This is a genomic window from Enterobacter sp. KBR-315C3_2022 (assembly GCF_041399425.1).
GTDB lineage: Bacteria > Pseudomonadota > Gammaproteobacteria > Enterobacterales > Enterobacteriaceae > Enterobacter.
In genome coordinates, this window is sequence record NZ_JBGKEB010000001.1 from 396,823 (window position 1) to 453,453 (window position 56,631).

Below are 56,631 nucleotides of genomic sequence, written 5' to 3' on the forward strand. Positions count from 1 at the left end.
GGCCGCGTTTTCCAGCAGGGCGGTGGCGGCTCCGGCGATCTCCTGCGGGCTTTCGCCGCGCACCTTCATGCTCACCAGCGCCGCGGCGAGCTGCTCAGGCTTAAGCTCGCCGCGCACCACGGCGGAGAAGAGCTGGTGGCTCTCCTGCTGGCTCAGGGTCTGCGCCTGATACAGTTTTTCCAGAATCGGCTGCAGGGTGTTGGTCTGCTCAAGCTTTTGCAGCGCCCAGTCGAGCGTTTGCTCCAGCAGGCGCGCGCCGTTAGAGGTCAGAATCGACTCCGGATGGAACTGCATGCCGCAGACGCGATCCGCGTCTTGACGCACCGCCATCACCATGCCTTCGAACGAGGCGTTGATGGTTAGGCCCGCCGGGATATTGCTGCCGACCAATGAGTGATAGCGCGCGACCGGCAGCGGGTTTGGCAGCCCGGCAAACATCGCCTGGCCGTCATGTTCAATGCTGGACGCTTTCCCGTGCAGGATCTCGCCCGCCTGGCCGACGTAGCCGCCGTAGGCTTCGACGATCGCCTGATGCCCGAGGCAGATGCCGATAATCGGCAGCTTGCCGCGCATGCGGGTCAGCAGCTCCGGCATGCAGCCCGCTTCGCTCGGCGCGCCGGGGCCAGGGGAGAGCATCAGCACCGGGTTTTGCATCGTGCCGAGACGCTCGATCAGCGTTTGCGCCGGAACATGGTTACGATAGATAACGACGTTGTGGCCATTCGCGCGCAGCTGATCTGCCAGGTTGTAGGTAAAGGAGTCGATATTATCGAGCAGCAGAATGTCAGCCATCAGAAAATCTCCTGTGCGTGATGGGCGGTAGCAATGGCGCGGAGCACCGCGCGAGCCTTACTGCGCGTTTCGTCAGCTTCAGACTGCGGAACAGAATCGAGAACCACGCCGGCCCCCGCCTGAACGGTGGCAATGCCGTCTTCCACGTAGGCGGAGCGGATCACAATGCAGGTGTCCAGATCGCCGTGCGCGGTGAAGTACCCCACGGCGCCGCCGTAGCTGCCGCGTCGGCGGCCTTCGGCTTCTGCAATCAGCTGCATCGCGCGGACCTTCGGCGCGCCGCTCAGGGTGCCCATGTTCATGCAGGCGCGGTAGGCGTGCAGCACGTCGAGGTCACTGCGCAGCTCGCCGACCACGCGGGAGACGAGGTGCATCACGAAGGAGTAGCGGTCAACTTTGGTTAGGTCGGCCACGTAGCGGCTGCCGGGGGTGCAAATACGCGCCAGATCGTTACGGGCCAGGTCAACGAGCATCAGGTGTTCGGACAGTTCCTTGTGGTCGGTACGCATTTCCAGCTCGATGCGGCTGTCGAGATCGCGATCGAGCGTGCCGTCGGCGCGGCGGCCGCGCGGGCGCGTTCCGGCAATCGGGTAGATTTCAATCTGGCGGCTGGCGGCATCGTACTTCAGCGAGCTTTCCGGCGACGCGCCGAACAGCGTGAAGTCGTTGTCCTGCATAAAGAACATGTACGGGCTCGGGTTGCTCTTTTTAAGCACGTCATAGGCCGCCAGCGGCGACGGGCAGGGCAGAGAAAAGCGGCGGGACGGGACTACCTGGAAAATCTCCCCGGCGCGAATCGCTTTTTGCATCTGGCGCACCACGGCACCAAAGTGGTCGTCGCTCTGGTTCACGTCGCACTGCATGTGCTCGACGCGCTGAACCGGCAGCGCGGGCGGCGCCTCGGTCATCTGCTGCTGCAACTGGGCAATGCGGTGCTCCAGGCGCTGCTTTTCGCCAGCATTCGGGGTGAACAGGCTGGCCTGGATGCGGGTGTATTTTTTCTGATGGTCGATCACCAGCAGGGTTTCCGCCAGGTAGAAGCAGTAGTCCGGGCAGCGGTTGCCCTGTTCCGTTTCCGGCAGTGCTTCGAAGCCTGCGACCAGGTCATAGGCAAACAGCCCGCCGAAGAACATCGCTTCACGCTCATTTTCCGGCACGTTGACCAGGTTTTGCAGCAGGCGGAAGGCGTCGAACACGGACAGAGAGCAGAGGCGCGCGTCTTCGTCTAAAAGCTGGCTGACCGGCGGGAAATGCAGGATACGCATCTCCGGGTGGCGTTCATTCTCAATGCCAGCAGGCAGGGCGGCGTCCAGCAGCGGCAGCAGGGCGGCGCCGTTGTCTGACAGCGCCTTAATAGTGACGGTGTCACCTAAAGCGGTGATGCGCAGCGCGCTGTCGACCAGCAGCAGGCTCTTGAGATCGTCTTTGCTGTCGATATCAGCCGATTCCAGCAGCAGGGTGGCCGGACGCGCGCCGCAGACCTGATGAAACAGCGCGGTGGGGTTGTGGCGATAGACCGCCTCGCAGGTCAGCAGTTCGAGGTGAGGTTTGGCTGTTTGCATTATGTTGTTCTCGTTTTCTGTTCAAAAAAAAGCCCGCTGGGTAGCGGGCTGGGTATCTGTTTGCTGTTCGCAGACGCGTGACACTGCCCGATAATCAGGAAGTGCGCCACCAACCGTGCAGGGTGCGATATGCCGTCATTTTCAGATACCTCTCTCGTGTGAACTTGCGTACTAGTTAACTAGTTCGATGGCGTATTGTCAACCCTTGATTTCAGAATTTCGCCTTAAGTCGTTACTATAGGGTCTTTGGCTATCTCCAACCTGCTATAGGACGTGCTTTGAGCGACAACACTTACGCCGTGATTTATGATTTACACAGCCATACTCAGGCTTCTGACGGCCTGCTTACGCCCGAAGCGCTGGTGCACCGTGCTGTAGAAATGCGCGTTGGCACGCTGGCGATAACCGATCACGATACGACAGACGCCATCCCCGGGGCTCGCGCGGAGATTGCCCGCAGCGGCATTGCGCTGAACCTGATTTCCGGCGTCGAGATTTCGACCGTCTGGGAAAACCACGAGATTCATATCGTTGGGCTGAACATTGATATCGAACATCCGGCGATGCGCGCCTTTTTGCAGGAGCAAAAAACGCGCCGCAACCAGCGCGCGGAGATGATCGGCGAACGCCTCGAAAAAGCGCACATTCCGGGCGCGCTGGCGGGAGCACATAAGCTTGCGAACGGCGGGGCGGTGACCCGCGGCCATTTTGCCCGCTTTCTGGTTGCCGAAGGCAAGGCAAACACCATGGCGGACGTCTTTAAAAAATATCTGGCGCGCGGGAAAACCGGTTACGTCCCGCCGCAGTGGTGTACAATAAAACAAGCTATTGATGTCATTCATCATTCTGGCGGGAAGGCGGTGCTGGCCCACCCTGGGCGGTATAATCTTTCTGCTAAATGGCTGAAAAGGCTGCTGGCACACTTTGCCGAATGCGGCGGCGAGGCGATGGAAGTCTCACAGTGCCAGCAGGCTCCCAATGAGCGAACGCAGCTTGCCACCTATGCGCGCCAGTTTGGTTTACTGGCGTCGCAGGGCTCTGATTTTCATCAGCCCTGCGCGTGGATTGAGCTGGGGCGCAAGCTTTGGCTTCCCGCGGGCGTGGAACCCGTCTGGCAGCTCTGGGAACAGCCGCAGCAAATTGAAGAGAGGGAAGTATGAGTCAGTTTTTCTATATCCATCCGGATAATCCGCAGCCGCGTTTGATTAACCAGGCGGTGGAGATCGTGCGTAAGGGCGGCGTGATCGTCTACCCAACCGATTCCGGCTACGCGCTGGGCTGCAAAATCGAAGATAAAGGGGCGATGGAGCGCATCTGCCGCATTCGCCAGCTGCCGGACGGGCATAATTTCACCCTGATGTGCCGCGATCTCTCCGAGCTCTCCACCTATGCGTATGTCGATAACGTGGCGTTTCGCCTGATCAAAAACAACACGCCCGGCAACTACACCTTCATCCTGAAAGGGACGAAAGAGGTGCCGCGCCGCCTGCTGCAAGAAAAACGTAAAACCATCGGGATGCGCGTGCCGTCAAACCCGATTGCGCAGGCGCTGCTGGAAACGCTGGGCGAGCCGATGCTCTCCACCTCCCTGATGCTGCCGGGCAGCGAGTTTACCGAGTCCGATCCGGAAGAGATCAAAGATCGTCTGGAGAAGCATGTAGAGCTGATTATCCACGGCGGCTATCTTGGGCAGCAGCCGACCACGGTTGTGGATTTGACCGAAGACGCGCCTGAAGTGATCCGCGAAGGCGTGGGTGATGTTAAGCCTTTCTTGTAAGGGTGTAAGCAGCTATACTACGCGGCCATCAAATTGGGGCGAGGCCCCGTTTTGACCTGATTCGACGCCTGTGAAGGCGACACCTGAGGAAGCTCAATGAGCGAAAAATTACAGAAAGTGCTGGCGCGCGCCGGCCACGGTTCACGCCGTGAAATCGAAGCTATTATTGAAGCCGGTCGCGTGAGCGTGGACGGTAAAATCGCTACGCTGGGCGACCGCGTAGAAATTGTGCCGGGGCTCAAGATCCGTATCGACGGCCATCTTATCTCCGTGAAGGAGTCAGCCGAGCAGATTTGTCGCGTGCTGGCCTACTACAAGCCGGAAGGCGAGCTGTGTACCCGCAACGACCCGGAAGGGCGCCCGACGGTGTTTGACCGTCTGCCTAAGCTGCGCGGTGCGCGCTGGATTGCCGTTGGCCGTCTGGACGTGAACACCTGCGGCCTGCTGCTGTTCACCACCGACGGTGAACTGGCGAACCGTCTGATGCACCCTAGCCGTGAAGTTGAGCGTGAATATGCCGTGCGCGTGTTCGGCCAGGTTGATGAGAACAAGCTGCGCGATCTCTCGCGTGGCGTTCAGCTCGAAGACGGCCCTGCGGCGTTCAAAACCATCAAGTTTACCGGTGGTGAAGGCATTAACCAGTGGTATAACGTCACCCTGACCGAAGGGCGCAACCGCGAAGTGCGTCGCCTGTGGGAAGCGGTAGGCGTGCAGGTTAGCCGCCTGATTCGCGTTCGCTACGGCGATATTCTGCTGCCGAAAGGCCTTCCGCGCGGAGGCTATACCGAGCTGGATCTGACGCAGACGAACTACCTGCGCGAGCTGGTGGGGCTGACGCCGGAAACTACCTCCAAAGTGGCGGTGGAAAAAGATCGTCGCCGCATGAAGGCGAACCAGATCCGACGCGCGGTGAAGCGTCACAGCCAGGTCAGCGGCGGCCGCCGCTCTGGCAGCCGTAACAACAACGGTTAAGCATCAAGGCCCGGTTAACGCAACCGGGCCTTTTTCTTAGTAATCAATCCCGATCTGCGCTTTGACGCCCGCATCAAACGCGTGCTTAACCGGACGCAGCTCGCTGACCGTATCCGCCAGATCCAGAATGTCCCGATGACACCCTCGTCCCGTCACAATCACCGTCTGGTGAGCGGGGCGATTTTTCAGCGCCTCCAGCAACTCGGCCAGCGGCAGATAGTCATAGGCCACCATGTAGGTGATCTCGTCCAGCAGCACCATGTTTAGCGAAGGATCGGCGAGCATGCGTCTGGCGTGCTCCCATACGGCCAGACACGCGGCGGTGTCGGTGTCCCGGTTCTGCGTATCCCACGTAAATCCGGTTGCCATCACCTGAAACTCGACGCCGTGCGGTTCAAGCAGGTTACGCTCGCCGTTGGGCCATTCGCCTTTGATAAACTGGATCACGCCGACCTTCTGGCCGTGACCGACGGCCCGCGTGGCGGTGCCAAACGCGGCGGTGGTTTTCCCCTTGCCGTTGCCGGTGAATACGATAACGATCCCGCGCTCGTCCTGGGCTGCGGCTACTCGGGCATCAACCTGTTCTTTCAGGCGCTGCTGGCGCTGCTGGTGGCGTTCTTCACTCATTGAGAAATCCCCGGCTTGCGACCCGGCTGGGCATCAAAGGTCATGCCGGTTTTACGGCGGCTATCATTGCCCATCAGCCAGAGATACAGTGGCATAATGTCGGCCGGGGTCTTGAGCTTCTGCGGATCTTCGGTCGGGAAGGCGCTGGCGCGCATTTTGGTGCGGGTGCCGCCCGGGTTAATGCAGTTAACGCGCAGATGGCGGCTCTGATACTCCTCGGCGAGCACCTGCATCATGCCTTCGGTGGCAAATTTAGAGACGGCGTAGGCGCCCCAGTTGGCGCGTCCCTGGCGGCCTACGCTGGAAGAGGTGAAGACCAGCGATCCGGATTCAGACTTGAGTAATAAAGGAAGCAGCGCCTGGGTCAGAAAAAACGTGCCGTTGATGTTGACCTGCATCACCTGCTGCCAGATTTCAGGGTTTTGTTCGTCCATGGGGCGCACCTCGCCCAGCAGGCCAGCATTGTGCAGCACGCCGTCAAGACGCGGAAAATGAGCGCTAATGCGCTGAGCCAGCGCCTGACAGACTTCAGGCGTGCAGGTGAGTAAATCGAGCGTGTACCACGGGGTAACGCTGCCGCTGATGCGCTCAACGTCCTGCGCCACGCTTTTAAGCTTCTCTTCGTTGCGCCCTAAAAGAATGACGCTCGCGCCGTATTCGGCATAGGTCAGAGCGGCTTCGCGCCCGATCCCGTCGCTGGCACCCGTCACTAAGATGATGCGGTCATGCAGCAGATTTTTTTGCGGTTGATAATGCACGGTGGCTCCTCAGGCGCACGGGCCGTGAACTGCGCCTTCTTTATATATGACTTTATGACTTTTCGGGTTTATGCCCGAAACAGGCTAAGATTTCAATCAGTCTACAGGAGGGAACGCTGTGAAATTAACAATTTGCAAAGATTTAAACCAGAATGTAGTGATTCCTGAAGACGGCTCGCAAGGGTAATGTCTTGGGCAAGACGCCTGCACAGGGCTGTTGTACACTGGCATGAAAGAATCGTGGTTAAATCAAGGTGGAACGCGTGGAATTACTTTCTCAATATGGGTTGTTTTTGGCCAAGATCGTCACGGTGGTCGTGGCCATCGCGGTGATTGCGGTTCTGGTTGTTAACCTGGCGCAGCGCAAGCGTCAGCGCGGTGAGCTCCGCATCACTCGCCTGAGCGAGCAGTACGCTGATATGCAGGAAGAGATGTCGTTGTCGCTGCTTGATAGCCATCAGCAGAAGCTGTGGCTGAAAGCGCAGAAGAAAAAGCATAAGCAGGAGGCTAAGGCCGCGAAAGCCAAAGCGAAGCTGAACGTTCCGCAGGATGAGGCTAAGCCGCGCGTGTATGTTCTCGACTTCAAAGGCAGCATGGATGCCCACGAGGTCACCTCGTTACGCGAAGAGGTGACGGCGGTGATCGCGGTAGCGAAGCCGCAGGATCAGGTGGTTGTTCGTCTGGAAAGCCCCGGCGGCGTCGTCCACGGCTACGGTCTGGCCGCTTCCCAGCTGCAGCGCCTGCGCGAAAAACAGATCCTGCTCACGGTTGCTGTCGATAAAGTGGCGGCAAGCGGTGGCTATATGATGGCCTGCGTGGCGGATAAAATTGTCGCGGCTCCGTTTTCTATCATCGGCTCCATTGGCGTGGTGGCGCAGATCCCTAACTTCAACCGCTTCCTGAAGAACAAAGAGATCGATATCGAACTGCATACGGCGGGTCAGTACAAGCGCACCCTGACGCTGCTGGGCGAGAACACCGAAGAGGGGCGCCAAAAGTTCCGTGAAGACCTGAACGAAACGCATCATCTTTTCAAAGATTTTGTGCACCGCATGCGCCCGACCCTCGATATTGAGCAGGTCGCGACGGGTGAACACTGGTACGGCGTCCAGGCCCAGGAGAAGGGGCTGGTGGATGAGGTTGGCACCAGCGACGATCTGCTCCTGAACCTGATGGAGGGCAGAGAGCTGATCGGCGTACGCTTTGCCCAGCGCAAGCGCCTGCTCGATCGCTTTACCAGTAGCGCAGCGGAAAGCGCGGACCGCCTGCTGCTGCGCTGGCTGCAGCGAAGCCAAAAGCCGCTGCTGTAAACAAAAACGCGAGGCATTTGCCTCGCGTTTTGCATTAGTCGACCAGGTGATATTTCTCTGACAGCGTGTGCGCCAGGTATTTAAACATGTTAAATACGGCCGTGCTTTTCGGGGTTGGCAGCCCCTGCTCGTCAAGGAAATACTCGCCGCTGAAGACCAGCACGCCGTTGCGCTGTTCCACTCCGGTCGCCTCAATGCCCGCCAGGGTGTCTTCATGGTTGCGAATCAGCTTGTTCGCTTCGATAAGCAGAGTTGCTCGATCGATGGGTTGGGTTGTTTTCTGCATAATTTACTCCTTAAACAGACGCGTTAGTCTACGCCGACGGCCCCAAGGGGGCAAATTTTCCCTGTAAGTTGAGGGGGTAAGGCAACCGGCTGCGAGTGGCGGTATTTGCTTTTGCATGCTAATAAAGTTGCGTAACGAATTTTATCAGGTACAGTGTGCGCTTTCGTCATTCTGGCAACAGAATAGCTTGACATTCGACCGGAAATTCGTCACGAATTAGCACCGTAGTGAAAAAATTCCCGATAACTCAATGACCTGGATGTCTTGTGTCTGGTGTTCGTTAAGACAAAGGGGTTGATATCCCCTGACGAAGTCGCAATATCTATGGCTCGTCGTCAGCGGAAGGGAAATCAACGTGCGGCGTATTCCTGGAAGAATTAAATTAGGTAAAGGTGAATATGGGTAAAGCTCTCGTTATCGTTGAGTCCCCGGCAAAAGCCAAAACGATCAATAAGTATCTGGGCAATGACTACGTGGTTAAGTCCAGCGTTGGTCATATCCGCGATTTGCCGACCAGTGGCTCAGCCAGCAAAAAGAGCGCAGACTCTACCTCCACCAAAGGGGCTAAAAAGCCTAAAAAGGATGAACGTAGCGCGCTTGTCAACCGCATGGGGGTTAACCCATGGCATAACTGGGATGCACAGTACGAAGTGCTGCCAGGCAAAGAAAAAGTCGTTAACGAGCTGAAGCAGCTTGCAGAAAAAGCTGACCACATCTATCTCGCAACCGACCTTGACCGCGAAGGGGAGGCCATTGCATGGCACCTGCGGGAAGTGATCGGGGGTGACGACAAACGCTACAGTCGCGTAGTGTTTAACGAAATTACAAAGAATGCGATTCGTCAGGCGTTTGAAAAGCCGGGCGAACTGAACATTGACCGCGTAAACGCTCAGCAGGCGCGTCGCTTTATGGACCGCGTTGTGGGTTACATGGTCTCTCCACTGCTGTGGAAAAAAATTGCCCGCGGGCTGTCCGCCGGTCGCGTGCAGTCCGTTGCCGTGCGTCTGGTCGTTGAGCGCGAGCGTGAGATCAAGGCATTCGTCCCGGAAGAGTTCTGGGAAGTGGATGCGAACGTCACCACGCCGGGCGGTGATGCGCTGCCGCTGCAGGTGAGCCATCATCACGATAAACCTTTCCGTCCGGAGAACCGTGACCAGACCATGGCCGCGGTGGCGCTGCTCGAGAAAGCGCGCTATCAGGTTCTGGAACGTGAAGACAAGCCGACCAGCAGCAAGCCGGGCGCGCCGTTTATTACGTCCACCCTGCAGCAGGCCGCGAGCACACGTCTGGGCTACGGCGTGAAGAAAACCATGATGATGGCCCAGCGCTTATACGAAGCGGGCTATATCACCTATATGCGTACTGACTCCACCAACCTGAGTCAGGATGCCGTGAGCATGGTGCGTGATTACATCGGCGACAACTTCGGCAAAAAATATTTGCCGGAAGCGGCAAACCAGTACGCCAGCAAAGAAAACTCTCAGGAAGCGCACGAAGCCATTCGTCCTTCTGACGTTTCCGTGCTGGCTGAATCGCTGAAGGATATGGAAGCCGACGCGCAGAAGCTGTACCAGCTGATCTGGCGTCAGTTCGTGGCGTGCCAGATGACGCCGGCGAAATATGACTCCACCACGCTGACCGTGGGCGCAGGGGATTTCCGCCTGAAGGCGCGCGGACGCATTTTGCGCTTTGACGGCTGGACGAAGGTGATGCCTGCGCTGCGTAAAGGCGATGAAGACAGAACGCTGCCTGCGGTAAACAAGGGCGATGAACTCTCTCTGGTCGATCTGATTCCGGCTCAGCACTTTACCAAGCCGCCTGCGCGCTTCAGCGAAGCCTCACTGGTTAAAGAGCTGGAAAAACGCGGAATTGGCCGTCCGTCGACCTACGCGTCGATCATTTCGACCATTCAGGATCGCGGTTACGTCCGCGTGGAAAGCCGCCGCTTCTACGCAGAGAAAATGGGTGAGATCGTCACCGATCGTCTGGAAGCCAACTTCCGCGAGCTGATGAACTACGACTTCACCGCGCAGATGGAAGACAGCCTTGACCAGGTTGCCAACCACCAGGCGGAGTGGAAAAAAGTTCTCGACAGCTTCTTTAGCGACTTTACCAACCAGCTGGATAAAGCCGAGAAAGCGCCTGAAGAAGGCGGCATGTTGCCAAACGAGATGGTGCTTACCAGCATCGACTGCCCGACCTGCGGTCGCAAAATGGGGATCCGCACGGCGACAACGGGCGTCTTCCTGGGCTGCTCCGGCTACGCGCTGTCGCCGAAAGAGCGCTGCAAAACCACCATTAACCTGGTGCCTGAGAACGAAGTTCTCAACGTGCTGGAAGATGATGACGCGGAAACTAACGCGCTGCGCGCCAAGCGCCGCTGCCAGAAGTGCGGCACGGCGATGGACAGCTACCTGATCGATCCAAAACGCAAGCTGCACGTGTGTGGTAACAACCCGACGTGCGACGGTTATGAGATTGAAGAGGGTGAGTTCCGCATTAAGGGCTATGACGGCCCAATCGTTGAGTGTGAGAAATGTGGTTCCGAGATGCACCTGAAGATGGGGCGTTTCGGCAAGTACATGGCCTGCACCAACGACGAGTGCAAGAACACGCGTAAAATCCTGCGTAACGGTGAAGTTGCGCCGCCGAAGGAAGATCCGGTTCCGCTGCCCGAGCTGCCGTGCGAGAAATCCGACGCGTACTTTGTGCTGCGCGACGGTGCCGCGGGCGTCTTCCTGGCCGCCAACACCTTCCCGAAATCGCGCGAAACCCGTGCGCCTCTGGTTGAAGAGCTGTACCGCTTCCGCGATCGCCTGCCGGAAAAACTGCGCTATCTGGCGGATGCGCCTCAGCAGGATCCTGAAGGTAACAAGACCGTGGTGCGCTTCAGCCGTAAAACGAAGCAGCAGTACGTTGCTGCGGAGAAAGAGGGTAAAGCAACGGGTTGGTCAGCGTTCTTTGTTGACGGCAAATGGGTTGAAGGCAAAAAATAACCCGTAGTAACCGTGACTTACCTGTTAAAGGGCCGGACTTCCGGCCCTTTTTTATTGTGCTGTTATTATTTTTTGTTCCGTACTATACACTCAGGCTATAAATGATATAGTGGTTATAGTTAACCCTTTTCTTATTATTAAATCGTCTTAAGCGATTGACCCGTGCGCTAATCGGATGGTCCGGCATGAAACTACAGCAGCTTCGCTATATCGTTGAAGTGGTAAACCACAACCTGAATGTCTCATCAACCGCCGAGGGCCTTTATACCTCCCAGCCCGGCATCAGCAAGCAGGTCAGAATGCTGGAAGATGAGCTTGGTATTCAAATCTTTGCCCGCAGCGGCAAACACCTCACGCAGGTGACGCCAGCAGGGCAGGAGATCATTCGTATCGCCCGCGAGGTGCTCTCTAAAGTTGATGCGATCAAATCAGTTGCTGGCGAACATACCTGGCCAGACAAAGGCTCGCTGTATATTGCCACTACCCATACTCAGGCGCGCTACGCGCTGCCCGGCGTGATCAAAGGCTTTATTGAGCGTTACCCGCGCGTGTCGCTGCATATGCATCAGGGTTCGCCAACGCAAATCGCGGAAGCGGTTTCCAAGGGCAACGCGGACTTCGCCATCGCAACCGAAGCGCTGCACCTGTACGACGATCTGGTGATGCTGCCTTGCTATCACTGGAACCGCTCGATTGTTGTTACGCCGGATCATCCGCTGGCCGGGAAGGGCTCCGTGACAATTGAAGAGCTGGCGCAATATCCGCTGGTGACCTATACCTTCGGATTTACGGGCCGTTCAGAGCTCGACACCGCCTTTAATCGCGCGGGATTAACGCCGCGGATCGTCTTCACCGCGACGGATGCCGACGTCATCAAAACGTACGTGCGCCTGGGGCTTGGGGTAGGCGTCATTGCCAGCATGGCGGTAGATCCCGTCTCCGACCCGGATCTGGTGCGTCTTGACGCCCATGACGTTTTCAGCCACAGCACGACAAAAATAGGCTTCCGCCGCAGCACCTTCCTGCGCAGCTATATGTATGATTTTATTCAGCGATTTGCGCCACATTTAACCCGCGACGTGGTAGACACCGCAGTGGCATTGCGTTCTAACGAAGATATCGAAGAGATGTTCAAAGATATTAAGCTTCCCGCTAAATAATCACTCCCGGTATCTTTCCTGCCAGGAAAGATACCGAATATCCCCCCCAAAGCTAAATTAGAATTATCATCATCCGCGTGTTTACCAATATAATGACGTAATCCATTTTGACTGTGTGGTTAATGTGTCGTTGAATTGCGACAAAAGTAGAAACTATTTTACAGCTACGCAAATAATTCTTTTCAATTATTTATTTCTTGTCAAAAGAATGAATAATTCCCGCCCCTGGACGCGTAAATTCACTGGCTTTTCGACTAAAGTTTCTTTAGGATTTATCTCATCAGATGATTACTTGTACCAATTGTTGGTCTCGAAATGATAAGCGAAGTCGATTATATGAGGTTAGCAATGCCAACAGGAAGTGAAGAACCGCAAAGGGATCCTGCGCTGAAGCGTAAAGCCTGGCTGGCGGTCTTTCTCGTCTCCGCCCTGTTTTGGGCGGCGGTTGCTCTCCTGGCCTGGAAATTTTGGGGTTAACTATGGCTCTTACGGCACGTGTAGAAACGCTAAAGCAAATGTGTCAGCCTCGTGACGGTGGTCATAAGGTGGCAAAGGCGCCGGCAACCAGCGTGCCAGCGTCCTGGAAATTGACTCCGCAGCAGCAGGCCTTTATTGATCTGTTCGCTGAAGACGAACCCAAAAAACAATAATTTGCTTTTATCGCGCTATTACATTTAGCGCGTTGCAATAACACTATCGCTGTTCCCTTGTACTCTTTGATAAATACACATCAGCAATATAGACCTGAGGTTAGCCTCGGAAACGTTAATTAATAAAGCCTGGTGTTCAGATGGTGAATAACATGACAACGCTCAAATACTGGTCATGGCTCGGTGTTTTTTCCGTGTCGATTGCGTTCTGGTGCCAGCTCATCTGGCTGGCCTTCGTCTAAATCCTAAAACCTCGCTGCGGCGGGGTTTTTTGTTTTAAAGACGCCAGGACTCGTCGGAAATTTATCAATTTGGGTTGTTATCAAAACGTTACGACATCTTTGTGTTATCTTTAATTACGGCCCTGATGATTATCTGGGTATCTCTGTAATTAAGGAGGAGCTTATGTCGTTAACCCTACGCGAAGCCAGTAAGGACACGTTACAGGCAGAAAATAAAACCTGGCGCTACTACAGCTTGCCTCTGGCAGCCAGGACCCTTGGGGACATTTCGCGGTTACCCAAGTCGCTAAAAGTTTTGCTGGAAAACCTTTTACGCTGGCAGGACGAGGATTCCGTCACTGCTGAAGACATCCACGCGCTGGCGGGATGGCTCAAAAACGCCCATGCCGACAGGGAGATTGCCTATCGTCCGGCCAGGGTGCTCATGCAGGATTTCACCGGCGTTCCTGCCGTCGTGGACCTGGCCGCCATGCGCGAGGCCGTCAAGCGGCTGGGCGGCGACACGGCAAAAGTGAACCCGCTCTCTCCGGTCGATCTGGTCATTGACCACTCCGTCACCGTCGATCACTTCGGCGATGACGATGCCTTTGGCGAGAACGTTCGTCTGGAGATGGAGCGCAACCACGAGCGCTATGTATTCCTGAAGTGGGGGAAACAGGCGTTTAGCCGCTTCAGCGTGGTTCCACCCGGTACGGGGATTTGCCACCAGGTTAACCTTGAGTACCTGGGCAAAGCGGTCTGGAGCGAGCTTGAGGACAAGGAGTGGGTCGCTTATCCGGATACGCTGGTGGGGACCGATTCCCACACCACCATGATTAACGGCCTCGGCGTACTGGGCTGGGGCGTCGGCGGAATCGAAGCCGAGGCGGCAATGCTCGGCCAGCCCGTGTCGATGCTGATCCCGGACGTCGTGGGCTTTAAGCTGACCGGAAAGCTGTCGGAAGGCATTACGGCCACCGACCTGGTGCTGACCGTTACGCAACTGCTGCGCAAGCACGGCGTCGTCGGTAAATTTGTCGAATTTTATGGCGATGGCCTGGATTCACTTCCCCTGGCAGATCGCGCCACCATTGCCAACATGGCGCCAGAGTACGGCGCAACCTGCGGCTTTTTCCCCATTGACGGCGTGACGCTGGAATACATGCGCCTCAGCGGCCGCAGCGAGGAGCAGGTCGCGCTGGTCGAGGCCTACACTAAAGCGCAGGGAATGTGGCGCAACCCGGGCGACGAGCCGGTCTTTACCAGCACGCTTGAGCTGGATATGGGCACGGTTGAGGCCAGCCTCGCGGGACCGAAGCGCCCACAGGACCGCGTTGCGCTGCACAACGTGCCGCAGGCGTTTGCGGCCAGCAACGAGCTGGAAGTTAACGCAGCGCAAAAAGATCATCGCCCGATCGACTATGTCATGAACGGACATCAGTATCAGCTCCCTGACGGCGCGGTTGTTATCGCCGCCATCACCTCGTGTACCAATACCTCAAACCCGAGCGTGCTGATGGCTGCCGGCCTGCTGGCTAAAAAAGCGGTAGAGCTTGGGCTCAAAACCCAGCCGTGGGTGAAAGCCTCGCTGGCACCCGGTTCTAAGGTGGTGTCAGACTATCTGGCCCACGCGAAGCTCACGCCTTATCTCGATGAGCTCGGCTTTAACCTGGTGGGTTACGGCTGCACGACCTGCATCGGCAACTCCGGGCCGCTGCCGGACCCCATTGAGACCGCTATTAAACAAGGCGATCTCACCGTCGGGGCCGTACTCTCCGGTAACCGCAACTTTGAGGGGCGCATTCATCCGCTGGTGAAAACCAACTGGCTGGCCTCACCGCCGCTGGTCGTGGCGTACGCTCTCGCCGGAAATATGAACATCAACCTCGCGAGCGATCCCATCGGGCACGACCGTAAAAACGAGCCTGTGTATCTGAAGGACATCTGGCCGTCGTCGCAGGAAATCTCCCGCGCCGTTGAGCAGGTGTCGACGGAGATGTTCCGCAAAGAGTATGCGGAAGTCTTCGAAGGGACGCCGGAGTGGAAGGCGATCACTGTGGAGGGTACGGATACCTACGCCTGGCAGGATGATTCCACCTATATCCGCCTGTCGCCGTTCTTCGACGAGATGCAGGCGGAGCCTGAGCCGCTTGCGGATATCCACGGCGCGCGCATTCTGGCGATGCTCGGGGACTCGGTCACCACCGACCATATTTCTCCGGCAGGGAGCATTAAGGCCGACAGCCCCGCAGGCCGCTATCTGCAGGGGCGCGGCGTCGAGCGCCGGGATTTTAACTCCTACGGCTCGCGTCGCGGTAACCATGAGGTGATGATGCGCGGCACCTTTGCCAATATCCGCATCCGCAACGAAATGGTTCCGGGTGTGGAGGGAGGGATGACGCGTCATCTTCCGGGGTCGGACGTGGTGTCTATCTACGACGCCGCCGTTAAGTATCAGCAGGAAGGCACGCCGCTGGCGGTGATCGCCGGGAAAGAGTATGGCTCCGGTTCCAGCCGCGACTGGGCGGCGAAGGGGCCGCGCCTGCTGGGCGTGCGCGTGGTTATCGCGGAATCCTTCGAGCGCATCCACCGTTCAAACCTGATCGGCATGGGCATTCTTCCGCTGGAGTTTCCACAGGGCGTGACCCGCAAAACGCTGGGTCTCACCGGTGAAGAGCAAATCGACATCAGCGGGCTTCAGGCGCTTGAGCCGGGCAAAACGGTGCCGGTCAAGCTGACGCGCAAAGATGGGAAAACGGAGGTGCTGGAGTGCCGGTGTCGTATCGACACGGCCACAGAGCTGACGTACTACCAGAACGACGGTATTTTACACTACGTGATTCGCAGGATGCTGGTGTAGCGGCTTTTTTCGCCGGGTAGCGTTGCGCTTACCCGGCCTAAAACAGCGTGTGAAATCCATTGCAGGCCCGGGGAAGCAAAGCACCACCGGGCCTTTTAATTTCACTCTTTCAGCAGGTGGCCCATTTTGGCCGCTTTGGTGTCGAGATAGTGGGCATTTTTCGGATTGCGGCCAACGATCAGCGAGACGCGTTCAACGATGTTGATCCCCGCCTCGGTCAGGATTTCGACCTTCTTCGGGTTGTTCGTCAGCAGGCGAACTTCATCAACGCCCAGCAGCTTGAACATATCCGCGCAGAGGGTAAAGTCGCGTTCGTCGGCGGCAAAGCCGAGCTGATGGTTAGCTTCAACGGTATCGTAGCCCTGATCCTGCAGCGCGTAGGCGCGGATTTTATTCAGCAGACCGATATTACGGCCTTCCTGTCGGTGATAGAGCAGAATACCGCGGCCTTCCTCAGCAATATGGGAAAGCGCTGCTTCAAGCTGGAAACCACAGTCACAGCGCAGGCTGAACAGGGCGTCGCCCGTCAGGCACTCCGAATGAACGCGCGCCAGGACCGGCGTCTGTCCTGAAATGTCGCCAAAGACCAGGGCAACGTGATCCTGTCCGGTTGCCAGTTCTTCAAATCCCACCATCAGGAAATCGCCCCATGGGGTTGGCAGTTTGGCTTCTGCCACACGTTTAAGCTGCATGTGATTCTCCAGAGTATGCTGACACGTTTCGTGCCTTAAGCCTGTTTGGCTTTCTGTCTTTTTTCATTTTGCCACAAGCTCAGCGCGTTCGCCTAATGGCCGCCGAGCTATACGAACGTTAAACGCACGATCCGACATATCCAACGCTATCCAGAATTTCAGTTATGATTGTGGGGCTTAGCAAAAAGGAGAAAACATGCTTTCTATCGCCAGACGAACGGCAGCGGGTGCGGCCGTATTGCTGATTATGCCTGTTGCCGTGTGGATTTCAGGATGGACTTGGCAGCCGGGTCATAATGCCGCATGGCTCAAAACGCTCTACTGGATAACCGAGACGGTGACGCAACCGTGGGGCATCATCACTCACGTACTGCTCTGCGCCTGGTTTTTGTGGTGCCTGAGGTTCCGGCTTAAGGCGGCGCTGATGCTTTTCGCGATACTGGGCGGCGCCATTCTCGTCGGGCAGGGGGTTAAGTCCCTGGTGAAGGACAGGGTGCAGGAACCGCGTCCGTTCGTGGTGTGGCTGGAAAAAACGCACCATATTCCGGTAGATGAGTTCTACACTTTAAAGCGTAAAGATCGCGGGGCGCTGGTAAAAGAACAGCTTTCGGAACAGCAGGGTATCCCGACGTTTTTGCGTAAGCACTGGCAAAAAGAGACCGGTTTTGCCTTTCCTTCCGGGCACACCATGTTTGCTGCCAGCTGGGCGCTGCTGGGCGTGGGCCTGCTGTGGCCGCGTCGTCGAACGCTGACCATCGCCATTCTGCTGGTGTGGGCCACGGGAGTGATGGGGAGCCGACTGCTGTTAGGCATGCACTGGCCGCGGGATCTGGTGGTTGCGACGCTTATCTCCTGGCTACTGGTGACGCTGGCAACCTGGCTTGCTGAACGGGCCTGTGGACCACTGACGCCGCCGCCGCAAGAGAAGGAAGAAATCGCCGAAAGGGACCAAAGCGGCGCCTGAAGGTTGATATTGCGCATTTTGCCCATAAATCCATGACTGGCGCGTTACTTTTTCCGTTTCGCGCCCGTCACTAAAATGGTAGTTTATAAGGCTGACTGCGGTAAGTTGAACACGCTTTATTCGCTTTAACCACATAACGGGAAGTAATGTGAAATATTTACTCATTTTCTTACTGGTGTTGGCGATTTTTGTCATTTCAGTCACATTGGGCGCACAAAACGATCAGCAGGTCACGTTTAACTATCTGCTGGCGCAGGGCGAGTATCGCGTATCGAGCCTGCTGGCCGTTCTCTTTGCGGCGGGCTTCTTTATCGGCTGGCTGGTTTGCGGCCTGTTCTGGTTAAAAGTCCGTGTCTCTCTTGCTCGCGCTGAACGTAAAATTAAACGACTTGAACATCAAATTGCGCCCGCGACCGTCGTTCCGGAAAGCTCTGGTGTGCCGGTAGCCAAGGAATAATCGACTATGCTGGAGTTGTTGTTTCTGCTTTTGCCTGTAGCCGCAGCCTATGGCTGGTATATGGGCCGCAGAAGTGCGCAACAAACAAAACAGGATGAAGCCAACCGACTCTCCCGCGACTACGTTACGGGGGTGAACTTCCTCCTGAGCAATCAACAGGATAAAGCGGTAGACCTGTTCCTCGACATGCTTAAAGAGGATACCGGTACCGTTGAAGCCCACCTCACCCTCGGAAACCTGTTTCGCTCGCGTGGCGAGGTCGATCGCGCAATCCGCATCCACCAGACCCTGATGGAGAGCGCCTCGCTCACCTACGATCAGCGCCTGCTGGCGGTGCAGCAGCTTGGCCGCGACTACATGGCTGCCGGCCTTTACGACCGCGCCGAAGATATGTTCATGCAGCTGGTGGATGAAACGGATTTCCGCATCAGCGCGCTCCAGCAGCTATTGCAAATCTATCAGGCGACAAGCGACTGGCAGAAAGCCATCGATACGGCCGAGCGTCTGGTTAAGCTTGGTAAAGACAAGCAGCGCGTCGAGATAGCCCATTTTTACTGCGAGCTCGCGCTTCAGCAGATGGGAAACGAAGACATGGATAAGGCCATGACCCTGCTGAAAAAAGGGGCCGCGGCCGACCGCAATAGCGCGCGAATTTCCATCATGATGGGCCGCGTCTTCATGGCGAACGGCGATTACGCAAAGGCGGTGGAAAGCCTGCTGCGCGTTATCGAGCAGGATAAAGAGCTGGTCAGCGAAACGCTGGAGATGCTGCAAACCTGCTATCAGCAGTTAGATAAACAGGATGAGTGGGTTGCCTTCCTGCGTCGCTGCGTAGAAGAGAATACCGGGGCAACGGCTGAACTGATGCTCTCAGACGTCGTCGAGCAGCATGAAGGTAGCGACACGGCTCAAATCTACATTACCCGTCAGCTTCAGCGCCACCCGACGATGCGCGTGTTCCACAAGCTGATGGATTATCACCTGAACGACGCAGAAGAAGGGCGCGCGAAAGAGAGCCTAATGGTGCTGCGTGATATGGTCGGCGAGCAGGTGCGCAGCAAGCCGCGCTACCGCTGTCAGAAATGCGGTTTCACCGCCTACACGCTCTACTGGCACTGTCCTTCCTGTCGCGCCTGGTCCACCATCAAGCCGATCCGCGGGCTGGACGGGCAGTAAATTTTTTAAAACGCAGTATTTTAGTTACAACATACTCTACTGATTCACCAGACCGTCCAGCAGCGTGCGGTCTTCGGTCGGGCAGGAAAAATGGATCCTGTCCTTTTTGGCCGCTGGCAGGTAGAATGCTCGCCGTTTATCTGTTCCGCGCCGCTGCGCGCCCATAGACGAAAAGGGCTGGTCATGACGTCTGCTACATCTTCTACTTCCCGCATAGTTACCGATTCTCCTGTTGTTGTGGCTCTCGATTATAATAACCGCGATGCTGCGCTGGCCTTCGTCGACGGTATCGACCCGCGCGACTGCCGGCTGAAGGTCGGCAAAGAAATGTTCACGTTATTTGGTCCGCAAATCGTCCGCGACCTGCAACAGCGCGGTTTTGATATTTTCCTCGACCTGAAGTTCCACGATATCCCCAATACCACAGCGCACGCGGTTGCCGCTGCGGCAGAGCTCGGCGTGTGGATGGTGAACGTACACGCATCAGGCGGGGCGCGGATGATGACCGCCGCGCGCGAGGCCTTAGTGCCTTTCGGCAGCGATGCGCCGCTGCTGATTGCCGTCACCGTGTTGACCAGTATGGATAAACACGATCTGCGTGATTTAGGCGTGACGTTGTCACCTGCCGAACACGCGGAACGTCTGGCGCGCCTCACTAAGGCATGCGGTCTGGACGGCGTCGTTTGTTCCGCTCAGGAAGCCGCGCGCTTCAAGGCGGAACTGGGCCAGGACTTCAGTCTGGTGACGCCGGGGATTCGGCCAGCAGGCAGCGAGGCTGGCGATCAGCGCCGAATCATGACGCCTGAACAGGCGCTGGACGCTGGCGTAGATTATATGGTGATTGGCCGTCCGGTTACGCAGTCGGCAAACCCTGCCGAAACGCTGAAAGCTATCAACGCATCGCTGAAGAAGGGGGCATGATGAGCGATTCTAACAGCCGTCTGGTCTATTCAACCGACACCGGCCGCATCGACGAGCCTAAAGCAAAGGTGGAGCGCCCGAAAGGCGACGGTGTTGTTCGCATTCAGCGTCAGACCAGCGGCCGCAAGGGCAAGGGCGTTTGCCTGATTACCGGCGTTGACCTGGACGACGCTGCCCTGGCAGCGCTCGCCGCCGAGCTGAAAAAGAAATGTGGCTGCGGCGGTGCGGTGAAGGACGGCATTATTGAAATTCAGGGCGACAAGCGCGATCTGATTAAAAGCCTTCTCGAAGCCAAAGGAATGAAAGTCAAACTGGCGGGCGGATAAAATAAATAAGCCACGGTGAAAACCGTGGCTCATATTTACGTGCGTAGATCAGACCTTATACAGGCTGAAAATATCTTTATACAGGTAAGTGAAGTTTTGTAGATTATTTACCCACCTGGTGCCCGATAACACCGCCGACAGCAGCACCACCTAATGTACCCAGCGTACTACCATCCGTTAACACTGCACCGCCTAACGCACCTGCGCCAGCACCGATTGCGGTGTTGCGGTCACGCTTAGACCAGTTTGAACACGCGCTCAAAGACATTGCTACAGTGATTGCCAGAACAGCGGCGGCTAATTTTTTGCTGGTTAAAGACATAATACTTTCTCCTGAATTATCGATTCACGGAAAGAAGTGCTCTTTTTAAGTATAGCCAATTTGAATACCTAAATTCTATTTTCCGTGACGGCTGGTTGCGCAGGCGTTACGTAATCACGCAGGTGATAGTCACTTCCTGTTATATCGCTAACATTAATTCTACTTCTTTGCGCAAAGTTAAACAGGTAAAAACTCTTAAAGGGCAGTTCGGATTTTTCTCAGAAGGAGGGAATATGCGCCCGCACGGGGCGCAGTGTGCAATTACGCGGGCTTTTTGACGATATCGACCATTAGGCCATCCTGCGCGAGCTGATGGCGGTATTCTTCACTCAGGCGCTCGTCGGTGATCACGCGGCGAAAGCGCGAGAGGGGGCCCATTGTATAAGGATGGACGGCACCGAACTTCGAGCTGTCGGTAAGAACGATCGCTTCACACTCTTTTTCAAGCACCGCGTTGACCACGTCTGAACGCATCATGTCCCGACCGGTAAAGCCGGTGTCCGCCTGCCAGCCGTCGATGCCGATGAAAGCCTTGCTGAAGTGAACCTGCTGCACGTACTGGCGCGTCAGCGGGCCAACCATGCTCTCGCTTTTTTTCTGGTAGATGCCGCCGAGAAGGATCACTTCACAGCGCGTCTCTTTCAGCAGATGCGCGATATAGCTGCTGACGGTAATAATCGTCACGTCTTTTTGTTCGGCCAGCGTGCGCGCCAGCAGGGCATTGCTGCTGCCGTTTTCAATAAACACCGTCTCGCCGTTATTCACCAGGGACGCGGCAAACTCTGCCAGCTCCCGCTTGAGGGCGTAGTTGTTCATCATGCGCGTTTCAACATCTTCGCTGTCCAGCGGAACGGCGTAACCGTGGGCGCGGCGCAAATAGCTCTGCTTTTCGAGCAGGTTCAGATCCTGGCGGATGGTGACTTCAGAGACGCCGGTGGCCCTGGCCAGGTCAACGACGCTCACGCGCCCCTGATCGATGACCATCTGCAAAATGATTTGTTGTCGGGAATTCATAGCATCCATTTAAAACGAGAGGTCGAAAACAGGGTGGTTACACTTCCCACGGGGCTTTTGGCTGCGCATTTTGTGACGGGGCGTCGCTGTCATTCTGCGCAAGTAATTCTGATTTTAAAATCTCAAGATTGCGAATGGCAGACTGATAATCACCCGCGACAAGAATATCCAGCACGGTATCAATGCGTTGTGCCACAGCCGATGAATCAATGTTAGGCATAATCGTCCCCAGGAGCGAAAAGTGAATATTTTCAATGATGCAGAAAATAGATTCAAAAGAGAAGGGAAAAAATGCAATAACGAAATTACATAAATGAAAGTGATAAATTTACCCGCTCCCGCGATGCGGTCTTAACCCTTGGATTAGTCTAAAAAAGCGCGCAAGGCGCTTTTTTATATGAGGAATTAGACAATGACCGTAATCAACCAAGCAACCTGTACACTGTTTACCGATACTGAACGTTTCACCCAGCTGGCGGGCTATTATGAAGAGGAACGTCGAACCGTCTGGATGATGCTCCGCGCGCAGCCGCGCCCCTGTTTCAACCACGCGCTGATTGAGGAGATCATGAATCTCTCCTGGCTGGTGCGCCAGTCCGGCTTTACCGTCGACTTCTGGGTTACCGGGTCGCTGGTGCCGGATATCTACAATACGGGCGGAGACCTTAAGTTTTTTGTCGATTGCATTCAGAACAAACGCCGGGAAGCCCTGCGGGCCTACGCGCGCGCCTGCGTGGATTGCGTACACGCTGCGTCGCGCGGTTTCGACACCGGGGCTATTTCGCTGGCGATGGTTGAGGGCAGCGCGCTGGGCGGCGGGTTTGAAGCCGCGCTGGCACACCATTTCGTGCTGGCGCAGCGCGATGCCCGTCTGGGGTTTCCTGAAATTGCCTTCAACCTGTTCCCCGGCATGGGTGGCTACTCGCTGGTCGCGCGCCGTTCCGGCATGAAGCTGGCGGAGGAGCTGATCTACAAGGGGGAATCCCATACCGCGGAGTGGTACGAACAGCATGGGCTGGTTGACGTTCTGTTCGAGCCGGGCCAAAGCTCCGTGGCCGTCCGCACGTTCATCGACACGCTGCTGCCGAAGATGAACGGGGTGAGAGCCATGCTGCGCGCCCGGACGCGCGTTTTACAACTGCCCCGCAGCGAGCTGATGGACATTACGGAAGATTGGGTTGACGCGGCTTTTTATCTTGAGCCCAAAGATATTGCCTATATGGAGCGTCTGGTTATGCTGCAAAACCGCCACCAGGCGGCGGGGCTGCGCAAAGCCAGCTAGCGCATTTTTCGTGACTGATATCGCTTAAGCCATCGCTCGAATGCGGCAGCGGGCATCGGCTTAGCAAACAGAAATCCCTGCCGTTCGTTGACGCCATTCTTCGTCAGAAAGGCGTCTTCTTTTGCGCTCTCCACGCCTTCCGCAATAACCTGCAAATTCAGCGCCTGCGCAACCGCAACAATGGCGCGCACCAGCGACTGCGAGATTGACTGCTTGTGGATATCCCGCACAAACGACTGATCGAGCTTGATGGCGTCAATAGGGAAACGCGCGAGCTGGGACAGCGAAGAATACCCCGTGCCAAAATCATCGAGATGAATTTGCGCCCCCAGCTGGCTGAACTGCTGAATCACGGACAGCGCCAGCTCTTCGTTTTCAATAAGGCAGCTTTCAGTCAGCTCAACGTCAATCGGGCAGTATTCGAAGTGCAGATCCTTCAGCGCCTGCTTGAGATCGCTGAATATCGTTTGGTCGGCCAGCTGGCGGGCAGAGACGTTCACCGCCACGCGCAGGTTTATCCCTTTATCGCGCCACTTCGCGACCTGACGAACAACGTCGAGCATGACCCAGCGCCCCAGCGGTACGATCAGGCCAGACTCCTCGGCATACGAAATAAACTCCAGCGGCGGGATCAGGCCGCGCTCGGGAGACTGCCAGCGCACCAGGGCTTCCAGGCTTCTGACCTCGCCGCGCCAGGTCATTTTGGGCTGGTAGTGAATCAACAGCTGATCGTTATCCAGCGCCTTTCGCAGGTTGGTATCCAGCCAGAGATATTCAAATACGCGCTGATTCATTTCCGGCGAGAAGACGCAAAACTTTCCTCTGCCGCTCTCCTTGGCCGTGTACATTGCCGTGTCGGCGTTGCGAATGACGCTTTCGCGGTCGTTGCCGTGCTGAGGGGCGAGGGCGATGCCCAGCGAGCATCCCGTGTAAATTTCGATAAGCCCGATGCGGAACGGCTGACGCAGGCGGGTAAGAATGCGCGAGGCCATGGCCTCCAGCGAGCCTTGCGACGTGTCCGTGGCCATTACGATAAATTCGTCGCCGCCGAGGCGCGCCAGCGTTTGCCCTTCATCAAGACAGCTCAGGATGGCAAGCGCAACCGCCTGCAGGAGCTGATCGCCGAACATATGCCCGTAGGCGTCGTTAACCTTTTTGAAGTTGTCGAGGTCAAGGTAAACCACGCCAACCTGCGCCTCGCCGCGGGCGGCGATGGCATCGGAAATCAGCTCATGGATGGCGTTGCGGTTGGGTAGCCCGGTAATGGTGTCGGTATTGGCGAGCACGCGCAGGCGCTCCTGGGCGCGGCGTTCCTCCGTGATGTCCGTACCGGAACAGATAAGAAAGATTTCATTCTTTCCGCTGCCGCTGTGCACAAACTTGTTCCGGAAAAGGAACAGCCGCTGTCCTTTGCGCGTTTTAACCCAGCGTTCCACCTCGTAGGAGCTGCCGTTGCGAAAAAAACCGGCGATATTGCGCTTTGACGCCGCGGCTTCGCTGCGGCTCATAAACAGTTTGAAGACGTTCTGGCCGATCACTTCCTGCTCTTTCAGGCCCGTGTATTCTTCGCTCAGGCGGTTGAAGCGCTGGATGTTCCCGTGCTGATCGAGAATAACGATAACGGAGTTGGCCTCAGAAACGACCTGCTCGGCGAAGGAGAGGCCCTGCATCAGGTCGCGGGCAACGGAAGGGGTATCGTTCCATGCCGATGCCGTACCTGCCCATTCCTTTTTGTTGATTTTACGGCCAACAAGATGAATCGGGACGTCGGTCCCGTATAGGGAGAGCGTCAGGGTAATGCTGGAGGTAATGACGGTTAACTGGCGGATCTGTTCGGCCTGCTCGTCATCCAGGGCAACTACCTGAATCGCATCGGCCCGCTCGCTGGCGGCCAAATGCAGAGCGTTGCTGTCAGCGGAAAGCCGCCACCATGGACTGTGCGTTCCCATGTATCGAAACAGCAGGTTTTGTTCCATGTCGTCGATCATCTTTTCTCCCACACCTACTCACTAGCGCAAAGAATTATTCATTTATAATCGTCTTTTCCGTAGCAAAACGTCGGATGTTCCGATGTGAACGCCTTGTATTTCACTGAATTATTCAACAAATACGCATCCGATCGTAAAGGATATATAGTGTATAAAAATTCACGTAAGCGAATACAATACCACTCTTTTACTGTAGATAATTCTGGCGAAATTGGGGGAGGAAAGCGGGAAAATAGTCAGAAAAAAGGCGGTAAATTTAGGGGTGATGTGATGGAAAACGCGCAGGCCATTTCGTTATGAATGGCCTGCGGCGTAAACGCCCGTCAGGCGACGGGGCGTGCGATGATGCTGCGGGTTTCCATGCGGACTTCTGCGATGTTCACGTCAATCACGTCGGTGACCTTGTAAACCGTTTCGCCTTTGATCTGTACCGTTCCGTTTTCCTGGCTACAAACCATTTCGTCGCGCACGGCGTGCAGGAACGGAGCAGGAATAAAGGCAACGGCACCGTTGTCCACCAGGCGTACGCGCATGCCGCCGCGGCTGATATCAATAATTTCAGCCGGGAAGCGGGCATCGGTTCCCGCTTTATCGTTCAGGAAGCGGGCATACAGCCAGTCACCCACGTCGCGTTCAGCCATGCGGTTAAGGCGGCGGCGCTCTGCCATCTGCAGCGTCGTGTCATCCTGCGGACGCGAAGCCGTTTCGCCCTTCACGATCGCCTTCAGCAGGCGATGGTTAACCATATCGCCGTACTTACGGATAGGGGAAGTCCAGGTGGCGTACGCTTCGAGGCCGAGGCCAAAGTGCGGGCCTGGCTCAGTGCTGATTTCCGCAAAGGACTGGAAGCGACGAATGCGGCTGTCGAGGAAGCCCGACGGCTGAGCATCCAGCTCGCGGCGCAGCTTGCAGAAGCCCTCAAGCGTCAGCACTTCTTCCGGATCGACGTGCACGTCGTGGGTTTTCAGCAGGGCGGCCAGCGCCTCGGTGTTCGCCGGGTCGAAACCGGTATGCACGTTGTAAATGCCGAAGCCAAGCTTGTCGCGCAGCACGCGTGCGGCGCAAATGTTGGCAGAGATCATGGCTTCTTCAACGATGCGGTTAGCGATGCGGCGCGGCTCGGCGACGATGTTCAGCACTTCGCCTTTCTCGCCCAGCACGAAGCGGTAGTCAGGACGGTCCTTAAAGACCAGCGCGTGGGTTTTGCGCCACTCGCTGCGGTTCAGGCAGATGCGGTGCAGCAGCCGAATTTGCGCGGCAATGGCGTCCGACTCGGGCTGCCAGCTGCCGGTGTTTTCCAGCCAGTCAGAGACCTCGTCGTATACCAGCTTCGCTTTTGATTCGATGGTGGCCGCGAAGAAGTGAATATCGTCTTCAATCGTTCCGTCAGCGGCAACGATCATACGGCACGCCAGCACCGGGCGCACTTCGTTGGCGCGCAGGGAGCAGAGGTCGTCAGACAGCTCGCGCGGCAGCATCGGTATATTAAAGCCGGGCAGGTAGTTGGTGAACGAGCGCACTTTGGCCATTTCGTCCAGCTTGCTGCCCTCGACGATCCACGCGGTCGGGTCGGCAATCGCGACGGTCAGCTGCAGCTTGCCGTCGGCCAGCTCTTGCGCGTACAGCGCATCGTCCATGTCTTCGGTGCTGGCGCTGTCGATGGTGACAAAATCCAGCGCGGTGAGATCTTCACGCGTCAGCCCTTCGTCCTGCATCTCGGTCGCAACGCCGTTCGGCGCTTCTTTCTCGAGGTTGTGACGGGCGAGGGTGACCCACCACGGCACGAAGTGGTCGTCGCCGAAGGTGATGAACTGGATTAATTCGGCATAAAAACCGCGATCGCCCTTCAGAGGATGACGGCGCATTTCAGCAACGGCCCAGTCACCATCCTTAAAATCATGCTCAACGCCGCGCGCAGCCCGGCACTGAATCGCGTCTTTCAGCAGGGGATGATCCGGCACGATAGAAAGACGGTCGTCTTTGCGCGTGACCTTGCCGACAAAGCGCGTCAGGAACGGCTCGATTAGCGCTTCCGGCTCGGCGGACTCGCGTTCCTTCTCGGTATGAATCACGGCGGTAATGCGATCGCCGTGCATCACTTTCTTCATCTGCGGAGGCGGGATGAAGTAACTTTTCTGCCCGTCAACTTCCAGGAAGCCAAAGCCCTTTTCCGTGGCTTTTACGACCCCTTCTGCACGCGGCGTCTGGGAATGCAGTTGCTGTTTAAGCTGCGCTAGCAGCGGGTTGTCCTGAAACATAATGTTCTATTTTCGTAGCCATTGAGCGGCTGACAGTTTTACGCGAATCTCACTGCTACAGCAAGCGCTCTTTGGGTAAATAGTACGGTTATTCGGCATTGCAAAGCGCAACGTTGAAACGCTCAAGCCAACCCTCGAACGCGCTCCGGACCAATAAATTTATCGCGCTCGCTGCCGTAAGCCCGGCCTTGGTCAGCGGCGTAAACTGCGCGGCGCTAAACCTGTCCGGAGAGCGGGTGAGCAGCTCAACCGCGGCGGCAAGCGCCGGCAGGTTCGGCGGGGTTTCTTCATCAAGCTGGATCAGAAGCGTGCCCGTCAGGTCCAGAAGCGCGGGGTGATGGCAAAGCACCGGCGCGAGCCTTTGCAGCGCAGGCTCGGCCTGCCAGCGAGCTAACGATTCTAGCTGGTGCGCGCTGGCAAAGCGTATTTCAACCGCCGGGAGCGTTGGTCGTCCGCTGCTGTTGCCGTTCGCAAGGGTATGCGGCTGGATGTGGTGGCCGGGTAACCAGCGCACGGGAAAGCCCAGCAGGGCCTGAAACGCGGCGACCGTGCGCGCCTGGAAACCGATAAAGCCGATGATCTGATTAATGAGCACCGCGTCGTAGAGGGTAAGGCCAACCTCATCAAGCTGCTGGAGGGCCTTCTCACCAATCACGTCAGGGGTACAGGCAAGCTGGCGGGCATACTGGGTAATTTGTGCGAGGCGGCGATTGCTTTCACGGGAGGAGTCAGGGCCGGGCAGCGGGGCGAGCAGGGCGGCGTAGTGGTTACAGAGCCGCTGAACGCCGCAGGCCTGCGCAACCGTTAGGGCGGTGCTGAGCCGATCGTACGCGCTGAGCGTATGCAGCCGGGTGACCGGAATATCCAGGGGAAAAAGCTGGTCGCAGAGGCTTCTGGCCGTCGCCAGCCAGCCGCGACACTGCGTAACAAGTTCGTCGGGTAACGCGACATCGAGCAAAAAACGGTCTTCGACGTTAGCGGCTTCGGGCACCAAAGGCAGGACGTCCGCCTGCGCGTGATTCGACTGGGTTTCGTGATACCAGTGGCCTTTGCCGGAAAAACGGCGCTGTTCCATGGGCGTTCCTTGATCTCAAATTGGCGATCAATATCCTGGCGCATGGTGGCTAAGGGGAAAAATATTGTTAGGTGATAACAAATAGCGGAACGGAATAACGGGGGGAGAAAAAACTCTCTTCCCAGGCGGGAAGAGAGCTGTGGTGCTTATTTAATTTCCAGCTCGTTCATTGCAGCGATGTTGAAGCCGCCGTCAACGTGAACCACTTCGCCGGAGATGCCCGCGGAAAGGTCAGAGCACAGGAATGCTGCAGAGTTACCGACGTCTTCGATAGTAACGGTGCGGCGAATCGGGGTAACCGCTTCGCAGTGCGCCAGCATTTTACGGAAATCTTTGATGCCGGATGCCGCCAGAGTACGGATTGGGCCAGCGGAGATGCCGTTAACGCGCACGCCTTCTGGACCCATAGCGTTCGCCATGTAGCGCACGTTGGCTTCCAGAGACGCCTTAGCCAGGCCCATCACGTTGTAGTTAGGGATAGCACGCTCTGCGCCCAAGTAGGACAGGGTCAGCAGCGCTGAGCCCGGGTTCAGCATGGAGCGGCAGGCTTTTGCCATCGCCACGAAGCTATAGGAGCTGATGTCGTGCGCGATTTTGAAGCCTTCACGGGTAACCGCATTCACGTAGTCGCCGTCCAGCTGGTCGCCAGGTGCGAAGCCGATGGAGTGAACGAAACCGTCGAATTTCTCCCACGTTTTGCCCAGTTCGGCAAACATCGCATCGATGCTTTCGTCTTGTGCAACGTCACATTCCAGAACAATGCTGGAACCCAGCTGCGCGGCAAACTCTTCAACACGGCCTTTCAGCTTGTCGTTCTGGTAGGTGAATGCCAGCTCGGCGCCTTCGCGGTGCATAGCCTGTGCGATGCCGTATGCGATGGACAGTTTGCTGGCAACACCGGTCACCAGAATGCGCTTACCGGAAAGAAAACCCATAGCTTTAATCCTTATATTCATTGCTTATTTTGCCTTGTAAATCATAGCTTTACAGGCAGTATTTCAAAAACATCCGAAATTAGCTCGAAATTATAGCCCACTCACTGCCCCCTGTGTCACGCTATTTCTCGCGTCACTCCCGTGACTTATCTCTCAGAAGGGGCTAATGGTGCGCATCATTTCCGCGCTTTCCTTACGGGAAGTATACCATCGCGAGCAGGTTTACCTCATCCAACCACCTTGAGTGAGGTTTATGGATCCAGAGCGCGTGCGGCTCTTTTTAAATCAGCCTCAGAATTAAATATAAAGGCGATCCGCCAAAGAAGAGGATGGCATAGCATTCGTAGTAGAAGATGACATCGTTGATATCGGGCGTAATGCACAACAATAAATTAAAGATGAGGATTAAGTATAAAAATATAGCCACCAGCCAGAAGGCAATAATAAGAAGCTCTTTTATTGCGCCGGGCGTATTTTGGAGCACAAGAGCGATCAGCGACGCGCCAATGCAAATAGAGATCAGAGGAGATGAAAGCAGCGTGGCGGCGACGTTCTCACCAAATACGTGCAGCAGGGCGAGCCACAAATACAGAATTGCCCACGACATCAGCAGAAATAAAAGTAAATCACCAAGCTTAGCGAGCAGTTTTGAATTATTGAGCGTCATATCCATCGTCATATCAGATTAAGCGTGTCTGGCGCTATTCTGACGACGCATTATCGTGATTGTGTTACCCGAAGATGGAGCCAGTGTGGAGATATCGTTTGGCGGAAGAATAAGCATCAGAAAATAGCGCGGTCATGGCACTTTTTTTCAGAGGGTGGGTCTTATGTGCGGGCGGGGCCAGATGCCCGGACGTCATCTTCGGAGATAGCATGTACAAAAATAATTTAATCCTCGTCGTGGAAGACGAAGATGAAATTGCCAATATTCTGTTGAGCTACCTGCAGCGTGCGGGAATGAAAACGCTCAGGGCAAGAACGGGAGAAGAGGCTATTAGCCTTAACCGCCTCAATAAGCCCGATCTCATGCTGCTGGATATCCAGCTGCCCGTATGCGACGGCTGGAGCGTGCTGACCACGCTTCGCCAGGAAAGCCCCGTGCCCGTCATTATGGTGTCCGCCCTTGACCAGGATGTCGACAAGCTCATGGGCCTGCGGCTCGGCGCTGACGACTATGTGATTAAGCCCTTTAACCCGTCCGAGGTTGTGGCGCGGGTCGAAGCCGTGCTGCGCAGGACACAAGCCTCTGTCCAGCAGCTAAGCGACGCGCCGCTGAGGACGCCCTTCATCACGGTTTATCCGAACGATTTCTATGTTGAGGTGACCGCGGGAGAAGAGGCGATCTCTCCCGTATTAACCACGACAGAATTCAAATTATTAACGTACCTGATGAGACATCCCAGAAAGGTCTGCTGCCGGGAAGAGCTTCTTAACGCCTGTTTGCCGGAGGGCGATGCACTGGACAGAACGGTAGACAGCCACATGAGCAAGCTGCGTAAAAAGCTCGAGCTTGCCGGTCTCTTTGGCGTGCCGGAAAGCATTCGGGGCATGGGCTATCGTCTGGGAGAAAAGAGATGAATAAAGACGCCGTGCTCAGTCGGCAAATTCTGCTGTTCATGCTCCTGTTGACCTTCACCATTATTGCCATCGTGATTCTGGGATCGTGGCTATTTTACTCCTGCATCCTCGACTATCTTCCGGGCGGGGCGACCGTCGGCGATGAAGATCAAATGACGATGTGGGACTGGATATGGATTGGTACCGCCATCACCATCAGCCTGATTATCGCTCTGTTTTTTACCCTAAAGCTCTCATCACGCATTCTCACGCCGCTGAACGCCGTTGCGTCCAGCCTGAAGAAAATAGCGCAGGGCGAGCTGGATGCCCGGGCCTACTGCGCCAGCTCCCAGCTTGGCGAAGTTAACCATCTCGTCAATGACTTCAACGAGATGGCGGAGAAGCTCCAGACGCTGGACTTCCAGCGAAAATCCTGGAACGCCGCTATTGCGCACGAGCTCAGAACGCCCGTCACTATTTTACGCGGGCGGCTCCAGGGGCTGGTGGACGGCGTTTTTGAGCCGGATCCGCTTCTGTTTACTAACCTGCTTAAGCAAACGGAAGGGCTGACGCGGCTGATTGACGATCTTCGCGTCATCAGCTCGGACGGAGGCGCGGGTTACAGCCTGTCGAGGTCAAATACCGACCTAAAAGAAACGATACAAATCGCGCTTGAGACGTTTAAACCGGAGTTTAGCCGTAACCAGTTCACGGTTCGTGCTGAGCTCAGGCCGCAGCAATGCGTTTGCGACCCCCTGCGAATTAACCAGTGCCTGGTCGTTCTTTTTGATAACGCATTACGCTATTCAACCTCGAAAAAGCTGGTCATTAAAAACGGGGTATTTGACAAAGAGAATTATATTCTGGTGATGGACGAGGGGCCTGGCATTCCGAGAGAGTTTCATGATTATTTATTTCAGCCTTTCCAGCGCGGTAAAGGTGCCAGGCATTTACATCCCGAGGGGTGCGGTTTGGGGCTGTCGGTGGTCAAAGCCATCATGCTAGCCCACGGTGGCGACGCCACGTACGCCATGTCGAAACAGCACCACTCGATATTTAAATTGACGTGGCCAGTACGGTAAAGAGCAAACCGGCTCAGCCGCGCGAGGACGACATATGCCACATCTCGCCCAGCCTGGCATCCCATATCGACGGGGTGATTTTTAACTTCCCGCGTCTCGGGCTGAGCGTGATTTCGCTAAAATAGATCTCCTCATTCTTAAGCATCAGATCGACGCGGCAGTACTCTATCCCCTCCGCTAGCTCCTCTGACGCGATCAGCGCTTCGCGAAACTGCGGCGGCTGCGCAATATCGCCGAGGGTGTTGAGATATTCCATCTGGAAAGGCTGTAACTGCCAGTGACGGTCGTAAACATTAATAAACTCTCTACCGTTAAGGTCCGTAAAATCGGCTTCTATATAGTGCGCAACGCCATGGAAACAGTGGATCCTCAGCATTTCCGGCGTAGTGCTTTTATCCGCACCACAGAAGACGTCAATAAATTGCTCGCACAGAATATAAGGAGTGATATTTTTATACTGCCACTCACCCGTTGTGTAATAGAGATTTTTCTTCGAGGCAAGCCTGAGCTTTTCCAGCGCGGGGATGACGTTAAACGTCTCTTTTTCGTGACAAATAATGGTGCTGCCGCTGTCGTGATTGCATTTTAAAACAAACCGGGCCGGAAGCTTTGCGAAATCGATCTGCTCAACGTGACCGTAAACACCGATAAGCGGCACCGTTTTCACTCGCTCTGTTTTCTGCATAACGTATTCCCGCACCGCAAGCTTATCTGCCAGCAGGGTAAAAGTATTGTTTCGCTCATAAATCAGCCGGTGGCAAATTTTTTCACTCAGCGTGGCGGGCGACTTAATATTCGGCGTTTCGCCCAGCGTTTTTTTAAGTCTTGCCGTATGAAAATAGAGGTCGGTGACAAAGAAGGACCGGCATTTTCGCAGTAAATACTCGGCGTATTTGAGATGGTACTGGATTTTGTTCATGTTTTCTCCCTGATAGCACGAGGCTATTCTGGAGACGAACTATTGCTTTATATTGCGCAGAGTATGGAGGGAAGGTGGAGATCCCTGGTTAATTTAGTAGAGTCTAGTAGAGTCGAATGAGACGGGAGAAATAAAGGGCTATAAGACAGTCAATCTTATAGCCCTCTGAGCGGGTCGTTACTTCGCGTTGCGCGCTATCGATCCTTTCGCCACGCATCGGCGGTTAACGCCTCGCCAAAATGCCCGGCAATGAGCCGCTTGGTCAGATCGTGCAGCGGCGAGGCGAGCACATCCGCCGTGCTTCCGCGCTCGACCACTTCACCCTGGTGCATCACCAGCACCTGATCGCTGATGTGCTTCATCATGCCGAGATGCTGGGTCACGTAGATATACGAGATACCCTGCTTTTCCTGCAGCTCCAGCATCAGGTTAATCAGCTGCGAGCGCATCGACATATCCAGCGAGGCGAGGGCCTCGTCGGCGATAATCACCTTTGGCCGCAGGATCAGCGCGCGGGCCAGGCCCAGACGCTGCTTCTGCCCCGGCGCCAGCATGTGCGGGTAGTAGCTAACGTGGTCGGGCAGCAGCCCCACCAGGCGCAGCGTCTCGACGATGCGCTTGCGGCGCGCCTCCGGTTCAAGGTCTGTGTTCAGGCGCAGGGGAAAATCCAGGATCTGCGAGATGCGCTGGCGCGGGTTCAGCGACGTCGACGGATCCTGGAAGATCATGCGAATGCGCTGGCTTCTGAACGAATAGTCGCCAAATTCCAGCGGATGATCGTCAATTACCACCTCGCCGCCGCTCGGCTCGACCATGCCCGCAAGCATCTTCGCGAGGGTGGATTTTCCCGAGCCGTTCTCGCCAATAATCGCCAGCGTCTGCTTTTCACGGAGCATAAAGCTGAGCGGCTTAACGGCTTCTACGGTCTGGCGGTGAAACAGGCCGGTACGGTAGCGAAAGGTCTTACTCAGGTTGCGCACTTCCAGCAGCGTTTCGACCATTTCACTCTCTCTCCATGTTCAGCGGGAAATGACACGCGAAAAGATGGTTTTTCGCGCCCGTCAGCCGCGGGGTTTCTATGCATTTACGCTGAGCATACGGACAGCGTGGCCCCAGACGACAGCCGATCGGCAGCGACTCCAGCAGGGGAATGGCCCCCGGAAGCGTGTTCAGGCGACTTTTGTGCGGCATCGCGCTGCCGAAGTCAGGAATGGCGCGGATCAGCGCCTGGGTATAAGGGTGGTGCGGCGTGGTGACCAAATCCTCGCTGCCCGCCGTTTCCACCGTTTGCCCGCAGTACATCACGTCAATCTTGTCCGCCCATTTGCTCAGCATCTGCAGGTCGTGGCTGATCAGCAAAATAGTGGTGTTGTTGTTCTGGTTAAGCCGCGTCAGCAGGCGGAAAATCTGCGCCTGGGTGGTCGGCTCCATCGCGTTGGTCGGTTCATCCGCTATCAGCAGCCGCGGCTGGTTCGCCAGCGCGATGGCAATCATCACCTTCTGGCACTCGCCGTCGGTCAGCTCGTACGGGAAGCTGCGCATCGCGTCCTTGTGATCCTTGATGCCAACGCGGTGCAGCAGCTCAATAGCGCGACGCTTGCGCCAACCGAAGCGCTGCCACCAGCGGCCTTTGTAGGTCCAGCCGGGTATGTTTTGCATCACCTGCTTGCCGACGCGTTCCGACGGGTCAAGACAGGACTGCGGCTCCTGGAAAATCATCGAAACGTTGTGGCCCACCAGCTTGCGCCGCTCGCGCGGGGAGAGGCGCAGCAGGTCGATATCATCGAAGCGCATGCGGTCGGCGGTTACACGCCAGTTGTCTTTCGCCACGCCGCAAATGGCCTTGGCGATCAGGCTCTTGCCGGAGCCTGATTCCCCCACAAGGCCGCGAATTTCGCCCTCTGCGAGGGTAATGCTGATGCGGTCAACGGCTTTAACCCAGCCTTCGCCGGTTTTAAATTCGATCGTGAGATTGCGAATATCAAGTAAAGGCATTATTCCACCCCCGCATTGATTGCGCGGCGGATCCCGTCGCCCAGCAGATTAACGAGCAGGACGCTGATCATGATCGCGGCACCCGGCAGCATGACCGTCCACGGCGCGACGTAAATCAGCTCCAGCGCATCCCCGAGCATCGCGCCCCATTCCGGCGAGGGCAGCTGCGCCCCCAGGTCGAGGAAGCCGAGCGCGGCGATGTCCAGAATGGCCATCGACAGCGCGCGCGTGATCTCCGTGACCAGCCCCGCAGCGATATTGGGCAGCACGGCGAACCACAGGATGTTAAACGTCGTCGCGCCGTCCAGGCGCGCGGCGACAACGTACTCTTTCTCCAGCTCGTCGTGCACCAGGCTATACACCGAGCGCACCAGGCGGGGCAGGATAGCCAGCCAGACCGCAAACATCGCGTGGGACAAATGCGGCCCCGCAAACGCCACGACGATGATCGCCAGCAGCAGGGACGGAATGGAGAGCAGGGTATCGAGAATATGGTTAAGCACCGCCGAGCGCAGACCGTGGGTCGAGCCCGCGAAAATGCCCAGCGCCAGGCCGCACACCGTCGCCGCCAGCGTCACCACGAACGCGCCGCCGACGGTCGGCGCCGCGCCACTCAGCAGGCGGCTGAGCACGTCGCGACCGAGATCGTCCGTGCCGAGGAAGAACGACACCTCGCCGTAGCGCGACCACGACGGCGGCAGCAGCTGGTAGCCGAGGAACTGCTGATCGATGCCGTAGGGCGCAAACCACGAGCCAAAAATGCACAGCAGAGCCAGACCGGCGCAGCCGTACAGGCCGATCATCGCCGTGGTATCACCATAGAATTTACGCCACACGGTGCGCAGCGCGCCGGGCGTGCGCTTTTCACTGTATACGCTATCGTAGGGCATACCATTCCTTATGCTTCAGCGGGTTAGCCATGGCACCCAAAATATCGGAAATCACGTTCACCACAATCACCAGCGAGCCAATCACCATCACGCCCGCGGAGATCGCCGCGTAGTCCTGCTGGCGAATGGCGTTAATCATCCAGCGGCCAAGCCCCGGCCAGCTGAAGACCATTTCGGTGATCATGGCCAGCGTCAGCATGGTGGAGAACTGCAGCCCCAGGCGCGGGATCACCGGCGGCAGGGCGTTGTGCAACACGTGGCGTCGCAAAATCGTCAGGCGCGAGAGTCCGCGGGTAGCGGCCGCTTTTACGTAGTTTTGGTCAAACACCTCGATCGTGCTGATGCGCATCAGGCGAATGACTTCGGTCGTCGGCGCGACGGCGAGGGTCAGCACCGGCAGCACCATGTGGCGCAGGGCGCTGACGATCATTTCGTGACGCCAGACCGAATCGGAAAGCCAGGCGTCAATGACCGAGAACCCGGTCACCGTTTTAACCGTGTACAGCAGATCGAAGCGGCCCGACACCGGCAGCCAGCCCAGCGTCAGCGAGAAGAAGAGCGTCAGCAGAAGCGCCAGCCAGAAGACCGGGATCGAGAAGCCAAGAAGCGCCAGGGCGCTTATAAATTTGTCCTGCCACTTGTTGCGGTAAATCCCCGCCAGCATCCCCACCGGAATACCGACCATCAGGGCAAAACCAAACGCCATGATGCACAGCTCCATGGTGGCCGGGAAAACCTCTTTAAGCTGTTCGGAAATCAGCTGCCCGTTAATGCTGGACACACCAAAGTCCCAGTGCAGCAGGCCGTTAAACCAGAAAAGCCAGGCGTCCCAAAGCGATGAGCCCTGCAGCGGCGCGTGCGGCGTAAAATAGCTCAGGCTAAAGCCGACGAACGTCAGCAAAAAGAGCGTGACCAGCAGCAGCAGCAGGCGGCGCAAGGTAAAAATGATCATGGCTTTTTCACCTCTTGTTCTTTTTCCCGCGAGACGCCCGCGAAGGAGGCGTTGCCGAACGGGCTGAGCACCAGGCCTTTAATATCATAGCGATACGCCTGCAGGCGCAGGGACGAGGCCAGCGGCAGCACCGGAAGCTCGCGGGCGAGAATGTTTTGCGCCTCGTCGTAGGCGTCGATGCGCGCGGCAAGCTGCTGGGTGGCGAGCGCTTTTTGCAGCACCGAATCAAACTCGCGGTTGCACCAGTGGGCGTAGTTGGTCTGGGAGTTGATCGCCGCACAGCTCAGCAGCGGGCGGAAGAAACTGTCCGGATCGTTACTGTCCGTCGCCCAGCCGGTCAGGGTTAAATCATGATTCATATCCATCAGCCGCGCCTCCTGGAAACGCCCCTCAACCGGCACAATAATCACCTTAACGCCCACCTGCGCCATATCGGCCTGCAGCAGCTCCGCCGTTTTAAGCGGGCTTGGGTTCCACGCCTGCGAGGTGGTAGGCACCCACAGCTGCAGGGTCAGGTTTTCGGCACCCAGCGCCTTGAGCTGCTCCCGCGCTTTGGCCGGGTTGTACTCCGTAATTTTAGCCTCTCCGTCGTACGCCCAGGACGCGCGTGGCAAAATTGAGGCGGCCGTTTCCGCCGTGCCGTAGTAGATCGACTGCATCAGCCGCTGGTTGTTGATCGCCAGCGCTAGCGCGTGGCGCACCGCGGGGTTGTTCAGCGGCGGTTTATCGGTATTGAAGGCCAGATAGGCGATATTCATACCGGGGCGCAGCGTCAGGCGCAGGCGCGGATCGTCGCGCAGAATGCTGAGCTGACTGGCCGCTGGCCACGCGAGCACGTCGCATTCGCCGGTGAGCAGCTTCGACAGGCGCCCCGTGCCGCCGGAGCCTAAATCAACCACAACCTGCGGCATCAGCGGGCTGCCGCGCCAGAAGTGCTCATGTCGCTGCAGGCGGATGTATTGCCCGGCGCGATAGTCGGCAACCTGGAACGGCCCCGTGCCGACGGGCTGGCGGTCGAGCAGTTCCTGACGATCGATCTTCGTGAGGTTTGCGGCATATTCCGCCGACATCACCGAGGCATAGTGGGTTGCCAGATGCCACAGGAACGAGGCGTCCGGGCGCGCAAGCCGAAATTCAACCGTGTGATTGTCCAGCTTGCGCACGCTTTTCACGGTGTCGGCAAACTGCAGGCTGTCAAAGTAGGGGAAGTTTCCGCCGTTAACGTTATGCCACGGGTGGCTGCGGTTAAAGATGCGCTCAAAGGTAAACACGACGTCGTCCGCATTCAGCCTGCGGGTAGGGGTAAACCACGGCGTGTGCTGAAAAGCCACGTCGCTGCGCAGGTGGAAGCGGTAGGTCGCGCCGTTGTCCAGCACTTCCCAGCTTTCGGCAAGCTCCGGGACCAGGCGATAGGTGTAAGGATCAACATCCAGCAGGCGATCGTAAAGCTGCGCGGCGAGGGTGTCGACAATCAGGCCGCTGCCCGCTTTTTGCGGGTTAAAGGTATCAACCTGCCCGCTGACGCAGTAGACGAAGCCGCTATCGCGAATATCAGGCAGCGGAACAGGCTCTGGCGCAGCAAAAGCCAGATTGCTGAACAGACCGAATGCAAAGAGGGACGATAAAACCAGGCGCATATTTATTAAGGTTTTTAGGTTCGATCTGCAAAGTGTATCGCACTTACGCCTGATTCGTAAAAATGTCTGGGGGTAAGTGCTGATTATGTCAGCGCATTTGATGTTTTTTGAGCAATGCTCTTAATTGATGGTAGGTCAGGCCCAGCAGTTCAGCCGCCCGCTTCTGGTTATATTTTGCCTCCCTGAGGCTCTGCTCCAGAAGCTGCTGCTCCTGCTGGTGCTGAAACTGGCGCAAATCCAGCGGAAGCGCAGGGGCATCGGGCGTCGCCGCGGTTTCCTGAACGGGCTGCGGCTCGCGCCTGAAGGGATCGATAATAATGTTATCCAGCTCGGTTTCGCTGCTGGCGTGGCGATAGACCGAGCGTTCAACCACGTTTTTCAGCTCGCGGATATTGCCCGGCCAGCGATAGGCGAGGAGCGTTTCGGTGGCGTAATCGCTGAAGCCGGGAAAAAGCGGCATGCCCAGCTCGCGGCACATCTGAATGGCAAACTGTTCGGCAAGCAGCATGATGTCGCTTTGGCGCTCGCGCAGGGGAGGTAACTGCACAACGTCAAACGCCAGGCGATCGAGGAGATCGGCACGGAACGTATTTTCCGCCACCATCTCCGGCAAATCGGCGTTGGTGGCGCAAACCAGGCGCACGTTGACCTGCAAAGGCTGGCTTCCGCCCACGCGCTCCAGCTCGCCGTATTCAATGACGCGCAGCAGCTTTTCCTGCACCAGCATCGGCGCGGTCGCCAGCTCGTCGAGGAAAAGCGTGCCGCCGTCGGCGCGTTCAAACCGACCCGGATGGCGCTTTTGCGCGCCGGTAAAGGCGCCAGCCTCATGGCCGAAAAGCTCGGTATCCAGCAGGTTTTCATTCAGCGCGGCGCAGTTAAGCGAGATGAAGGGGCCGTCCCAGCGCCCGGATAAAAAGTGAAGCCGGTTGGCAATCAGCTCTTTACCGGTGCCGCGCTCGCCAATAATCAGCACCGGCTTGTTCAGCGGCGCTAGCCTTGAAACCTGCTCCAGCACCTCGAGAAAGCTATTGGCTTCGCCCAGAAGGTTATCTTTGTATTCTGCCATGATGAAATTAACCACTCCATAGTGATATTCACCAGGTGAATGTAGAGCGCCAGCGGCAATAAATCAACCTCTGGTAATAAAATCAATAAGATAAAAAGTTGGCACGGAGATTGTATTAACTATCCAGCAGGGCATCGCCCGATAACAGAAATTATGAGGACTGAATTATGGGTATTTTTTCTCGTTTTGCCGACATCGTGAACGCCAACATCAACTCGCTGCTGGAGAAAGCGGAAGATCCGCAGAAGCTGGTACGCCTGATGATTCAGGAAATGGAAGATACGCTGGTTGAAGTACGTTCAACCTCTGCCCGCGCGCTGGCTGAGAAAAAACAGCTCACCCGCCGCATCGAGCAGGCCACCGCCCAGCTCGAAGAGTGGCAGGAGAAAGCCGAACTGGCGCTGCGTAAGGACAAAGACGATCTGGCGCGCGCCGCGCTGATTGAAAAACAGAAGCTGGCGGACATGGTTTCCACGCTGGAGCATGAGGTCACGCTGGTCGATGATACGCTGACCCGCATGAAGAAAGAGATCGGCGAGCTGGAGAACAAGCTTAGCGAAACCCGCGCTCGCCAGCAGGCGCTCACGCTGCGCCACCAGGCTGCCAGCTCTTCCCGCGACGTGCGCCGCCAGCTCGACAGTGGCAAGCTGGACGAAGCCATGGCGCGCTTTGAATCCTTCGAGCGCCGCATCGATCAGATGGAAGCGGAAGCAGAAAGCCACGGTATCGGCAAGCAAAAAACGCTGGATCAGCAGTTTGCCGACCTGAAAGCGGATGATGAAATCAGCGAACAGCTGGCCGCGCTGAAAGCCAAAATGAAGCAAGACAACCAATAATAATTTGAGCGGCACCTCAGGTGCCGCATCGCAAGACAAGGAGTACACATGAGCGCGCTTTTTCTGGCTATTCCCCTGACCATCTTCGTGCTGTTCGTTTTGCCGATCTGGTTATGGCTGCACTACAGCAACCGGTCCGCACGCGGCGATCTTTCGCAAAGTGAACAACAGCGTTTGGTGCAGCTGTCCGATGAAGCAAAAAAAATGCGCGAACGCATTCAGGCGCTGGAAGCCATCCTGGATGCGGAACACCCGAACTGGAGGGACCGCTAATGGCTGGACTCACTCTGAATAAAAAGCTGTGGCGTATCCCGCAGCAGGGCATGGTCCGCGGCGTGTGCGCCGGGCTTGCTCACTATCTGGACGTGCCGGTAAAGCTGGTGCGCGTCGTGACGGTGCTGTCGATTTTCTTCGGCCTGGCCTTTTTCACGCTGGTGGCATACGTGGTTCTGTCCTTTGTGCTCGACCCTATGCCTGATGGCGAACTGGACGCCGAAGGGAAGCCAACCAGCAGCGATCTGCTGAATGCCGTAGACGCGGAGCTGGCCGCAGGGGAGAGCCGCCTGCGGGAGATGGAACGTTACGTCACGTCCGACACCTTTACGCTGAGAAGCCGTTTCCGTCAGCTTTAAGAGAGGATGCAAATGAAAAAACACTGGCAACAGGCCGGTCAGAAGGTAAAACCCGGCCTGAAAATCGCAGGTAAACTGGTCCTGCTGACGGCATTGCGCTATGGCCCTGCTGGCGTAGCGGGCTGGGCGATAAAATCTGTTGCCCGTAAGCCGGTCAGAATGCTGCTGGCCGTTGCGCTGGAGCCGATGCTGCAGAAGCTGGCAAAACGCGTTTCACGCCGCTATATGTCCTAAACCCTCTTTATCCGGCAGGCGTTCCCCTTGCTTTACGCAAGCGCCTGCTGGCTCCGCTTTTTTTCACCCCGACTAACCTTTCTTTGCGGCAGCTCACATTAATGATTTGCACTGCGTTGCAATAGTCTTTTTCTTTCCTCAGGTCCGTTGACAGATAATTTTCGTGGGAGTAGATTGCCACTTCGTGGGACCGCTACCATGGAAAACATTGTGAACGATAAAATTAATGGATTATTAGATCTTGTTTACGGCGAAAGCTTTTCTGGAACGCATCGCAGCGTGCTGTTCGAGAAAATAGATAAAGCCTGCTCTGTAATTAGTGAGGATCGTAAAACAGGCTGGGATGAAAAAGACGTTGTCCTGATAACCTATGCCGATCAATTTTCCCGTGAAGGGGAGAAGGCGCTGCCTGTTTTCACGCGCTTTTATAATAAATGGCTTTCAGGCTCTTTTTCGCACGTCCATCTTCTGCCATTTTACCCGTGGTCTTCTGACGACGGATTTTCAGTTGTTGATTATCACCAGGTCGCTCCAGAAACCGGAACATGGCAGGATGTTGCCGAATTAAAATGTTCTGCAAGCCTGATGTTTGATTTTGTCTGTAATCACATGTCGGCGAAAAGCGAATGGTTTCGTCATTATCTTGAACAGAAGCCAGGCTATGACGATTTCTTTATTGCCGTGGATCCTGAAACGGACCTATCAGCGGTGACGCGTCCGCGTGCTTTGCCGCTTTTGACGCCGTTCACGCTCCGTGATGGCAGCACCAGACACCTCTGGACCACCTTCAGCGAAGACCAGATTGACCTGAACTTTGCCTCTCCCAACGTGCTGATTGCGATGGTGGACGTGCTGCTGCACTACCTGATGGAAGGGGCGCGATACGTTCGTCTGGATGCCGTTGGTTTCATGTGGAAAATACCCGGCACGAGCTGCATCCATCTTGAACAAACGCATCGCCTTATTCAGCTTTTCCGCGCCATTACCGACAGGGTTGCGCCGGGTACGGTCATTATCACAGAGACGAATGTTCCGCATAAGGACAACGTTTCCTACTTTGGCGACGGCAAAAATGAAGCGCAGATGGTGTATCAGTTTTCGCTGCCGCCGCTGGTGATGCACGCGGTTCACCGTCAGGATGTTCAGGCTCTGGCGCGCTGGGCGTCGTCGCTGTCGCTGCCGTCAGCCGAGACCACATGGTTTAACTTCCTTGCCTCGCACGATGGCATTGGCCTTAACCCGCTGCGCGGCATTTTGCCCGAGTCAGATATTCTGGCGCTGGTAGAACAGCTCCAGCAGGAAGGGGCGCTGGTTAACTGGAAAAATAACCCTGACGGTACGCGAAGCCCTTATGAAATTAATGTGACCTATCTGGATGCATTAAGCCCTCGCGACGGTGAAGATCAACAGCGCATTGCCCGATTTATATTAGCCCATGCCGTACTCCTGAGCTTCCCCGGCGTGCCGGCAGTTTATATTCAGAGCATTCTCGGTTCGCGTAATGATTATGACGGCGTTGAGCGCTTGGGATATAACCGCGCCATCAATCGGAAAAAATTTAAAGCAGGTGAGGTGGATGCTCAGCTGGAAAATAGTGAAACGCTACGCCACAAGATTTATAAACGCTTAACTGAACTTATTGCCATTCGTCGTAAAGAGAAAGCATTCCATCCTGCGAGCAGGGCAGAGTTTGATGTGGTGAATAAATGTATTCTGAAAATTACGCGCACCGCTGGCGATGGCGAACGTATTACAGGGCTGTTTAATTTCAGTAATAACGCGCAATCCCTGCTTTCAAATACACACTGTGGCCGGGAATTATTGACTCAACATATTATTAAAGGCACGGCACTTACCCTAAATCCATGGCAGGTTATGTGGATTAAAGAAAACTAAAAAAGGACCTACAAAATGAAGATACCCAGAATTGTGCTGTTATCAGCACTGGTTTCGTGCGCCCTGATATCGGGCTGCAAGGACGATAAATCGTCATCGGTCACCATCGAATTTATGCATTCCTCGGTGGAGCAGGAACGCCAGGCGGTCATTACGAAACTCATTGAAAAATTCGAGCAAGAAAATCCCGGCATTACCGTAAAACAGGTTCCGGTTGAAGAAGATGCCTATAACACCAAGGTGATTACGCTGGCCCGCACCGGCGCGCTGCCGGAGATTATTGAAATTAGCCATGACTACGCAAAGGTGATGGATAAAGAGCATTTGCTCGACCGCGAGGCGATCGGTGAAGCCGTTAAGGCCGTCGGGGAAAAGACCTTTTATGACGGCATCTTACGCGTGGTTCGCACGGAAGATGGCTCCGCGTGGACCGGCGTACCGATAAGCGCATGGCTTTCAGGCGTTTGGTATCACAAAGATGCGCTGGCCGCAGCTGGCATCGAGGAGCCGCACAACTGGGAGCAGCTGCTTAAAGCCAGCCAGGCGCTTAACGATCCCGCTAAAAAGCACTACGGCATTGCGCTGCCAACGGCGGAAAGCGTCATGACGGAGCAGGCGTTTTCTCAGTTTGCGCTCTCGGGCGGGGCGAACGTCTTTGATGCACAGGGCAACGTACAGATTGATACCCCAGCCATGTCAAAAGCGCTGGCGTTTTATAAAAATCTGGCGGCGACGACCATGCCGGGCTCTAACGACGTCATGGAAATAAAAGACGCCTTTATGAACGATTCTGCGCCAATGGCGGTTTACTCCACCTACATTTTGCCTGCCGTCTTTAGCGAAGGAAATCCGGCCAATCTGGGCTTTGTTGTCCCCACCGAACGGTCCTCCGCGGTCTATGGCATGGTGACGTCCCTCACCATTACCGCGGGTCAAACGGAGGAGGAGACCGCCGCGGCGAAGAAGTTTGTCGTCTGGATGGAGCAGGCACAAAACGCCACTGACTGGGTCATGATGTCGCCCGGTGCCGCGCTGCCGGTCAATAAACTCGTCGTCGGAACCGACACCTGGAAATCAAACAAGGTCATTCAGGCCTTTGGCCAACTTCCCTATGAGCTGATCGCCCAGTTCCCGAACCTGCAGGTGTTCGGTGCCGTAGGCGATAAAAACTTCACGCGCATGGGAGACGTAACGGGCTCCGGCATCATCAGCTCGATGGTGCATAACGTTACGGTCGGTAAACAAGATCTCAGCGCAACCTTGAGCAGTAGCCAGAAGCGTCTGAGCGATCTCATTTCACAACAATAGGAGCGCTCTGCGGAAGGGAATTATGAAGACGTTGTTTTCTGGTCGTTCAGATATGCCTTTCGCCATGCTGCTGCTGGCCCCCAGCCTGCTTTTGCTGGGGGGCCTGGTGGCCTGGCCGATGATTTCCAACATTGAAATTAGTTTCTTACGCCTGCCGCTCAACCCGCGCATTGATGCGGTGTTTGTCGGTCTGGATAACTACATCCGCATTCTCGGAGACGCGGCGTTCTGGCACTCCCTGTGGATGACGTTCTGGTACACCGCGCTGGTGGTACTGGGCAGCACGGGGCTGGGGCTGGCTGTAGCCATCTTCTTTAACCGCGAGTTTCGCCTGCGCAAAACCGCGCGGTCGCTGGTGATTTTGTCCTACGTCACGCCGTCGATCTCGCTGGTGTTTGCATGGAAATACATGTTCAACAACGGCTACGGGATTGTGAACTATCTGGGCGTCGATCTCTTGCATCTGTATGACCAGGCGCCGCTGTGGTTCGACAACCCGGGCAGCAGTTTTGTCCTGGTGGTGCTGTTCGCTATCTGGCGCTACTTCCCCTACGCCTTCATCTCCTTTTTGGCGATTCTGCAAACGGTTGATAAATCGCTGTATGAGGCCGCCGAGATGGACGGGGCAAACGCCTGGCAGCGTTTTCGGATCGTCACGCTGCCCGCCATTATGCCGGTGCTGGCAACGGTCGTGACGCTCAGGACGATCTGGATGTTCTACATGTTCGCAGACGTTTATCTGCTGACAACCAAGGTCGATATTTTGGGCGTCTATCTCTATAAAACGGCCTTTGCGTTCAATGACCTGGGCAAAGCGGCCGCGATATCCGTCGTTCTGTTTGTGATTATTTTCGCCGTCATTCTGCTGACCAGAAAAAGGGTAAACCTCAATGGCAACAAATAAACGCGTACTGAGCCGTATTGGTTTTTATCTCGGGCTGGCCGTGTTCCTGATTATCACGCTGTTCCCGTTCTTCGTGATGCTGATGACCTCGTTCAAGAGCGCGAAGGAGGCCATTTCGCTGCACCCAACGATTCTGCCGCAGGCGTGGACGTTGCAGCATTACGTCGACATCTTTAATCCGCTGATCTTCCCGTTTGTGGACTATTTCAGAAACAGCATGGTGGTTTCGCTCACGTCGTCAGTGATAGCGGTTTTCCTCGGCACGCTGGGGGCATACGCCTTATCCAAGCTGCGCTTTAAGGGCCGCACCACCATTAACGCGAGTTTCTATACCGTTTACATGTTTTCCGGGATTTTGCTGGTCGTGCCGCTGTTCAAAATCATCACGGCACTGGGGCTGTACGACACGGAGCTGGCGCTGATCGTCACCATGGTGACCCAGACGCTGCCAACCTCGGTATTCATGCTGCGAAGCTATTTCGACACCATCCCGGATGAGATCGAAGAGGCGGCAATGATGGATGGCCTGAATCGCCTGCAGATCATCTTCCGCATTACGGTGCCGCTGGCGATATCCGGTCTGGTGTCGGTCTTTGTCTACTGCTTCATGGTGGCGTGGAATGACTATCTGTTCGCCTCCATTTTCCTGTCCAGCGCCAGCAACTTCACCCTGCCGGTCGGGCTGAACACGCTCTTTAGCACACCGGATTACATCTGGGGCCGCATGATGGCGGCATCACTGGTGACAGCGCTTCCGGTTGTCATCATGTACGCGCTTTCCGAACGTTTTATTAAAAGTGGTTTGACCGCCGGTGGCGTAAAAGGCTGAGGCGGAGAATTTTAACAAGGAGTTACGATGAAAAAGTTAGTAGCGACAGCCCCTCGCGTAGCGGCGCTGGTGGAGTATGAAGACCGTCCCGTTGCGGCACATGAAGTTAAAATCCATGCCCGTTTCGGCGCGCCGAAGCACGGCACGGAGGTCGTGGATTTTCGTGCGGCCAGCCCATTTATTGATGAAGAGTTTAACGCCGACTGGCAGATGTTTACCCCGCGCGAGGCGGGGGCAGCTCGCGGCATCGAGTTTGGCAAGTTTCAGCTGGGAAATATGATCGTCGGTGAGGTGATCGAATGCGGTGCTGACGTCACCGACTATCAGCTGGGCGATACCGTCTGCTGCTACGGCCCGCTGCAGGAAACGGTGATTGTGAACGCCGTTGATAACTACAAGCTGCGCAAAATGCCGCAGGGCGCGTCCTGGAAAAACGCGGTGTGCTACGACCCGGCGCAGTTCGCCATGAGCGGCGTGCGCGATGCCAACGTGCGGGTAGGGGATTTTGTGGTGGTCGTAGGTCTGGGAGCAATTGGCCAGATCGCGGTTCAGCTGGCGAAAAAAGCCGGAGCCTCCGTGGTCATCGGCGTCGATCCTATCGCCCACCGCTGCGAGATAGCGCGTCGCCATGGCGCTGACCACTGCCTGAACCCCATCGGGACCGACGTCGGTCTGGAAATCAAAAAGCTGACCGGCAAGCAGGGCGCGGACGTGATCATCGAAACCAGCGGCTTCGCCGACGCGCTGCAGTCTGCGCTGCGCGGCCTGGCGTATGGCGGCACGATCTCTTACGTTGCCTTTGCCAAGCCGTTTGCCGAAGGCTTCAACCTGGGTCGCGAAGCCCACTTCAACAACGCGAAGATTGTTTTTTCCCGCGCGTGCAGCGAGCCGAACCCGGACTATCCGCGCTGGAGCCGCAAGCGCATCGAAGAGACCTGCTGGGAGCTGCTGATGAACGGTTACCTCAACTGTGAGGATCTGATCGATCCGGTCGTCACTTTCCAGACCAGCGCGGAAAGCTACATGAAGTACGTGGATCAGCACCCTGAGCTGAGCATCAAAATGGGCGTCACGTTTTAAGCTACGGAGAGCAAACAATGAAAATCGCAACGCAGAACCAGGCCTTTTTCCCGACCACCCTTCTGGAAAAGTTCCAGTACATCAAATCAATGGGATTTGATGGCTATGAAATCGACGGCAAGCTGCTGGTCGAAAACCTCGACGAGGTGAAGGCAGCAATCAACGCAACGGGTTTACCTGTAACAACCGCCTGCGGCGGCTACGATGGATGGATTGGCGACTTCATCGAAGAGCGTCGTCTGAACGGCCTCAAGCAGATCGAACGCATCCTGGAAGCGCTTGCCGAAGTCGGCGGGAAGGGCATCATCGTGCCCGCCGCGTGGGGAATGTTCACCTTCCGCCTGCCGCCGATGACGTCGCCGCGCAGCCTGGAAGGGGATCGCAACGCGGTCAGCGCGTCCTTGCGCTGGCTTGATGAGGTGGCCGCGCGCACGGGAACGACCGTGTTCCTTGAGCCGCTGAACCGCTATCAGGATCACATGATCAACACCCTGGCTGACGCGCGTCGTTACATTGAAGAGAACGCGCTGAATAACGTGCAGATCATCGGCGATTTCTACCACATGAACATTGAAGAAGACTCGCTGACGGATGCGCTGCATCTTAACCGCGATCTGCTCGGCCACGTGCATATTGCCGATAATCACCGCTACCAGCCGGGAAGCGGAAGCCTGGATTTTGCCACGCTTTTCGACCAGCTTCGCGCGGATAACTATCAGGGGTATGTGGTCTATGAGTGCCGCGTTCGCGCAGACGATCCGGCTCAGGCCTATCGGGATTCGTTGGCGTACCTGCGTGAATGCTAAGGATGACAAGCGTGATGAGTGCTTCAACCTCTTCTCCTTTGCGCGTTGCCATCATCGGTGCCGGGCAGGTAGCAGACAAAGTGCATGCATCGTATTACGCCACGCGCAGTGATGTTCAGATGGTGGCCGTCATGGACAGCCGCCCTGAACAGGCTCAGGCGTTTGCTGAACGTCATGCCATTGCGTCCGCATGGCAGGACGTTCGCGAAATGTTGCATGCGGTGAAACCCGATATCGTGAGCGTGTGTTCCCCCAACCGTTTTCACTTTGAACACGCGCTGGCGGCGCTTGAGGCGGGGTGTCACGTTATGTGTGAGAAGCCGCCTGCCATGACGCCGCAGGAGGCCGATCTGATGCGCATGGCGGCCCGCAGGGCGGGAAAGGTGCTGGCCTATGATTTCCACCACCGTTTTGCGCTGGATACGCAGCTGCTGCGTGAGGCCGTCATGAACGGAACCTTTGGTGAAATCTACTTCACAACGGCGCAGGCGCTGCGCCGCTGCGGCGTCCCCGGCTGGGGCGTATTCACCAATAAATCCCTCCAGGGCGGCGGGCCGCTGATTGACATCGGCATTCACATGCTGGATGCCGCGATGTACGTGCTGGGCTTTCCGGCCGTTAAGCGAGTGACGGCGCACAGCTTCCAGCGGCTCGGCAACCGCAAAAGCAGCGGCCAGTTTGGCGAGTGGGACCCGGCGCAGTTTACCGTGGAGGATGCGCTGTTTGGCACGATTGAGTTCTGCAACGGCGGCATTCTGCGCCTGGACACCTCCTTTGCCCTCAACATTCGTGAGCAGTCGATTATGAACGTGTCGTTTTGCGGAGAAAAAGCCGGCGCCACGCTGTTTCCGGCGCAGATTTACGCTGACGAGGGCGGCGAATTGCACACGCTTTTAGCGCGCGAAGAGGCCGATGACCAGCGTCATTTGCGCAGCATGGACGCGTTTGTCCGCCACGTCATGGGCGAGCCGGTCACGATCGCCGATGCTGAACAGGGGCTGGTTATCCAGCAGTTAGTGGCTGCGCTGTACGAGGCGGCAGAGAAAGGAGAAAGCGTGACGCTATGCTGAACCTGTCTGTATTAACCGATCCGGCTTTTTGCCCGCACAGCCTGAACAAATTTGCCTCCGTGATGGCCTGCGGTAATGGCTACATGGGGATCCGCGCCGCGCACGAGGAAGACTACACCCAGCAAACGCGGGGGATGTATCTTGCCGGGCTGTATCATCGCGCCGGGCGCAACGAGACAAGCGAGCTGGTTAACCTGCCGGACGTGATGGGCGTGGATATCGAACTGGACGGCAATCCGTTCTCGCTGATATCCGGAGAGTGCCTGAGCTGGCAGCGAGAGCTGGCTTTTGCCAACGGCGAGCTGACCCGCAGCGTGGTCTGGCGTACCCCCGCGGGGAAACGCTACCGCCTGGAGAGCCGACGCTTTGTATCGTTAGATCAGCTGCCGCTTACCGCGCTACGGCTCAGCATCACGCCTCTGGATGAGGCAGGGCAGATCGTGCTGAAAACCGGCATTGATGCAACGCAAACCAACAGCGGCAGGCAACACCTTGATGAAGCGTCCGTGAGGGTGTTCGACGAACGCGTCATGCAGGGGATGTATGAAACGCAGGACCGCACGTCTGAGGTGGTCATAACCGCAAGCTGCCGCCTGTCGATGCGCAGCTACAGCTGCTTTACGGCGAAAAACCGCCAGATCCTTAGCCATCACGCGCTTAGCGTGGCAGAAGGTGACACTGTAACGCTTGAGAAGGTGATTTGGGTCGCGCATCGCCGGGACAGAGCGCTTTCGCAGGCCTCTTTTGCCCGTAACGCGCTGGCCGATCTCAACGCCTGCGCCGCCAGGGGTTACGCCTCTCTGCTGGAAAGCTCGGCGAGTGCGTGGGAAAGCGTCTGGCGTGATTGCCGCCTGACGGTGACGTCCTCGGATCCTGAGGATCAAATGGCGATGGATTATGCCGTCTGGCATCTGACGACCATGACGCCTGCACATGACGAACGCAGCAGCATTGCGGCAAAAGGGCTGACCGGAGAAGGGTATAAAGGGCACGTCTTCTGGGACACCGAAATTTTCCTCCTGCCTTTCCACCTCTTTACCCGGCCTGAGGTCGCGCGCGGCCTGCTGCGATACCGCTGGCTCAATCTTTCCGGCGCGCGGGAGAAGGCACGCCGCAACGGCTGGCCTGGCGCGCTGTTCCCGTGGGAAAGCGCCGCCAGCGGGCAGGAAGAAACGCCGGAGTTTGCGGCTATCAATATTCGCACCGGCATGCGGCAGAAGGTCGCTTCCGCGCTGGCGGAACACCACATCGTGGCGGATATCGCGTGGGCCGTGGTGGCCTACTGGCAGGCGACGCAGGATGACGCCTTTATGCGCAATGAAGGGCTGACGCTCCTTGTCGAAACCGCCACCTTCTGGATGGGGCGCGCGACCGAGGTGAACGGTCGGCTGGAAATTCATGACGTGATTGGACCGGACGAATACACCGAGCACGTTAATAACAACGCCTACACCAATTATCTCGCCTGGCACAACGTGGCGAGCGCGGTGGCGTTTATGGCGAAATTCGGACGTGAAGACCCGGTATTTTCGCACAACGCCGCGCAGTTCCTGACGCGCCTGTGGCTCCCGGCGGCCGATGCGGAGGGCGTGATCCCGCAGGATGACACCTTCCTGTCCAAACCGTCTATCGATCTGAGCCGCTATAAGGCGCATGCGGGTAAGCAAACCATCCTGCTGGACTATTCCCGCGCGGAGGTCAATGAGATGCAAATCCTCAAACAGGCGGACGTTGTAATGCTTAACTACCTGCTGCCGGAGCGGTTTACGCGCGAGCAGTGCGCGGCCAACCTGGCGTTCTACGAGCCGCGCACAATTCATGATTCGTCTCTCAGCAAAGCCATTCACGGCATTGTGGCCGCCCGCTGCGGCGACACTACCAGCGCTTACGCCTTCTGGCGGGATGGCGTTGCCATTGATTTAGGCAGCGATCCGCACAGCAGCGATGAGGGCATCCACGCCGCGGCGACGGGCGCCATCTGGTCCGGCGTGGTTCAGGGCTTTGCCGGGCTGCAGATAATGGAGGGCGAGCTGCATCTCGCGCCCAGGCTTCCCGCGCACTGGCAGACGCTCGCATTTCCTTTGCGCTGGCGAAACGCGCGCATGCACATTGCCTTTGACGGCGATGCTTTGACCCTCGTTACGTCAGAGCCCGTCACGCTCACGCTCTGGGGTAAACGCGTGAGCGTAAGCGGGCAGCACATTTTCTTATCTGCGGACTTTCTGACGCTTGTTAATGGGACCGCTACCACGGGAGGTGGCTATGATGCTTAAAGCGGTGATATTCGATTTAGACGGGGTGATTACCGACACCGCGCACCTTCACTTTCTCGCGTGGCGAAGCGTAGCGGAAGAGATTGGAATTACCATCGACGAGGCCTTCAACGACGAGCTGAAGGGCATTAGCCGTATGGAATCTCTCCAGCGCATTCTTCGACACGGCGGTAAAGAAGGGGCGTTTAGCGACAAACAGTGCCTGGCGCTGGCGGGTAAGAAAAATACGCGCTATGTCCAGTCTCTGGCCTCGTTGACCGAGGCGTCGATGCTGCCGGGCATCCGCGAGCTGCTGGCAGAGATCCGTAGAGCGAAAGTGAAAACGGGTCTGGCGTCGGTATCCCTCAACGCGCCGGGCATTCTGCACGCGCTGGGGATTGCTACCGCATTCGATTTTTGCGCCGACGCCTCGCGCATTATCTGCTCGAAACCCGATCCGGAAATTTTCCTGGCGGCCTGCGAAGGGCTACACGTTCGTCCTCAAGAGGCAATAGGCATTGAAGATGCCGCGGCGGGCGTTGAGGCGATCAATGCGGCTGGCATGCTATCCGTGGGGATTGGGCCTGGCCTGGACCGCGCGGCGCTGCAGCTTCGCTCCACGCGCGAACTGACGTGGAACCGCCTGACGGACTTCTGGACCTCCCGGACCGTATCGATAAGGAACTCATAAATGGCTCAACTTTCTCTAAAACATATCCAGAAAATCTACGATAACCAGGTCCACGTGGTGAAGGACTTTAACCTGAAAATTGAGGACAAGGAGTTTATCGTTTTTGTGGGGCCGTCAGGCTGCGGCAAATCGACGACGCTGCGCATGATTGCCGGGCTGGAGGAGATCAGCGCGGGCGAGCTGGTGATTGACGGCGTGTGCATGAACGACGTGCCCGCAAAGGCTCGCGATATCGCCATGGTCTTCCAGAACTATGCGCTGTATCCGCATATGACGGTCTACGACAACATGGCGTTTGGCCTCAAGATGCAAAAAATCGCGCCTTCGATCATCGAAGAGCGGGTGAGCTGGGCGGCGCAGATCCTGGGGCTGAGGGAGTACTTGAAGCGTAAACCCGGCGCGCTCTCCGGCGGACAGCGTCAGCGCGTGGCGCTGGGCCGCGCGATCGTGCGCGAGGCTGGGGTGTTTCTGATGGATGAACCGCTGTCGAACCTCGATGCAAAGCTTCGCGTTCAGATGCGGGCCGAGATCAGCAAGCTGCACCAGAAGCTGAACACCACCATGATTTACGTCACCCACGATCAGACCGAAGCCATGACCATGGCAACCCGTATCGTGATCCTCAAGGATGGCATTATCCAGCAGGTGGGCGCGCCGAAGCAGGTTTATAACGAGCCGGCAAACATGTTCGTGGCCGGGTTTATCGGATCGCCAGCGATGAATTTCATTCGCGGCGCGATTGACGATCGGTATTTTGTGACGGAAACGCTGCGTCTGGAAATTCCTGACGCTCTGCTTGCCGCGCTGAATGCGCAGGGCTATCAGCGTAAAGCCATCGTGTTTGGCATTCGCCCCGAAGATATTGTGACCGCTGAACGTAGCGGCGGCACGGAGGCAAAGGTGAGCGTGGCGGAGCTAACCGGAGCCGAGTTTATGCTCTATGCCACCGTCGGCGGACACGAGCTGGTCGTTCGCGCGAGTGCCGCAAATGATTACGCCGCCGGAGATAATATTGCTATTCAATTCGATATGAATAAATGCCATTTCTTTGATGCAGAAACGGAAGCGGCTATTCGATAAGTGTTGTACGCCGGAATCTATTTCCGGCTTTTTTGTTTGTTTAATTTTAAAGGAATAACTTATGAGTACTCTACTAAAAAGTGCTGCGCTTTGTTTATGCGCAGGGGTTAGCTGTGCGCAGGCGAGCGAAACAGAAAATCAGTGGGCGTTTAATATTGGCGCCATGTATGAAATTGAAAACGTCGAAGGGCAAGCCGACGATAAGGACGGGTTATATGAGCCTTCCGTCTGGTTTAACGCCACCTGGGATGCGTGGACGATCTCTCTGGCGATGTATCAGGAAGGCCCCGTGGATTATAGCAGCATGACTCGCGGCACCTATTTTGATCGTCCTGAGGTTGAACTACGCTATCGCTTTATCGGCACAGATGATTTCACGCTGGGGCTGACCGGCGGTTTCCGTAACTATGGCTACCATTTTAAAGATGAGCAGGGCGCTAAAGACGGCACGGCTAATATGCAGCGCTATAAAATCCAGCCCGACTGGGATATTAAACTTGCGGATGACTGGCGCTTTGGCGGCTGGTTCGCCATGTATCAGTTTGCCAACGATCTTGAAAAAACCGGGTATTCCGACAGCCGCGTCGAAACTGAAACAGGATTTACGTGGTCTATTAACGAAACATTCTCTGCGAAAGTAAATTACTATTTAGAGCGCGGATTCAATATGGATGGTTCGCGTAATAACGGCGAGTTTTCCACCCAGGAAATTCGTGCCTATTTGCCGATTGCGTTGGGCAATACCACGCTCACGCCCTATACGCGGCTTGGCCTGGACCGCTGGTCTAACTGGGACTGGCAGGACGATATTGAACGCGAAGGACATGATTTTAACCGTCTCGGCATGCTGTATGCCTATGACTTCACGAATGGTTTATCCATGACGCTCGAATATGCCTATGAGTGGGAAGACCATGACGAAGGCGACAGCGACCGTTTCCACTACGCGGGCGTTGGCGTTAATTACGCCTTCTAAATGGCAAGCACCAGGGGCATTCAGCCCCTGGTTTTAGCGCAGCGACGGTGAAAGTGAAAAGTGGGTATCGATCAGCACTTTCTGCGGCACCTGGCCGCCTGAAATACGCTTGAAGAGAATATCGCAGCTCTCTTCGCCAAGCCTGCGTATCGGGATCTCAAACCCGGCGGGCGCTGGCGTAAGGATCAGCGACAGCATCGGGTCACCGTATCCGGCAACCGCGAGCTGTTCCGGAATCATCAGATTTAATTCGTCAGCCGCGCGATAAAGGCTGAGAAGCTTCATGCTGTCGGTGGCAAATACGGCGTCCGGCGGGTTAGCGGATGACAGTAAATCACAGGCGGCAGCAAGGGCGCTTTCGTGCGTATAGCCGCCGTCTATAATCCACTCTGGATGAATATCGATATTATGCTTTTCCAGCCCGGCTTTATAACCGGCCAGGCGATCGATAGAGACGTGATAATCCAGCGGCGCGTGCAGGCAGGCTATTTTTCTGTGCCCACGCTGAATAAACGTTTCCGTTAGCGTAAAGCTGTCGCTGAAATTATCGGTGTCGACGGAATAGATATTTTTATAGTCACCTTCAAGTTTACCAATAACCACTACCGGCACGCCGTAAGCGTCCAGGCGGGAAAAAAAGGATTCGTTTGCCGGTGAGCTGAGCATAATGATCCCTTTGATCATCTTTTGCTTAATTTTACTTTCGCATTTAAGCAGGTCGTCTTCATTGCTTTTCGACGTTTGCAATATTACGTCAAACCCTTCCTGCTCCGCTTTTGCGGTAATGGCATGAAGCACGTCGGAGAAAAAGGGATTTCCGGCAGTGGTTTTAGTTGAACGGGTCGAAATGACCATAATGGCATCAAAGCCGGAAGTGGTCAGCGCGCGGGCAAGCTTGTTGGGCTGATAATTTAATTCATCAATGGCCTTAAGCACTTTTTCACGCGCTTCAGGAGATATATTCGTTTGTTTATTCAGCACTCTGGACACGGTTGATTTTGAAACACCAGCAACACGCGCAATATCATAAATGGTGGGTGACATACACCTTACTCGCTCAGGACCGTCAGCTATTTAAAGTCATCTTACTGGAGAAAAAACGGCAATAGCAATAATTATGAATTGATAATCAACGATCTGCCCCAATTTATTGTATTCTGAAACCTGTCATTCCAGGCTCCCCGCAATGAAGGACGGCGATGAAGCGACTTAAAAACGAACTTAATTCTCTGGTCAACCGCGGCGCGGATCGTCATTTGCGACTGGCGGTGACCGGGCTGAGCCGCAGCGGCAAGACGGCCTTTATCACCGCGATGGTGAACCAGCTGCTGAACCTGCACGCGGGGGCGCGCCTGCCGCTGCTGAGCGCGGTGCGTGAAGAGCGCCTGCTGGGCGTAAAGCGCGTACCCCAGCGTGATTTTGGCATTCCGCGTTTCACCTACGACGAAGGGCTGGCGCAGCTGTACGGCGATCCGCCCTCCTGGCCAACCCCGACGCGCGGCGTAAGTGAAATCCGCCTGGCGCTGCGCTTTCGGTCTAACGAGTCGCTGATGCGCCACTTCAAGGATACGTCCACGCTGTATCTGGAAATTGTCGATTACCCCGGCGAGTGGCTGCTCGATTTGCCCATGCTGGCGCAGGACTACCTGAGCTGGTCGCGGCAAATGACCGGCCTGCTGCAGGGGCCGCGGGCGGAATGGTCCGCCCAGTGGCGGCAGCTCTGCGAGGGCTTAGATCCGCTTGCGCCCGCCGATGAAAACCGCCTGGCGCGCATCGCCGAAGCCTGGACGGATTATCTGCACCGCTGCAAGCGGGAAGGTCTGCACTTTATTCAGCCGGGCCGCTTCGTATTGCCCGGCGATCTGGCGGGTGCGCCCGCGCTGCAGTTTTTCCCGTGGCCGGACGTGGACGGCATCGGTGAGTCGAAGCTGGCCCAGGCGGAGAAGCACACCAACGCCGGTATGCTGCGCGAGCGGTATAATTACTACTGTGAAAAGGTGGTAAAGGGCTTCTACAAAAATCACTTCTTACGCTTTGACCGCCAGATCGTGCTGGTGGACTGCCTGCAGCCGCTAAACAGCGGGCCGCAGGCGTTTAACGATATGCGCCTGGCGCTCACTCAGCTGATGCAAAGCTTCCACTACGGGCAGCGCACGCTGTTCCGCCGCCTGTTTTCGCCGGTGATCGACAAGCTGCTGTTCGCCGCCACCAAGGCGGACCACGTTACGGTCGATCAGCACGCCAACATGGTTTCTCTGCTTCAGCAACTGGTGCAGGACGCGTGGCAGAATGCGGCGTTTGAGGGGATCGGCATGGATTGCCTGGGGCTGGCGTCGGTCCAGGCGACGCAGAGCGGGCTGATTGACGTCAACGGCGAGAAAATCCCGGCGCTGCGCGGCAACCGCCTCAGCGACGGCGAGCCGCTGACGGTTTATCCGGGTGAAGTCCCCGCGCGCCTGCCGGGACAGGCCTTCTGGCAAAACCAGGGCTTTCAGTTTGAGGCCTTTCGCCCGCAGGCGATGAGCGTTGACCAGCCGCTACCGCATATTCGGCTG

56 protein-coding genes and 1 other annotated feature (2 of these 57 cut by a window edge) are annotated in these 56,631 nt (G+C 56.4%); of the genes, 34 read left to right on the forward strand and 22 right to left on the reverse strand.

The genetic code is table 11. From position 1 onward, the window contains the following. Together trpD and AB8804_RS02025 are read right to left on the reverse strand one after the other, a co-directional pair. Window positions 1-792: the 5' portion of a bifunctional anthranilate synthase glutamate amidotransferase component TrpG/anthranilate phosphoribosyltransferase TrpD gene (trpD, locus tag AB8804_RS02020; RefSeq protein ID WP_371182484.1), read on the reverse strand. Its footprint begins 804 nt before the window's first position; the window shows 792 of its 1,596 coding nt (coding positions 1-792); the start codon lies at window positions 790-792; the stop codon falls past the left edge of the window. After that, window positions 792-2,354 carry an anthranilate synthase component 1 gene (locus AB8804_RS02025; RefSeq protein ID WP_371182486.1) on the reverse strand — a complete coding sequence of 521 codons (1,563 nt, stop codon included), beginning with the start codon at window positions 2,352-2,354 and terminating at the stop codon, window positions 792-794. The genes trpD and AB8804_RS02025 overlap by 1 nt, the downstream gene beginning before the upstream one ends. Window positions 2,355-2,377: 23 nt before the next feature. After that, window positions 2,378-2,472: a sequence feature (Trp leader region), on the reverse strand. A 160-nt stretch (window positions 2,473-2,632) separates the two neighbouring features. Between AB8804_RS02025 and rnm the strand changes: the two genes are divergently transcribed. The 3 genes from rnm (at window position 2,633) to rluB (ending at window position 5,103) form a co-directional block, all read left to right on the forward strand. Then, a complete protein-coding gene (gene rnm, locus AB8804_RS02030) occupies window positions 2,633-3,514 on the forward strand; it encodes an RNase AM (RefSeq protein WP_371182488.1) in 882 nt (293 codons plus the stop codon). Next, window positions 3,511-4,131: an L-threonylcarbamoyladenylate synthase gene (locus tag AB8804_RS02035; protein ID WP_297120784.1), complete on the forward strand. Its 621-nt coding sequence runs from the start codon at window positions 3,511-3,513 to the stop codon at window positions 4,129-4,131. The genes rnm and AB8804_RS02035 overlap by 4 nt, the downstream gene beginning before the upstream one ends. A gap of 96 nt (window positions 4,132-4,227) precedes the next feature. Continuing rightward, window positions 4,228-5,103, forward strand: a complete 876-nt coding sequence (gene rluB, locus AB8804_RS02040) for a 23S rRNA pseudouridine(2605) synthase RluB (protein ID WP_112011671.1) — start codon at window positions 4,228-4,230, stop codon at window positions 5,101-5,103. A 36-nt stretch (window positions 5,104-5,139) separates the two neighbouring features. On the opposite strand, the gene cobO is transcribed toward rluB, so the two are convergent. Further along, window positions 5,140-5,730: a cob(I)yrinic acid a,c-diamide adenosyltransferase gene (cobO, locus tag AB8804_RS02045; RefSeq protein WP_371182491.1), complete on the reverse strand. Its 591-nt coding sequence runs from the start codon at window positions 5,728-5,730 to the stop codon at window positions 5,140-5,142. Beyond that, window positions 5,727-6,488, reverse strand: coding sequence for a YciK family oxidoreductase (locus AB8804_RS02050; RefSeq protein ID WP_371182493.1), 762 nt, complete (start codon window positions 6,486-6,488; stop codon window positions 5,727-5,729). Before AB8804_RS02050 ends, cobO begins: the two co-directional genes overlap by 4 nt. A 263-nt stretch (window positions 6,489-6,751) precedes the next feature. Here AB8804_RS02050 and sohB point away from each other — a divergent pair, with 263 nt between their 5' ends. Next, the gene (gene sohB / locus AB8804_RS02055) at window positions 6,752-7,798 is read left to right on the forward strand and encodes a protease SohB (protein WP_371182495.1); all 1,047 of its coding nucleotides are present in this window, start codon (window positions 6,752-6,754) and stop codon (window positions 7,796-7,798) included. 34 nt (window positions 7,799-7,832) lie between these two features. On the opposite strand, the gene AB8804_RS02060 is transcribed toward sohB, so the two are convergent. Then, entirely contained in the window at window positions 7,833-8,084 is a 252-nt protein-coding gene (locus AB8804_RS02060) for a YciN family protein (RefSeq protein WP_371182497.1), read from the reverse strand. Between the two features lie 398 nt (window positions 8,085-8,482). Between AB8804_RS02060 and topA the strand changes: the two genes are divergently transcribed. From topA to acnA, 6 genes are all read left to right on the forward strand, one after another. Continuing rightward, on the forward strand, window positions 8,483-11,080 hold the full coding sequence (topA, locus tag AB8804_RS02065; RefSeq protein ID WP_371182499.1) for a type I DNA topoisomerase: 2,598 nt from the start codon (window positions 8,483-8,485) through the stop codon (window positions 11,078-11,080). A 185-nt stretch (window positions 11,081-11,265) separates the two neighbouring features. Then, a complete protein-coding gene (gene cysB, locus AB8804_RS02070; RefSeq protein WP_010431770.1) occupies window positions 11,266-12,240 on the forward strand; it encodes an HTH-type transcriptional regulator CysB in 975 nt (324 codons plus the stop codon). A 336-nt stretch (window positions 12,241-12,576) separates the two neighbouring features. Further along, a complete protein-coding gene (locus tag AB8804_RS02075) occupies window positions 12,577-12,717 on the forward strand; it encodes a YmiA family putative membrane protein (protein ID WP_371182807.1) in 141 nt (46 codons plus the stop codon). A gap of 2 nt (window positions 12,718-12,719) precedes the next feature. Continuing rightward, on the forward strand, window positions 12,720-12,890 hold the full coding sequence (locus tag AB8804_RS02080; RefSeq protein ID WP_371182501.1) for a hypothetical protein: 171 nt from the start codon (window positions 12,720-12,722) through the stop codon (window positions 12,888-12,890). Window positions 12,891-13,030: 140 nt separating this feature from the next. Continuing rightward, the gene (gene ymiC / locus AB8804_RS02085; RefSeq protein WP_371182503.1) at window positions 13,031-13,132 is read left to right on the forward strand and encodes a small membrane protein YmiC; all 102 of its coding nucleotides are present in this window, start codon (window positions 13,031-13,033) and stop codon (window positions 13,130-13,132) included. A gap of 163 nt (window positions 13,133-13,295) precedes the next feature. Then, window positions 13,296-15,971 (forward strand): aconitate hydratase AcnA, encoded by a 2,676-nt coding sequence (acnA, locus tag AB8804_RS02090; protein WP_371182506.1) that lies wholly within the window; start codon window positions 13,296-13,298, stop codon window positions 15,969-15,971. Window positions 15,972-16,072: 101 nt separating this feature from the next. Here the strand turns inward: acnA and ribA are convergent, their stop codons facing one another. Beyond that, entirely contained in the window at window positions 16,073-16,663 is a 591-nt protein-coding gene (ribA, locus tag AB8804_RS02095; protein ID WP_371182508.1) for a GTP cyclohydrolase II, read from the reverse strand. Between the two features lie 196 nt (window positions 16,664-16,859). Between ribA and pgpB the strand changes: the two genes are divergently transcribed. The 5 genes from pgpB (at window position 16,860) to yciH (ending at window position 20,507) form a co-directional block, all read left to right on the forward strand. Next, complete coding sequence (gene pgpB / locus AB8804_RS02100; protein ID WP_371182510.1) at window positions 16,860-17,627, forward strand: phosphatidylglycerophosphatase B; 768 nt, start codon at window positions 16,860-16,862, stop codon at window positions 17,625-17,627. 148 nt (window positions 17,628-17,775) lie between these two features. Continuing rightward, window positions 17,776-18,084 carry a LapA family protein gene (locus AB8804_RS02105; RefSeq protein WP_371182512.1) on the forward strand — a complete coding sequence of 103 codons (309 nt, stop codon included), beginning with the start codon at window positions 17,776-17,778 and terminating at the stop codon, window positions 18,082-18,084. Between the two features lie 6 nt (window positions 18,085-18,090). Further along, the gene (gene lapB, locus AB8804_RS02110; RefSeq protein ID WP_371182514.1) at window positions 18,091-19,260 is read left to right on the forward strand and encodes a lipopolysaccharide assembly protein LapB; all 1,170 of its coding nucleotides are present in this window, start codon (window positions 18,091-18,093) and stop codon (window positions 19,258-19,260) included. A 183-nt stretch (window positions 19,261-19,443) separates the two neighbouring features. Further along, on the forward strand, window positions 19,444-20,181 hold the full coding sequence (gene pyrF, locus AB8804_RS02115; RefSeq protein WP_371182809.1) for an orotidine-5'-phosphate decarboxylase: 738 nt from the start codon (window positions 19,444-19,446) through the stop codon (window positions 20,179-20,181). Then, a complete protein-coding gene (yciH, locus tag AB8804_RS02120; protein WP_371182811.1) occupies window positions 20,181-20,507 on the forward strand; it encodes a stress response translation initiation inhibitor YciH in 327 nt (108 codons plus the stop codon). Before pyrF ends, yciH begins: the two co-directional genes overlap by 1 nt. A 103-nt stretch (window positions 20,508-20,610) precedes the next feature. Here yciH and osmB read toward each other — a convergent pair whose 3' ends face one another. The 3 genes from osmB to AB8804_RS02135 form a co-directional block, all read right to left on the reverse strand. Next, the gene (osmB, locus tag AB8804_RS02125) at window positions 20,611-20,829 is read right to left on the reverse strand and encodes an osmotically-inducible lipoprotein OsmB (RefSeq protein WP_371182516.1); all 219 of its coding nucleotides are present in this window, start codon (window positions 20,827-20,829) and stop codon (window positions 20,611-20,613) included. A gap of 261 nt (window positions 20,830-21,090) precedes the next feature. Beyond that, entirely contained in the window at window positions 21,091-21,843 is a 753-nt protein-coding gene (locus AB8804_RS02130) for a DNA-binding transcriptional regulator YciT (RefSeq protein ID WP_371182518.1), read from the reverse strand. A 37-nt stretch (window positions 21,844-21,880) separates the two neighbouring features. Next, entirely contained in the window at window positions 21,881-22,063 is a 183-nt protein-coding gene (locus AB8804_RS02135) for a hypothetical protein (protein WP_371182520.1), read from the reverse strand. Between the two features lie 192 nt (window positions 22,064-22,255). Between AB8804_RS02135 and AB8804_RS02140 the strand changes: the two genes are divergently transcribed. Beyond that, window positions 22,256-23,125 (forward strand): crotonase/enoyl-CoA hydratase family protein, encoded by an 870-nt coding sequence (locus tag AB8804_RS02140; protein WP_371182522.1) that lies wholly within the window; start codon window positions 22,256-22,258, stop codon window positions 23,123-23,125. Here AB8804_RS02140 and pdeR read toward each other — a convergent pair. The 5 genes from pdeR to AB8804_RS02165 all read right to left on the reverse strand — a co-directional run bounded on the left by pdeR (window position 23,122) and on the right by AB8804_RS02165 (window position 30,054). Beyond that, entirely contained in the window at window positions 23,122-25,113 is a 1,992-nt protein-coding gene (gene pdeR / locus AB8804_RS02145) for a cyclic di-GMP phosphodiesterase (RefSeq protein WP_371182524.1), read from the reverse strand. The two genes, AB8804_RS02140 and pdeR, sit on opposite strands and share 4 nt — an antisense overlap. Window positions 25,114-25,436: 323 nt before the next feature. Next, window positions 25,437-27,371, reverse strand: coding sequence for an exoribonuclease II (locus AB8804_RS02150; RefSeq protein ID WP_371182526.1), 1,935 nt, complete (start codon window positions 27,369-27,371; stop codon window positions 25,437-25,439). 88 nt (window positions 27,372-27,459) lie between these two features. Continuing rightward, entirely contained in the window at window positions 27,460-28,446 is a 987-nt protein-coding gene (locus AB8804_RS02155) for a CMD domain-containing protein (protein ID WP_371182528.1), read from the reverse strand. Window positions 28,447-28,592: 146 nt separating this feature from the next. Then, window positions 28,593-29,381, reverse strand: coding sequence for an enoyl-ACP reductase FabI (gene fabI, locus AB8804_RS02160; protein WP_371182530.1), 789 nt, complete (start codon window positions 29,379-29,381; stop codon window positions 28,593-28,595). Between the two features lie 280 nt (window positions 29,382-29,661). After that, window positions 29,662-30,054, reverse strand: a complete 393-nt coding sequence (locus tag AB8804_RS02165; RefSeq protein WP_371182532.1) for a transporter — start codon at window positions 30,052-30,054, stop codon at window positions 29,662-29,664. A gap of 203 nt (window positions 30,055-30,257) precedes the next feature. Here AB8804_RS02165 and AB8804_RS02170 point away from each other — a divergent pair, with 203 nt between their 5' ends. Together AB8804_RS02170 and AB8804_RS02175 are read left to right on the forward strand one after the other, a co-directional pair. After that, on the forward strand, window positions 30,258-30,962 hold the full coding sequence (locus AB8804_RS02170) for a response regulator (RefSeq protein WP_371182534.1): 705 nt from the start codon (window positions 30,258-30,260) through the stop codon (window positions 30,960-30,962). Beyond that, window positions 30,959-32,023 carry an ATP-binding protein gene (locus AB8804_RS02175; protein ID WP_371182536.1) on the forward strand — a complete coding sequence of 355 codons (1,065 nt, stop codon included), beginning with the start codon at window positions 30,959-30,961 and terminating at the stop codon, window positions 32,021-32,023. Before AB8804_RS02170 ends, AB8804_RS02175 begins: the two co-directional genes overlap by 4 nt. Window positions 32,024-32,036: 13 nt before the next feature. Here the strand turns inward: AB8804_RS02175 and AB8804_RS02180 are convergent, their stop codons facing one another. From AB8804_RS02180 to pspF, 7 genes are all read right to left on the reverse strand, one after another. After that, on the reverse strand, window positions 32,037-32,942 hold the full coding sequence (locus tag AB8804_RS02180) for an ATP-grasp fold amidoligase family protein (RefSeq protein WP_371182539.1): 906 nt from the start codon (window positions 32,940-32,942) through the stop codon (window positions 32,037-32,039). 194 nt (window positions 32,943-33,136) lie between these two features. Beyond that, a complete protein-coding gene (gene sapF, locus AB8804_RS02185; RefSeq protein ID WP_371182541.1) occupies window positions 33,137-33,943 on the reverse strand; it encodes a putrescine export ABC transporter ATP-binding protein SapF in 807 nt (268 codons plus the stop codon). Window position 33,944: 1 nt separating this feature from the next. Further along, the gene (gene sapD, locus AB8804_RS02190; RefSeq protein WP_371182543.1) at window positions 33,945-34,937 is read right to left on the reverse strand and encodes a putrescine export ABC transporter ATP-binding protein SapD; all 993 of its coding nucleotides are present in this window, start codon (window positions 34,935-34,937) and stop codon (window positions 33,945-33,947) included. Next, window positions 34,937-35,827, reverse strand: a complete 891-nt coding sequence (gene sapC / locus AB8804_RS02195; protein WP_371182545.1) for a putrescine export ABC transporter permease SapC — start codon at window positions 35,825-35,827, stop codon at window positions 34,937-34,939. The genes sapD and sapC overlap by 1 nt, the downstream gene beginning before the upstream one ends. After that, window positions 35,814-36,779, reverse strand: a complete 966-nt coding sequence (gene sapB / locus AB8804_RS02200) for a putrescine export ABC transporter permease SapB (RefSeq protein WP_371182547.1) — start codon at window positions 36,777-36,779, stop codon at window positions 35,814-35,816. The genes sapC and sapB overlap by 14 nt, the downstream gene beginning before the upstream one ends. Beyond that, the gene (sapA, locus tag AB8804_RS02205) at window positions 36,776-38,416 is read right to left on the reverse strand and encodes an ABC transporter substrate-binding protein SapA (RefSeq protein ID WP_371182549.1); all 1,641 of its coding nucleotides are present in this window, start codon (window positions 38,414-38,416) and stop codon (window positions 36,776-36,778) included. Before sapA ends, sapB begins: the two co-directional genes overlap by 4 nt. 88 nt (window positions 38,417-38,504) lie before the next feature. Then, window positions 38,505-39,497, reverse strand: coding sequence for a phage shock protein operon transcriptional activator (pspF, locus tag AB8804_RS02210; RefSeq protein WP_371182551.1), 993 nt, complete (start codon window positions 39,495-39,497; stop codon window positions 38,505-38,507). Window positions 39,498-39,649: 152 nt separating this feature from the next. On the opposite strand from pspF, the gene pspA reads away from it, so the two are divergent. The 15 genes from pspA to AB8804_RS02285 all read left to right on the forward strand — a co-directional run bounded on the left by pspA (window position 39,650) and on the right by AB8804_RS02285 (window position 54,076). After that, entirely contained in the window at window positions 39,650-40,318 is a 669-nt protein-coding gene (pspA, locus tag AB8804_RS02215; RefSeq protein ID WP_371182553.1) for a phage shock protein PspA, read from the forward strand. A 48-nt stretch (window positions 40,319-40,366) separates the two neighbouring features. Next, entirely contained in the window at window positions 40,367-40,591 is a 225-nt protein-coding gene (gene pspB / locus AB8804_RS02220) for an envelope stress response membrane protein PspB (protein ID WP_112011697.1), read from the forward strand. Then, a complete protein-coding gene (pspC, locus tag AB8804_RS02225) occupies window positions 40,591-40,950 on the forward strand; it encodes an envelope stress response membrane protein PspC (RefSeq protein ID WP_371182556.1) in 360 nt (119 codons plus the stop codon). The genes pspB and pspC overlap by 1 nt, the downstream gene beginning before the upstream one ends. Before the next feature lie 12 nt (window positions 40,951-40,962). Then, window positions 40,963-41,184 carry a phage shock protein PspD gene (gene pspD, locus AB8804_RS02230; RefSeq protein WP_371182558.1) on the forward strand — a complete coding sequence of 74 codons (222 nt, stop codon included), beginning with the start codon at window positions 40,963-40,965 and terminating at the stop codon, window positions 41,182-41,184. Between the two features lie 198 nt (window positions 41,185-41,382). Beyond that, entirely contained in the window at window positions 41,383-43,080 is a 1,698-nt protein-coding gene (locus AB8804_RS02235) for a sugar phosphorylase (protein WP_371182560.1), read from the forward strand. A 15-nt stretch (window positions 43,081-43,095) separates the two neighbouring features. Next, window positions 43,096-44,388, forward strand: a complete 1,293-nt coding sequence (locus tag AB8804_RS02240; protein WP_371182562.1) for an ABC transporter substrate-binding protein — start codon at window positions 43,096-43,098, stop codon at window positions 44,386-44,388. Window positions 44,389-44,410: 22 nt separating this feature from the next. Further along, window positions 44,411-45,292, forward strand: a complete 882-nt coding sequence (locus AB8804_RS02245) for a carbohydrate ABC transporter permease (RefSeq protein WP_371182564.1) — start codon at window positions 44,411-44,413, stop codon at window positions 45,290-45,292. Beyond that, window positions 45,279-46,121: a carbohydrate ABC transporter permease gene (locus AB8804_RS02250; protein WP_112011703.1), complete on the forward strand. Its 843-nt coding sequence runs from the start codon at window positions 45,279-45,281 to the stop codon at window positions 46,119-46,121. The genes AB8804_RS02245 and AB8804_RS02250 overlap by 14 nt, the downstream gene beginning before the upstream one ends. Before the next feature lie 27 nt (window positions 46,122-46,148). After that, complete coding sequence (locus AB8804_RS02255) at window positions 46,149-47,201, forward strand: zinc-binding alcohol dehydrogenase (protein ID WP_371182567.1); 1,053 nt, start codon at window positions 46,149-46,151, stop codon at window positions 47,199-47,201. 17 nt (window positions 47,202-47,218) lie between these two features. Continuing rightward, window positions 47,219-48,007, forward strand: coding sequence for a sugar phosphate isomerase/epimerase family protein (locus AB8804_RS02260; protein WP_371182570.1), 789 nt, complete (start codon window positions 47,219-47,221; stop codon window positions 48,005-48,007). A gap of 11 nt (window positions 48,008-48,018) precedes the next feature. Continuing rightward, window positions 48,019-49,077 carry a Gfo/Idh/MocA family protein gene (locus AB8804_RS02265; protein ID WP_371182572.1) on the forward strand — a complete coding sequence of 353 codons (1,059 nt, stop codon included), beginning with the start codon at window positions 48,019-48,021 and terminating at the stop codon, window positions 49,075-49,077. Beyond that, the gene (locus AB8804_RS02270) at window positions 49,071-51,350 is read left to right on the forward strand and encodes a glycoside hydrolase family 65 protein (protein WP_371182574.1); all 2,280 of its coding nucleotides are present in this window, start codon (window positions 49,071-49,073) and stop codon (window positions 51,348-51,350) included. Before AB8804_RS02265 ends, AB8804_RS02270 begins: the two co-directional genes overlap by 7 nt. Further along, window positions 51,340-52,020 carry a beta-phosphoglucomutase gene (pgmB, locus tag AB8804_RS02275; protein WP_371182577.1) on the forward strand — a complete coding sequence of 227 codons (681 nt, stop codon included), beginning with the start codon at window positions 51,340-51,342 and terminating at the stop codon, window positions 52,018-52,020. The genes AB8804_RS02270 and pgmB overlap by 11 nt, the downstream gene beginning before the upstream one ends. After that, window positions 52,021-53,100, forward strand: a complete 1,080-nt coding sequence (locus AB8804_RS02280) for an ABC transporter ATP-binding protein (RefSeq protein ID WP_371182579.1) — start codon at window positions 52,021-52,023, stop codon at window positions 53,098-53,100. Window positions 53,101-53,161: 61 nt separating this feature from the next. Continuing rightward, window positions 53,162-54,076 (forward strand): OmpG family monomeric porin, encoded by a 915-nt coding sequence (locus tag AB8804_RS02285; protein ID WP_371182581.1) that lies wholly within the window; start codon window positions 53,162-53,164, stop codon window positions 54,074-54,076. Window positions 54,077-54,109: 33 nt separating this feature from the next. Here the strand turns inward: AB8804_RS02285 and AB8804_RS02290 are convergent, their stop codons facing one another. After that, window positions 54,110-55,120 carry a LacI family DNA-binding transcriptional regulator gene (locus tag AB8804_RS02290; RefSeq protein WP_371182583.1) on the reverse strand — a complete coding sequence of 337 codons (1,011 nt, stop codon included), beginning with the start codon at window positions 55,118-55,120 and terminating at the stop codon, window positions 54,110-54,112. Window positions 55,121-55,275: 155 nt separating this feature from the next. Here AB8804_RS02290 and AB8804_RS02295 point away from each other — a divergent pair, with 155 nt between their 5' ends. After that, on the forward strand, window positions 55,276-56,631 hold the 5' portion of the coding sequence (locus tag AB8804_RS02295; RefSeq protein ID WP_371182585.1) for a YcjX family protein. The gene runs 42 nt beyond the window's last position; the window shows 1,356 of its 1,398 coding nt (coding positions 1-1,356); it begins with the start codon at window positions 55,276-55,278; its stop codon lies off the right edge, out of view.

Bases quoted from the DNA above. Each gene is read 5' to 3' on its own strand.
- AB8804_RS02235 (WP_371182560.1), top strand. From the start codon at position 41,383: ATGGAAAACATTGTGAACGATAAAATTAATGGATTATTAGATCTTGTT.
- AB8804_RS02270 (WP_371182574.1), top strand. From the start codon at position 49,071: ATGCTGAACCTGTCTGTATTAACCGATCCGGCTTTTTGCCCGCACAGC.
- AB8804_RS02250 (WP_112011703.1), top strand. From the start codon at position 45,279: ATGGCAACAAATAAACGCGTACTGAGCCGTATTGGTTTTTATCTCGGG.
- AB8804_RS02025 (WP_371182486.1), bottom strand. From the start codon at position 2,354: ATGCAAACAGCCAAACCTCACCTCGAACTGCTGACCTGCGAGGCGGTC.
- AB8804_RS02080 (WP_371182501.1), top strand. From the start codon at position 12,720: ATGGCTCTTACGGCACGTGTAGAAACGCTAAAGCAAATGTGTCAGCCT.
- AB8804_RS02155 (WP_371182528.1), bottom strand. From the start codon at position 28,446: ATGGAACAGCGCCGTTTTTCCGGCAAAGGCCACTGGTATCACGAAACC.
- pgmB (WP_371182577.1), top strand. From the start codon at position 51,340: ATGATGCTTAAAGCGGTGATATTCGATTTAGACGGGGTGATTACCGAC.
- lapB (WP_371182514.1), top strand. From the start codon at position 18,091: ATGCTGGAGTTGTTGTTTCTGCTTTTGCCTGTAGCCGCAGCCTATGGC.
- AB8804_RS02035 (WP_297120784.1), top strand. From the start codon at position 3,511: ATGAGTCAGTTTTTCTATATCCATCCGGATAATCCGCAGCCGCGTTTG.
- topA (WP_371182499.1), top strand. From the start codon at position 8,483: ATGGGTAAAGCTCTCGTTATCGTTGAGTCCCCGGCAAAAGCCAAAACG.
- AB8804_RS02140 (WP_371182522.1), top strand. From the start codon at position 22,256: ATGACCGTAATCAACCAAGCAACCTGTACACTGTTTACCGATACTGAA.
- AB8804_RS02180 (WP_371182539.1), bottom strand. From the start codon at position 32,942: ATGAACAAAATCCAGTACCATCTCAAATACGCCGAGTATTTACTGCGA.
- pgpB (WP_371182510.1), top strand. From the start codon at position 16,860: ATGCTTTCTATCGCCAGACGAACGGCAGCGGGTGCGGCCGTATTGCTG.
- AB8804_RS02285 (WP_371182581.1), top strand. From the start codon at position 53,162: ATGAGTACTCTACTAAAAAGTGCTGCGCTTTGTTTATGCGCAGGGGTT.
- sapB (WP_371182547.1), bottom strand. From the start codon at position 36,779: ATGATCATTTTTACCTTGCGCCGCCTGCTGCTGCTGCTGGTCACGCTC.
- pspC (WP_371182556.1), top strand. From the start codon at position 40,591: ATGGCTGGACTCACTCTGAATAAAAAGCTGTGGCGTATCCCGCAGCAG.
- ymiC (WP_371182503.1), top strand. From the start codon at position 13,031: ATGGTGAATAACATGACAACGCTCAAATACTGGTCATGGCTCGGTGTT.
- AB8804_RS02165 (WP_371182532.1), bottom strand. From the start codon at position 30,054: ATGGATATGACGCTCAATAATTCAAAACTGCTCGCTAAGCTTGGTGAT.
- osmB (WP_371182516.1), bottom strand. From the start codon at position 20,829: ATGTCTTTAACCAGCAAAAAATTAGCCGCCGCTGTTCTGGCAATCACT.
- AB8804_RS02280 (WP_371182579.1), top strand. From the start codon at position 52,021: ATGGCTCAACTTTCTCTAAAACATATCCAGAAAATCTACGATAACCAG.
- pdeR (WP_371182524.1), bottom strand. From the start codon at position 25,113: ATGATCGACGACATGGAACAAAACCTGCTGTTTCGATACATGGGAACG.
- pspA (WP_371182553.1), top strand. From the start codon at position 39,650: ATGGGTATTTTTTCTCGTTTTGCCGACATCGTGAACGCCAACATCAAC.
- AB8804_RS02060 (WP_371182497.1), bottom strand. From the start codon at position 8,084: ATGCAGAAAACAACCCAACCCATCGATCGAGCAACTCTGCTTATCGAA.
- AB8804_RS02150 (WP_371182526.1), bottom strand. From the start codon at position 27,371: ATGTTTCAGGACAACCCGCTGCTAGCGCAGCTTAAACAGCAACTGCAT.
- cobO (WP_371182491.1), bottom strand. From the start codon at position 5,730: ATGAGTGAAGAACGCCACCAGCAGCGCCAGCAGCGCCTGAAAGAACAG.
- AB8804_RS02170 (WP_371182534.1), top strand. From the start codon at position 30,258: ATGTACAAAAATAATTTAATCCTCGTCGTGGAAGACGAAGATGAAATT.
- sapC (WP_371182545.1), bottom strand. From the start codon at position 35,827: ATGCCCTACGATAGCGTATACAGTGAAAAGCGCACGCCCGGCGCGCTG.
- pyrF (WP_371182809.1), top strand. From the start codon at position 19,444: ATGACGTCTGCTACATCTTCTACTTCCCGCATAGTTACCGATTCTCCT.
- rluB (WP_112011671.1), top strand. From the start codon at position 4,228: ATGAGCGAAAAATTACAGAAAGTGCTGGCGCGCGCCGGCCACGGTTCA.
- AB8804_RS02130 (WP_371182518.1), bottom strand. From the start codon at position 21,843: ATGAATTCCCGACAACAAATCATTTTGCAGATGGTCATCGATCAGGGG.
- sapF (WP_371182541.1), bottom strand. From the start codon at position 33,943: ATGGTCGAAACGCTGCTGGAAGTGCGCAACCTGAGTAAGACCTTTCGC.
- yciH (WP_371182811.1), top strand. From the start codon at position 20,181: ATGAGCGATTCTAACAGCCGTCTGGTCTATTCAACCGACACCGGCCGC.
- AB8804_RS02290 (WP_371182583.1), bottom strand. From the start codon at position 55,120: ATGTCACCCACCATTTATGATATTGCGCGTGTTGCTGGTGTTTCAAAA.
- AB8804_RS02075 (WP_371182807.1), top strand. From the start codon at position 12,577: ATGAGGTTAGCAATGCCAACAGGAAGTGAAGAACCGCAAAGGGATCCT.
- AB8804_RS02255 (WP_371182567.1), top strand. From the start codon at position 46,149: ATGAAAAAGTTAGTAGCGACAGCCCCTCGCGTAGCGGCGCTGGTGGAG.
- acnA (WP_371182506.1), top strand. From the start codon at position 13,296: ATGTCGTTAACCCTACGCGAAGCCAGTAAGGACACGTTACAGGCAGAA.
- cysB (WP_010431770.1), top strand. From the start codon at position 11,266: ATGAAACTACAGCAGCTTCGCTATATCGTTGAAGTGGTAAACCACAAC.
- AB8804_RS02175 (WP_371182536.1), top strand. From the start codon at position 30,959: ATGAATAAAGACGCCGTGCTCAGTCGGCAAATTCTGCTGTTCATGCTC.
- sapD (WP_371182543.1), bottom strand. From the start codon at position 34,937: ATGCCTTTACTTGATATTCGCAATCTCACGATCGAATTTAAAACCGGC.
- sapA (WP_371182549.1), bottom strand. From the start codon at position 38,416: ATGCGCCTGGTTTTATCGTCCCTCTTTGCATTCGGTCTGTTCAGCAAT.
- AB8804_RS02245 (WP_371182564.1), top strand. From the start codon at position 44,411: ATGAAGACGTTGTTTTCTGGTCGTTCAGATATGCCTTTCGCCATGCTG.
- fabI (WP_371182530.1), bottom strand. From the start codon at position 29,381: ATGGGTTTTCTTTCCGGTAAGCGCATTCTGGTGACCGGTGTTGCCAGC.
- AB8804_RS02240 (WP_371182562.1), top strand. From the start codon at position 43,096: ATGAAGATACCCAGAATTGTGCTGTTATCAGCACTGGTTTCGTGCGCC.
- ribA (WP_371182508.1), bottom strand. From the start codon at position 16,663: ATGCAGCTTAAACGTGTGGCAGAAGCCAAACTGCCAACCCCATGGGGC.
- AB8804_RS02135 (WP_371182520.1), bottom strand. From the start codon at position 22,063: ATGCCTAACATTGATTCATCGGCTGTGGCACAACGCATTGATACCGTG.
- pspB (WP_112011697.1), top strand. From the start codon at position 40,367: ATGAGCGCGCTTTTTCTGGCTATTCCCCTGACCATCTTCGTGCTGTTC.
- AB8804_RS02260 (WP_371182570.1), top strand. From the start codon at position 47,219: ATGAAAATCGCAACGCAGAACCAGGCCTTTTTCCCGACCACCCTTCTG.
- pspD (WP_371182558.1), top strand. From the start codon at position 40,963: ATGAAAAAACACTGGCAACAGGCCGGTCAGAAGGTAAAACCCGGCCTG.